The organism is Streptomyces dioscori, from assembly GCF_003024195.1.
In the GTDB taxonomy this organism is placed as follows: domain Bacteria; phylum Actinomycetota; class Actinomycetes; order Streptomycetales; family Streptomycetaceae; genus Streptomyces; species Streptomyces dioscori.
On sequence record NZ_KZ679048.1, the window covers coordinates 342,634 to 394,417 of the forward strand.

Consider the following 51,784-nt stretch of genomic DNA (forward strand, 5'->3'; position numbering starts at 1 on the left):
CTCGGCGACGAGCCGCTCGGCGATGGCCTTGCCGATCCCGCTGCCCGCCCCGGTGACGAGCGCGACCCGGGTGGCGAGCGGCTTGGCCTTCGGCATCCGCTGGAGCTTGGCTTCCTCCAGGGCCCAGTACTCGATGCGGAACTTCTCGGACTCCTCGATCGGCGCGTAGGTCGAGACTGCCTCGGCGCCACGCATCACGTTGATCGCGTTGACGTAGAACTCGCCGGCCACGCGCGCGGTCTGCTTGTCCTTGCCGAAGGAGAACATGCCGACGCCGGGGACCAGCACGATCGCCGGGTCCGCGCCGCGCATGGCGGGGGAGTCGGCGTCGGCGTGCCGCTGGTAGTAGGCGGCGTACTCCGCGCGGTACTCGGTGTGCAGCTCCTTGAGCCGGGAGAGCGCCTCGTCCAGTCCGGCGGTCGGCGGCAGATCGAGGACGAGCGGCCTGACCTTCGTACGCAGGAAGTGGTCCGGGCAGGAGGTGCCGAGGGCGGCGAGGCGGGGGTGCTCGCTGCTCGCCAGGAAGTCGAGGACGACCTCGGAGTCGGTGAAGTGCCCGACCTGGGGCCGGTCCTTGGAGGCCAGCGACCTGATGACGGGCGCGAGCGCGGCGGCCCGCTCCCGCCGCTCGGCGTCACCGAGGGCGGCGTACCCGTCGAGCGCCGGACCGAAGGGCTCGGCCTTCCCGCGCTCGACGAGGAACTCCTCGGCGGTACGGATGATGTGCAGCGAGTTGCGCTCGCACTCCTCGGCGGTGGCGCCCCAGGCGGTGATGCCGTGCCCGCCGAGGACACAGCCGATCGCCTGCGGGTTGGCCTCCTTGACGGCGGCGATGTCCAGCCCCAGCTGGAAACCGGGCCGCCGCCACGGCACCCACACCACACTGTCACCGAAACACTCGGCGGTCAGCTTCTCCCCGTCGGCGGCGCAGGCGAGCGCGATCCCGGAGTCGGGATGCAGATGATCGACATGTGCGGCGTCGACGAGCCCGTGCATGGCGGTGTCGATCGAGGGCGCGGCCCCGCCCTTCCCGTGCAGGCAGTAGTCGAAGGCGGCGACCATCTCGTCCTCGCGCTCGACGCCCGGGTACACGTCCTTGAGCGCGAGCAGCCGGTCGAGCCGCAACACCGCGAGCCCGCCCTCGGTCAGGGTCCCCAGGTCGCCCCCGGACCCCTTGACCCACATCAACTCGACGTCCCCGCCGGTCACGGGATCGGTCTCGGTCCCCTTCGCGGACGTGTTCCCGCCCGCGTAGTTGGTGTTACGAGGATCAGCCCCAAGCCGATTGGACCGCCCGAGCAGAGCAGCGGCCTCAGGATGGGGACGAGATTGGTTTGCCATGTTCCGGTTCCTTAAAAGAAGAGAGAGGAGAAAGCCCCGCAAGGGGCGCGGGGCTGTGTCGATCAGCGGCTCCGCCGCGGGGCGCGGCCAGCCACGCACGACCCGCAGTCGGCCCCCGGCCCCACGGCGAGCGGACCGCCAAGGCCGAGGGAAGCTGGGGTCAGGCCCCCCAACCGGCCTGCTGCCCACCCACCCGCTCAGAAGCGATCTTCTCCGCCCACCCGGACCGGGAATACGCGGCGATCGGGTCCGCATCCAACCCGAGCTCCTCACGAACCTCAGCGACCAACGGCCGCACATCCGTGTTGTACGCATCCATCAGCACGGCGTTGGACGCCAGCACGTCCCCCGCCCGCTGCGCCGCGGCAAGCGCGTCCCGGTCGACGAGCAGCGCCTTCGCGGTCGCCTCCTGCACGTTCATCACGGACCGGATGATCGCCGGGATCTTCGCCTCGATGTTGTGGCACTGGTCGAGCATGAACGCCACATCAGCGGTGAACCCGCCGCCCCGGATGACCTCGTACATGATCCGGAACAGCTGGAAGGGGTCGGCCGCACCGACCATCAGGTCGTCGTCGGCGTAGAACCGCGAGTTGAAGTCGAACGCCCCGAGCTTCCCCTCCCGCAGCAGCGTGGCGACGATGAACTCGATGTTGGTGCCGGGCGCGTGGTGGCCCGTGTCGACGACGACCTGCGCCTTGGGGCCGAGCTTCAGGCAGTGGGCGTACGCCGTGCCCCAGTCCGGCACGTCGGTCGCGTAGAAGGCCGGCTCGAAGAACTTGTACTCAAGCAGCATCCGCTGGTCGTCACCGAGACGCTCGTACACCTGCGCGAGGGCCTCGGAGAGCCGGTCCTGGCGCTCCCGGAGGTCGTCCTGGCCGGGATAGTTCGTACCGTCCGCGAACCACAGCTTCAGGTCCTTCGAACCCGTGGCGTCCATGATGTCGATGCACTCGTACAGGTGGCCCACGGCCTTCCTGCGCACCGCGGCGTCCGGGTGGCAGACGCTGCCCAGCTTGTAGTCGTCGTCCTGGAAGGTGTTGGAGTTGATCGCGCCGAGGGTCACACCGCGTTCCTCTGCGTGCTTCGCCAGCGCCGCGTAGTCCTCGACCCGGTCCCAGGGGATGTGCATCGCCACGGTGGGCGCGGCCCCCGTGAACTCGTGCACCTTCGCCGCGTCGTCGATCTTTTCGAAAGGATTGCGGGGGACCCCGGGCTGGGCGAACACCTTGAAGCGGGTTCCCGAGTTCCCGTACGCCCACGACGGCGTCTCTACTGCCTGGGTCTTGAGGGCGGCCTTCACCGCGGCGAGCTCGGTCACTTCGGGGCTCCTGTGACTTCCGTTGTGGCATCGGTTCCGAATTGCTTCTGAGACCACTCCTGAACACCGTGGCTCTGAAACGATTCAGAAGGCAGAAGTTATGAGCCCCCCGAAAGGCTGTCAACCCCTCCGGCGTGTACGCCTTGCCGTGACTCGGTTGTGACCTTTGGCTATCGAAAATTTCGGCCTGTACCCATTGACGTGACCTGGGCTACATGTCTAACGTCCCGGCAACCTAGTTGAAACCTTTCACGACGTCGTGAGGCCGCATCGCCCGCGTCGTTGAGGAGCCCCTCATGACCCACCGGTCCGACGCGGATCCGGCCCCCGTGCTGGCACTCAAGGACATCTCGAAGTCCTTCGGTGCCGTACGCGCCCTGCGGGACGTGTCCCTGGAACTCTTCCCCGGCGAAGTGCACGCACTCGCCGGAGAGAACGGCGCGGGCAAGTCGACCCTCATCAAGACGCTCGCCGGCGTGCACCGACCGGACGCCGGTCAGGTGCTCCTGGACGGCGAGCCCACCCTCTTCCACGGTCCCGCCGACGCCCGCGACGCGGGTATCGCGGTGATCTATCAGGAGCCGACTCTCTTCCCCGACCTCTCGATCGCCGAGAACATCTTCATGGGGCGCCAGCCCCGGCGGGCCCTCGGCCGGATCGACCACAAGGCCACGCACGCCGCGACCCTGGCCCTCATGCAGCGCCTCGGCGTCGAACTCGACCCCGACCGCCCGGCGCGCGGCCTGTCCATCGCGGACCAGCAGATCGTCGAGATCGCCAAGGCGCTCTCCTTCGACGCCCGCGTCCTGATCATGGACGAGCCGACCGCCGCCCTCACCGGCAGCGAGGTGGCCCGCCTCTTCGGAGTGGTCCGCGCGCTGCGGGAGCAGGGCTCGGCCGTGCTGTTCATCTCGCACCGCCTGGAAGAGATCTTCCAGATCTGCGAACAGGTCACCACCCTGCGTGACGGTGCCCTGATCTCCAGCGAACCGGTCGCCGGTATGAGCGAGGAGGACCTCGTCCGCCGCATGGTCGGCCGCGACCTCGACGAGCTGTACCCCAAGCAGGACGTCCGGGCGGGCGAGATCGCGCTGAGCGTGCGGCGCCTGACCCGTGAGGGTGTCTTCACCGACGTCTCCTTCGACGTCCGCCGCGGCGAGATCGTCGGCCTCGCCGGACTCGTCGGCGCCGGACGCACGGAGGTCGCCCGGGCCGTCTTCGGCGTCGACCGCTGGGACGCCGGAGAGGTCGAGCTCGACGGGAAGAAGCTGACGAACGGCGCGCCCTCCACGGCCATGGCCGCGGGTCTCGCCCTCGTCCCCGAGGACCGCCGTGCGCAGGGCCTGGTGATGGACATGTCCATCGAACGCAACATCGGCCTCACCGGACTGCGCAAGACCGTCAAGGCCGGACTGATGGACCGCGGCGCCGAGCGCAGCCGCTCCCTCGACTGGGCCGTCAAGCTCCAGGTCAAGTACGCCCGGATCGCCGACACCGTCAACACGCTGTCCGGCGGCAACCAGCAGAAGGTCGTCCTCGCCAAGTGGCTCGCCACCGGCCCGAAGGTGCTGATCGTCGACGAGCCGACCCGTGGCATCGACGTCGGTACGAAGGCCGAGGTGCACCGCCTGCTCAGCCAGCTGGCCGCCGACGGGGTCGCCGTCCTGATGATCTCCTCCGACCTGCCCGAGATCCTCGGCATGGCCGACCGGGTCCTCGTCATGCACGAGGGCCGGCTCACCGCCGAGATCGCACGCACCGACGCCACCGAGGAAACCGTGATGGCCGCAGCCACCGGGAGGGCAGCCGCGTGACGGTCACCGCTCCCAAGCCCGCCCCCGCCGCCGAGGTGCCCAAGTCCAGCGGCACCCGGCTGGTGGACCGCGTCTTCAAGATGCGCGAACTCGCCATCCTGCTGGTCTTCCTGGTGATGATCGTCATCACCCAGATCGGCAACAGCGACTTCCTCTCCGAGCAGGGCATCAAGGACCTCCTGCTGAACGCGACCATCCTCGTGCTGGTCGCCACCGGCCAGTCGCTGGTCGTCATCACCCGCAACGTCGACCTGTCCGTCGGTTCGACGCTCGGCATCAGCGCCTTCGCCGCCGGCACCTACCTGGAAGGCGGCGGCAACTCCGTCGTCGCGATCGTCCTCGCGGTCCTCCTCGGCGTCGGCTGCGGTCTGGTCAACGGACTGCTCGTCAGCCTCGGCCAGGTGCCCGCGCTCGTCGTCACCCTCGGCACGCTCTACATCATCCGCGGTATCGACTCTATCTGGGTCGGCTCCCGGCAGATCACCGCGGCGGGCCTGCCCGACGGCTTCATCGACTTCGGCTCCGGCGGCATCTCCGCCGTGCCGTACCTGGCGCTGATCGCGCTGGCGGTCCTGGTCGCCACCGCGTACTACCTCAAGCACTTCGGCAGCGGCCGCGAGCTGTACGCGCTCGGCTCCAACCCGGAGGCCGCCCGCCTCGCGGGTATCCCCGTACGCAAGCGGATCCTCGCCGCGTACACCTTCTGCGGAGCCCTCGCGGGCCTCGCCGGCGCGCTGTACCTCGCCCGGTTCGGCAACGTCGACTCCGGCACCGGCAACGGCTACGAACTCACCGTCGTCAGCGCGGTCGTGGTCGGTGGCGTCGTCTTCACCGGCGGCTCCGGCAGCGTCTACGGAGCGGCCCTCGGCGCGCTGCTCCTCACCTCCATCAACAGCGTGCTGCCCGCCCTCGGCGTCAGCTCCGTCTGGGTGCTCGCCATCAACGGCATCCTGCTCATCCTCGCCATCGCGGTCGACCGGATCGTCGCCCTGCGCGTGGCCACCGCACTGAAGAAGAGGAACGCCCGCCATGGCTGACTCCGCTCTCACGCGCGCCGTCCGCTGGGACACGGTCGTCGGTGCGCTCCTGATCGTCGTCCTGCTGCTCTCGTTCACCACCGTGGACGGTTTCGGCAACGCGCTCAACCTGTCGTTCCTCATCGGCAACACGCTGCCCATCGCGCTGATCGCCCTGCCGATGACCATGCTCGTGGTGTCCGGCGAGATCGACCTCTCGGTGGCCTCCACGGCCGGTCTGTCCGGCGCCGTGATGGGCGCCCTGTGGAACCAGGGCATGACCATCGAGACGATCATCCCGATCTGTCTGCTTCTCGGAGTGGTGTGCGGGCTGATCAACGGGCTGCTCGTGACCCGCCTGGGACTGCCGTCCCTGGCCGTCACCATCGGCACGCTCGCCGCCTACCGGGGCATCGCGCAGATCGTGCTCGGCTCCGACGCGGTGACCGACTTCCCCACCCAGTACCTGGACTTCGCGGCCGGCCGCCTCGGGGACACCTTCATCCCGTACGCGTTCCTGCCCTTCCTGGTGCTGCTCGCGATCGCCGTGGTCGCGCTGCACGCCACCCCGTTCGGGCGATCCCTGTTCGCGGTCGGCGCCAACGAGGAGGCCGCGCGGTTCGCCGGCATCCGCGTCAAGCGGCAGAAGCTGATCCTGTTCACCGTGACCGGACTGATGGCCTCGCTGACCGGCATCTTCTGGGCGCTGCACTACGCGAGCGCGCGGTACGACAACGCCACGGGGCTCGAACTGTCCGTCGTGGCAGCCGTGCTCCTGGGCGGGATCGACTTCGACGGCGGCAAGGGGACGCTGGGCGGGGCCATCGCCGGTGTCTTCCTGCTCGGCGCCTTGCAGAACGTGATGAGTCTGCAGGATGTCTCCGCGCAGTCGCAGATCGTCGTCACGGGTGTGCTGCTTGTGCTCTCCGTGCTCGGGCCTCGCGTGGCACGGCAGGTTTCCGTTGCACGGGCCGGGCGCCGGGCGGCGCGCAGTTCCACAGGTTAGGCCGGCAGGGCTCTGCTGGTCAGGTAGTTCGTCAGCTGCGGGTCCGTCGTGGCTGGTCGCGCAGTTCCTCGCGCCCCTGAAGACGGGCGTGCCGTACTCACCCTTGTAAAGGACCCATCATGCGCAAGTCATCCCTCCGCCGAGCCTGTGCGGTTCTCGCTGCCACCACCTCTCTGGCCCTGGCCCTCACCGCCTGTGGCGGGGGGACCTCCAAGGACGACGTCAAGGACGAGGGCGGCTCGAACGCGGCGGCCGGCAAGGCCGACCCGAACGCGGCCACCAAGAAGGGCCTGACCGTCGGCTTCCTCCCCAAGCAGGTCAACAACCCGTACTTCACCTCCTCCGACAAGGGCGGCGAGAAGGCCCTCATCGAGCTGGGCTCGAAGTACAAGGAGGTCGGCACCAACAGCGGCACCGACACCGCGGGTCAGGTCTCCTACGTCAACACGCTCACCCAGCAGCAGGTCGACGCCATCGCCGTGTCCGCGCAGGACCCGGGCGCGCTGTGCACCTCGCTGAAGCAGGCCATGAAGAACGACATCAAGGTCGTCACCTACGACTCGGACACCAAGACGGACTGCCGCAACGCCTTCGTGTCGCAGGCCAGCGCCGAGGACCTGGGCCGCACCGAGGTGCAGCTGCTCGCCGAGCAGATCGGCTACAAGGGTGAGATCGCGATCCTGTCCGCCGCGCAGACCGCGACGAACCAGAACACCTGGATCGACTTCATGAAGGACGAGCTGAAGGACCCGAAGTACAAGGACATCAAGCTCGTCAAGACCGCCTACGGCAACGACGACGCCCAGCAGTCCTTCCAGCAGACCCAGGGCCTGCTCCAGGAGTACCCGAAGCTGAAGGGGATCATCTCCCCGACCACGGTCGGCATCAAGGCCGCCGCTCAGTACCTGTCGGGTTCCAAGTACAAGGGCAAGGTCAAGCTGACCGGCCTCGGCACCCCCAACGACATGCGCAAGTACGTCAAGAACGGCACCGTCGAGGCGTTCGAGCTGTGGGACCCGGCGAAGCTCGGCGAGCTGGCCGCCCGTACCTCCGTCGCGCTGGTCTCCGGCCAGATCACCGGCAAGGAGGGCGAGACCTTCAAGGCCGGCGACATGGGCGAGTACACCATCGGCAAGGACGGCGTGATCAACCTCGGCAAGCCGACCGTGTTCAACGCCAAGAACATCGACCAGTTCGACTTCTGAGCCGGGCGCCCGCAGCAGGGCCGCCCTCCGCGTCGCGGGCGGCCCGGCCGACGGCACCCACCCACGACCCGGAGTGGTTCTTCATGCAGCGTGTCTGTTTCCTGCTCAAGGTCCGCGCGGACCGGCTCGACGAGTACCGCGAGAGGCACACCACCGTGTGGCCCGAGATGCAGGAGGCGCTCTCGGCCACCGGCTGGCACAACTACTCGCTCTTCCTGCGCGAGGACGGTCTGCTGGTCGGCTACCTGGAGACCGAGGACTTCGCGGCCGCGCAGGCGGGCATGGAGGCCACCGGGGTCAACGCCCGCTGGCAGGCCGAGATGGCGCCGTTCTTCGAAGCGCTGGACGGCGCCCGACCGGACGAAGCCATGAAGCCGCTGACCGAGGTGTTCCACCTCGCCTGACGACCCACCGACCCACCGACACCGACCCATCGAGCCGCCGACCCATCCGCCCGATCACCGTGCTCTTCCCCCGCACGTTCCCCTCCTCGTCCCCACACGCCAAGGAGCCCCGGACATGAAGAGACGCACCCTGCTGGCGACCGCCCTGCTCGGTACCGTCGCGGCCCCGGCCCTCGCCGGTACCGCCAGGGCGGCGGCCCCAGGACCCTCGATAACCCGGACCGGGACCACCACGCTCGACAGCCAGGCCATCTTCTTCGTCTCCTACGACGGCCTGGTCAACAACAACTCGTTCCAGAAGAACGCCCTGCTCACCCACAAGGGCTACCAGTACGCCGCCTGGTACACCGCCGACCGCAACGCCGTCATCGGCCGGCGCGTGCTCGGCGCGAGCACCTGGTCGACCGTCAAGGCCGGACACACCCTGCGGTACGACGACTCCCACAACGTCATCTCCATGGGCGTCTCCAAGTCCGACGGCCGTCTGCACCTCCACATGGACTCGCACAGCGACGGCTTCACCTACGTGAAGTCGGTGGCCGGGCTCATGGACAACCCCTCGGGCCTGAGCTGGACCGCGAGCCGCTTCGGCGCGCCCCAGTCCACGCTCGACGGGCTCGCGCTCACCTCGCAGTTCACGTACCCGCAGTTCGTCTCCACGCCCGACGGGAAGCTGCAGCTCAGCTACCGCGTGGGGGTGTCCGGTAACGGCCGCAACGCCCTCGCCGAGTACAACGGCACGTCCTGGACGGTCCTCGGCGAGTGGAGCAGTTCCACCGGCACGTACACCAGCGAGCACGGCTCCAGCGGCGTCCGCAACATGTACCTGCACGGCATCGACTACGACCGCAACGGGCGGCTGCACTCCTTCTTCACCTGGCGCGAGCAGAACGGCGCGGTGATGTGCAACAGCGGCGGCCTCACCAACCACGACACCGGTTACGTCTACTCGGACGACCGCGGCCGGACCTGGCGCAACAACGCGGGCACGGTCGTCGGCACCACCGGCACCTCGAACACGGTCGCCGTCACCGACAGCGGCCTGGTCGTCGACGCCCTCAACCCGGACCACTCCCTGATGAACCAGGAGAGCCAGGCCACCGACTCCGCCGGCCGCCCGCACGCGATCATCAGTTACGTCCCCGGCCGCTTCGGCCAGTGCACCACCAACTATGTCGCCGACCGGACGGCCAACGGCCGCGCCTTCCACGTACGCAAGACGGCCGCCGGAGCCTGGAGCAAGACCGAGATACCGATCGCCCTGAACTCCAGCCAGCGCACCCGGCTGGTCCTCGACAAGTACGACAACGCGTACGCGATCCTGCCCTACGGCCGTATCGCCGCCGCTTCGGCCGCCTCCGGACACACCGACTGGACGACCCTGTTCGACGGCAGCGGACTCGACGCCTTCGGTGAGGTCCTCGTCGACGAGACGCGGATCGCCCAGGACGGCGTACTGTCCATCCTTCACCAGGTCAGGTCCACCGGTACGACGCCGTCGGCACTGCGTGTCATCGACTTCGGACTGCCCGCGTGAGGGAGTCCGTTCCGGGTGGGCGCGCGGGTAATGTGACTGCGTGCCCACCACTCCCCGTTCTCCCGGAGGTAACCGCCTGATGGCCCAGTCGGTGGGTATCAAGGACGTCGCCCGAGTCGCCGGAGTCTCCGTCGGCACGGTCTCGAACGTCATCAACCGCCCCGACACGGTGGCCTCGGAGACCCGCGCCCGCGTGCTCTCCGCCATCGACCGGCTCGGTTACGTCCGCAGCGAGTCGGCGCGGCAGCTGCGCGCCGGACGCAGCCGGATCATGGGCCTGCTCGTCCTCGACATGGGCAACCCCTTCTTCGTGGACGTGGCGCGCGGCGCCGAGCGGGCCGCGCGAGAGGCCGGGCTCGGTGTGATGGTCTGCAACAGCGCGCAGAGCGCCGGCGAGGAGGCCGACTATCTGTCGCTCTTCGCCGAACAGCGCGTGAGGGGCGTCCTGTTGACCCCCGCCGACGCGACCGGGCGCAACATAGAGGCGTTCCGCCGGCACGGCATCCCCTTCGTCCTCGTCGACCGTGTGGCCGAGGGCACCACCGAGTGCTCGGTGTCCGTCGACGACGTCGCGGGCGGCGCGCTCGCCGTACGGCATCTGATCGACGCGGGCCACCGCTCCATCGCCTACGTGAGCGGGCCGCCCGGACTCACCCAGGTCACCGACCGCCGCACGGGTGCCATGAACGCCCTCGCCGAGGCCGGACTCGGCCCGGAGTGCCTGCGCGAGCTGCCCACCGAGCGCCTCGACGTGGCCGCGGGCCGCGACGCGGGCGCCAGGCTCCTCGGCCTCGCGGAGCGCCCCACCGCCGTCTTCTGCGCCAACGACCTGCTCGCCCTCGGCGTGCTGCAGGCGGTGTTCGCGGCCGGGGTGAGCGTCCCGGACGACCTCGCGATCGTCGGCTACGACGACATCGAGTTCGCCGCGGCGGCGGCCGTCCCGCTGACCTCGGTGCGCCAGCCCGCCGTGACCATGGGCGCGCTCGCCGCGGAACTCCTCCTGGAGGAGACCGAGGCCGCCGCGGCTCCCGGCGGCCACCAGCACCGGCGCGTGGTCCTCCAGCCGGAACTGGTGGTGCGGCGCTCCAGCCTCCCACCGCGCTGAGGTGGCGTTCCGGGCCGTGCGGTGGTGCTGAGCGGTTGGTCAGTACGTTCCTGTTTCCCCACTGTTCACCGCCTGATCGGCCGGTCAGTACGGATTTCTTGATCCCCGGCCTCGGCTCGCCGGAGAACTTGTGCTGAACTGGTTCGCGGTCAGGAATCCGTCCGTCTCAGGAGCCCCTTTTGAGCACCAGTTACCGTCAGCCCGGTGTCGTCCTCAGCGACCGCCGGTTCACCGTGCCCCTCGATCACGACGCCCCCACCGGCGAGACGATCGAGCTGTACGCCCGTGAGGTGGTCGCGAGCGACCAGGCGGACCAGGACCTGCCCTGGCTGGTGTACCTCCAGGGAGGGCCCGGTTTCGGCGCCAACCGCTTCGTGGGCAAGCAGGCCTGGCTGGGCCGCGCCCTGGAGGAGTACCGCGTCCTGCTGCTCGACCAGCGGGGCACCGGCAGCTCCACGCCCGCCAACCGGCAGACGCTCCCGCTGCGCGGCGGACCCCGCGAACAGGCCGACCATCTCGCGCTGTTCCGCGCCGACTCCATCGTTCGCGACTGCGAGGCGATCCGCCCGGCCGTCACCGGTGGCGCCCCCTGGGCCGTCCTCGGCCAGAGCTTCGGCGGCTTCTGCGCGACCCACTACCTCTCCACGGCGCCCGAGGGCCTGAGCACGGCCCTCATCACCGGCGGCCTGCCGACCCTCGACGGCCACGCCGACGACGTCTACCGGGCCGCGTACCCGCGTATCGAGCGCAAGGTCGCCTCGCACTACGCGCGTTACCCCCAGGACGTCGAGCGGGCCCGCCGGATCGCCGAGTACGTCCTGCTCAACGAGCCCGTCCTGCACAACGGTTACCGGCTCACCGTCGAGGCCTTCCAGTCCCTCGGCATCCTCCTCGGCGGCGGCGAGGGCAGCCACCGGCTGCACTACCTCCTGGAGAACGCCTTCGTCCGCACCGCCCAGGGCGCGGCTCTCTCCGACGCCTTCCAGGAGGAGGTCCAGTCCCTCCTCTCGTACGCCGGACATCCCCTGTACGCCCTGGTCCACGAGGCCTGCTACGCCCAGGGCGAGCGCCCCACCGCCTGGTCCGCCGAGCGGGTCCGCGCCGACTTCCCCCAGTTCGACGCGGCCAAGAGCCTCGCGGGCGACGGCCCCGTCCTGTTCACCGGCGAGTCCGTCCACCCCTGGACCTTCGACTGCGACCCGGCCCTGCGCCCGCTGCGCGAGACCGCGGACCTGCTGGCCGAGCGCACCGACTGGCCCGTCCTGTACGACCCCGCCCGCCTCGCCGCCAACGAGGTCCCCGTCGCCGCGGCCGTCTACCACGACGACATGTACGTCGACACGGACCACGCCCTGCGGACGGCCCGCACGATCCGCGGCCTGCGCACCTACGTCACGGACGAGTTCGAGCACGACGGAGTGAGAGCGGGCGGCCCCCGGGTCCTGGACCGCCTCCTGTCCCTGGCAAGGGACGAGGCCTGACCCTTCAGGGGCGCGGGGAACTGCGCGGCCGGCCACACCGGACCCCCGTCCCTAGTCTGATCCCATGACGAGATTCAACGATCACGCGGTCCTGATCACAGCCGCGGGCCAGGGCATCGGCGAGGCGACGGCACACCGCTTCGCCGCGGAAGGCGCGAACGTGCTGGTCACGGACCGCGACGCGACCCGTGCCAAGCGGGTGGCCGACGCGATCGAGGCGGCAGGCGGCACGGCGGTCCCGTACGCGTGCGACGTGGCCGACCCCGCCGCCGTCGACGCGGCGGTCACCACGGCGGTGGACTCCTTCGGCCGCCTGGACGTGCTGGTCAACAACGCCTACGCGTGCCACACCGACCCCGCCTCCTTCGAGGAGCACGAGGACGGCCCCTGGTACGAGGACTTCGAGATCACCCTGCACGGCGCGTACCGCTGCATCCGCGCGGCCCTGCCGCATCTGGTGGCCGCGGGCGGACGAGGGGCGATCGTCAACATCGGCTCGGTCAACGCCGAGCAGCACTTCGGCTCCCACGCGTACAGCGCGGCCAAGGCGGCACTGGCCTCGCTGACCCGTACGGTCGCCGTCGAATCGGCCCCGAGGGGTGTCCGGGTGAATCTCGTCGAGCCGGGCACCATCCGGACCAACGCCTGGGACGGCCGCGGCGAGTTCCTCGAACGCGCCGCCGCCCACTACCCGTTGGGGCGGGTCGGCGAGCCCGCCGACATCGCGTCCGCCGTCGCCTTCCTGGCCTCGGCGGACGCGGCCTGGATCACCGGAGTGACGCTGCCGGTCGACGGCGGCCTGCTGGTGAGCAACCTGGCGATGATCCGCGACATGTCCTGAGGCCGAGCGACCCGACAGCCGGTACGGGGGAGGAGCTGAACCATGCTCGTGGTGATCACCACGGGCGCGCCCTGCGTACGCTGGGAGACATGCAAGACGAACCCGGCAGCACGGCCCCGGCCCGCACCGACCTGACAGCCGACTGCGCCCGGTGCTTCGGACTGTGCTGTGTCGCGCTGCCCTTCACCGCCTCGGCGGACTTCGCGATCGACAAGGCCGCCGGGAGCCCCTGCAAGAACCTGCGGACGGATTTCGGCTGCGGCATCCACACGGAGCTGCGGCAGCGGGGCTTCAACGGCTGCACGGTCTACGACTGCTTCGGCGCCGGGCAGAAGGTCTCGCAGCTCACCTTCGGCGGCGAGGACTGGCGCTCAGGGGGCCGGGAGCACTCCCGGCTGATGTTCGACGTGTTCCACACCGTGCGGCAGCTCCAGGAACTGCTCTGGTACCTCACCCAGGCGCTGGAGCTGCCCGCGGCCCGCCCGGTCCACCCCGAACTGCGCCGCGCGCTCGACCGCACCGAGGCGCTCACCCGCCTGGATCGGCGCGAACTGGCCGGGCTGGACGTGACGCCGGTCCGTCAGGACGCCAACGTCCTGCTGCTGCGCACCAGCGAGCTGGCCCGCGCCGGTCGCGGCCGGGGCAGGAAGAAGGAACGCCGCGGCGCCGACCTGATGGGGGCCCGGCTCAAGGGCGCCGATCTGCGGGGCGCCGACCTCCGCGGCGCCTACCTCATCGCCGCGGACCTCACGGGCGCCGATCTGCGCTCCGCGGATCTGATCGGCGCCGACCTGCGCGACGCCGACCTGACGGACGCCGATCTGACCGGCGCCCTCTTCCTCACCCAGCCGCAGCTCAACGCCGCCAAGGGCAGCGCGGGCACCAGGCTTCCCGTGTCATTCACCCGCCCCGGTCACTGGACACCGTGACGCCGATGGCGCCTCCCGGGCCTCGGGAACCTCGGGCGCCACGGCTTGTGCGGGGGAGCGGCGGCGAAGGTTCAGCGTCAGGCCCTCCGGCATCAGCGTGAGTCGTTCCGCCACCCGCAGCCGGTAGGCGGGGTCGGGCAGCAGCTCGTACCGGCGCAGCAGCAGGCCCAGGACGAGCGTCGCCTCGTGCAGTGCGAACTGCCGCCCGATGCAGGCCCGCGCGCCGGTGCCGAACGGCTTGAAGGTGTGGGCGGGCCGGGCCCGTACGGCCGCCGGTTCGAAGCGGTCCGGATCGAACCGTTCCGTGTCCGGGCCCCACGCGTCGGGATCGCGGTGCAGCAGCGGCATCAGGACCAGCGCCCACGCGCCCCGGCGCATCGGATGGACACCGCCGAGAACCGTGTCCTGGCGGGCCTCGCGCGCGAACGCGGGCGCCGTCGGCCACAGCCGCAGCGACTCGTCCAGTACGCGCCGCACGTACCGGAGCCTGGCGACCTGGTCGTAGGCCGGTTCCGCGGTGTCTCCCCAGACGCGGTCCACCTCGGCGCGGGCGCGGGCGGCGATCTCGGGATGCCGCGCCAGATGGTGCAGGGCGAAGGAGAGCGCGCCCGACGTCGTCTCGTGGCCGGCGATGAGGAAGGTGATGACCTGGCGGCGGACGTTCTCGGGGGTCAGACGTTCGCCGGTCTCCGGATGCGCGGTCTCCAGCATCCGGTCGAGGAGGTCGCCGTCACCGGCGGGCCCGTGCCGCCGCGTCTCGACGACGGCGTCGACCGTGCGGTTGAGGTACGCCACGTCGGCCCGGTTGCGGAGGCCGGCCCTGCGCATCAGCACCGGCGCCACCGGCGCGGGGACGACGTTGAGGCGCTGCGCGTACGACAGCGCGCCCACCATGGCCGTGACGAAGGGATGCGGCCGGGCGCGCTCGAAGGAGTCGAAGTCATGGCCGAAGCCGGTGCGGGCGATCGTCTCCAGTGTCAGTTTGGTCATGTCGCCGGGCACGTCCACGGCCCGTCCCGCGGCCTGTTCGGAGTCCCAGTGGCCGGTGAGCCGGGCGGCCACGCCCAGCATCATCGCGTGGTAGCCCTCCATGGCCTCGCGGCTGAAGCCGGGCGCCAGCACGTCGTGCGCGAGCTGCCAGTTGGGCTCGTGGTTGTACGCGGTGAAGAGGCCGTCCCCGGCGACGGGCCGCAGGTTGGCGACCCCCAGCCCGACATGTTTCGCGAACCGGGACTCGTCCGCCAGCTCGCCCGTGAGTTCCGCGCCCCACACGAAGACGATCTCCTTGCCGAATCCCTTGCGCCGGAAGATCGGCCCGAGCCTGCGGCCGACACGCAGCGAATCCTGCAGCGGCGTACGCAGGTTGGTGCCGACGGCGTCGCCGATCAGCGGCACCCGGTAGGGAGGGTGCGGGATGCGGCGCAGCTCGGGCCAGCCCAGCTCCGCGCTGCGGAACCCCTTCGGCAGAGCCGTGTCCCTGGTGCCCGCCATCGCGCCATCTCCTCTGTGCCGACCGCCGGTTGCGCCTGTTGTACGCGGATTCAATAGTGGTCGTCAGTGTGATCCTGCTGTTGAACCGACGTCAAGTAGAGTGCGGGCATGGCCGCCAAGGAGGGGGAGCGCACGCGTCGTCGGCTCAGTACCGAGGAGCGCCGGGAGGAACTGCTCACGGTCGGGGCGAGGCTGTTCTCGGAGAGCCCGTACGACGACGTCTGGATCGAGCAGGTCGCCGAACTCGCCGGTGTGTCACGGGGGTTGCTCTACCACTACTTCCCGACCAAGCGGGACTTCTTCGCGGCCGTCGTGGAGCGGGAGAGCCGGCGCATGCTGCGGGTCACCGCCGCCGTGCCCGGAGTGCCCGTCCGTGCGCAGATCGACGCCGGGCTCGACACCTTCCTGGAGTACGTCCAGAAGCACGCGCACGGCTTCCGCGCCTTCCACCGCGCAGAGGCGGCGGGGGACCAGGCGGTCCGCAAGGTGTACCGGGAGACGCTCGCCGCGCAGCAGCGGCAGATCCTGGAAGCGCTGGCCGCGGACCCGGAGACGGCCTGGACCGAGGAGGACCTGCCGGTCCTGCGGATCGCCGTGCGGGGCTGGCTGGCCTTCATGGCGGCCGCCTGCCTGGAGTGGCTCAAGGAGCCCGGTCTCTCCCGGGAGCAGGTGCGCGACGTGTGCGCGCGAGCCCTGCTCGGGGCCGTCCGTCCGTGAACTCGCTGTCACAAAGGTGCCGTGAGCGGCGCCGCGTGGTTGGCGTACACCCCGATCTTCTGTAGGTTAGGCAAGGCTTACCTAAGGGAGGTTTTGGGATGGGTGACCGTCACAGCTGGACGGCCGCACCGGCCACGGCGCAACGTGCCCGCTCGGTGCTCGCCGCGGCGTGGTCCTGCGCGGTGACCGCGGAAGGCGGTCGGGAGGAGTTCATCGGCGTACACACCGTCGCGGAGGACGGCCGGGTGCTGCTGCACCTGCCCGACGACAGCGTGCTCACCACGGCCGCGATCTGCGCGCCCCGCGGAGAGCCGTCCGCCGTACTGGAGTTCGCCGACGTGGCGCCCGTCCCGGTACGCAACCGCATCCGCTCGCGCCTGTGGATGGCGGGCTGGTTCGCGCCCGAGGACGACCACCTGACGTTCCACCCGACCCGCGCCGTGCTGCGCGAGGCCGGCGGGGCGGTCGTCGTCGACCTCGACGAGTACGCCGCCGCCGAGCCGGACCCACTGGCCCTCGCGGAGGCCCAACTGCTCACCCACCTCGCCGATTCGCACCCGGACGCCGTCGAGCGGCTGACGCGGCTCGTCGAACCGGACTGCCTGCACGGCGCGGTCCGCGTGCAGCCGCTCGCCGTCGACCGGCACGGACTGACGCTGCGCATCGAGCGCGTGCGCGGCCACGGCGACGTACGACTGCCCTTCCACCGGCCCGCGGACGACGTCGGGCAGCTCACCGAGCGCATGCACATCCTGCTCACGCAGGCGAGCGGCGCGAGCTGTCCCCGTGCGCTGCAGCGGCAGCGCACGGAGAGCGAGGGCTGAACCGAAGGGCCAACCCCGACCGCGGGGCGACCAGCGGGCGGCGGGTGACGAGAACGCGCCCCGGGCGGACCGGAGTTGGGGTCACCAGTCCCCGTCGCCGACCGGCTTGCCCGGCGCGTCGCCCAGCGGCTTCACCTGACCCGGCGACGGCGGCTGCCACGGGGTGTGGTCGTCGCCGAGCCAGTCACCGACCGGCTTGACCGCGCCGAGTTCGTCCGTGGGGTCGAGATCCGTGGCGTCCTGGTCGTAGTAGTCGAACCAGGGCAGCCCGGCGCGGGTGTAGGCCGCGCGGTCCACGGGCGACGGCGGGGGAGCCTCACCCGTGATGCGCCGCCACTCCGGCGGCGTCACGAGATGGACGAAGACCCGACCCGACGCGGTCGTCGACCAGTCCGACAGCGGCCGGTCGTCCTTGTAGACCTCCTGACGCATCGAACCGCCGACACCGAGACCCATCGCGCCCGAGGCGCGGGGTGCTGCGGCCGGGGCCGCCGGTACCGGTCCGCCCGGCTGCGGCATGCCACCGGGTGCGGCCATGGCACCGGGCGCGGACATCGGAGCCGCGGCGCCGTACCCGCCCGACGCCGTCCGGGCCCGCCTGCGTGCCGTCTCCTCCGCCAGCCGGCGCTGCTCCTCGCGCCATGCCTGCAGCGCGGTGCCGGTCAGCGGGAACGACTGGAGCTGCACGCCGCCCCACACCTCCTCGCCGGTCACCTGGCCCTCGACCGTCGCGCCCAGTCCGAGGGGCACCGCCACGAACTGACGGACCGTGCCCTTCCCGGAGTTGATGCCGTCGAGCCACGGCTGGCGGGGCAGCACCACGTAGTTCTGCGGATCCCGGGCCGGCCGGGGGCTCCACGGCTTGCCGGACACCGCGCACACCTTGCCCGCGCCCACCTGGAGGGCCGCGGGCTCCGAGGCGCTGAAGCTCAGCCACATCGCCTCGCGCAGGTACACCGGCAGCATCACTCCGCCGCGGGCCAGCCACTCGGCGGGCACCGTCTCCGGGTAGTCCTCCACGCGCCGCAGCGGGAACTCGCCGAGTCCCGGGGGCAGCGCGTGCGTGCCCGTCTCGGGCAGGCGCAGGGTACGGATGAACCGGACCCGCACACCACCCGCCAGGAGCAGTGAGTTCCCGTCGATCCGGACGGTGCCGTCGGCCATCCGCGCTCCCTCTGTCGTCGTGTGCCGCCCCGGCGGCAGGTCGCCGTGCCGAGGCGGTGTCGGTACATCACGTAGTACGAGCCGAGGGGGCCTTACGGTTCCGCCGTGCGCGGCGCAGACGTCGGCGGAGGCGGTCCAGCCGGGGCATGCGCTCACGCTGTTCGCGCGTACAGCGGTCCAGTTCCTCCAGCAGGCGGCGGGAGCGGTGCTCCATGTCGAGTTCGTCGAGCATCCGCGTGACCTCGGTGACCACGGCTCCGTACAACTGCCACTGGTGCGCGTCCCGCTGCACCTCCGCCAGGAGGAGCTGGGCGAGTTTGTCGCGGGTGGCCGTCGCCGCGGTGAGTTCGTGGGCGAGCCGGGCCTCAGCCGACTCGGCGCTGCGGCTGACGTCGGTGGTGACCAGCACGGCGAAGCTGACCACCGCGTCCCCGACCTCGGACAGGAGCTGCTCGAAGACGCTCCCGATGTGAGGCTCGAACAGCGGCTCGGGGGTGCGTTCCTTAGCCAGGTCGGTGAGGGTGCGGGTGAGCACCCGCAGCACCACCGTGCAGATCTCCAGCGTGTCGAGGCCGGTGCGCAGGACGACCCGGTGCAACAGGCCCTCCCGTACGCGCGGATTGAGCCGCAGGCTGTCCTCGGCCTGCTTGAGGGCCGCGTCCACGTCGACGATGTCGTGGTCGAGCTGCCGTGCCTCGTGCAGGCTCTCGGCCGCGACGGCCACCTGCGTGCGGCCGGCCGCCTCGTCGCCGACACGCAGCATCAACCGCCGCATCCGGCGCGCCAGATCCTCGATGGACTCACCGGCGGCGCCGACCCACACCGGGGGAGCGAACAGCAGATTGCAGCCGAGGCCGACCACGGCACCGATCACCGTCTCCAGGATCCGCGCCCAGGCCGTGTCGCCGATGCGGGTGACGCCCAGGACCAGCATGGCGCTGATCGCCACCTCGGGCACGAACTCGCTGACCCGCACCAGGTGTCCGACGGCCAGCGCGGCCAGGATGAGCAGTCCGAGGCTCCACCAGGTCAGCCCCACCAGGGCGCTGAACCCGATGGCGACGAGCACGCCGGCCACCACGGCGTTGACGCGCCGGATGCCGGTGGTGAGGGTGGCGTAGAGGGTGACCTGGACGACGAGGAGCGCGGTCAGGGGAGCGGTGAGCGGTGCGGCCTCGGGGCTGAAGCGCAGGGCGACCACATAGGCCACGGTCGCGGCAGCCGCCGCCCGGACCGTCTGGACGATCACGGGCTGCTGCCGCCACTTCGTCACCCGGGCACTGCCGGCGGCCCACACTTCACGTACATCTCGCATCCCAGGCCACTTCCCGTTCGACGGCCGCATCGAACGCGAACGGAGGGGTCGGCTCCGACGATGCCGCCGACCGTCCGGTCGGTCAGGAGTGGAGGCGGTCCAGGAAGGCCGACACGTGGCCGTTCATACGGGCGACCTGCTGCTCCACGGTGAGGCTCTCCTCGAAGCGCGCCCCGGGCCCGGGCAGCTTCTTGCCGCGTACGTAGAGGGAACAGGCGAGGTCGGCGCAGATGTACACGCCGACCGAGTTGCCCTCGCGGCCGGCCGGACCGACCTTGCGGGCCGTCATCAGGGAGACGCCGTTCCCGGGGTGGGTGGTCAGACACAGCGAGCACATGCTGCGGTGCATGAAGCCGCGCTGCTGCGAGGGGAAGCGCAGGGTCACGCCGACGGGGCCGCCCGACCGCTCGGCCACCAGGTAGCTGCGGTCGGGCGCCCCGGGGTCGCGCCAGCCCATGAAGTCCAGATCGTCCCACGGCCGGTCCGCCAGATCGTGGGGTACGAACAGGCGCTTGGCCTCTCCCTTGGAGCAGTTGACGAACGAACCGCGGATGTCCTGCTCGGTGAGCGGCTTCATGGCGGGGGTTCTCCTGACGGATCGGGACGGTGCGAAAGCTGAACCTAGGGTCACTAGGTTCTGACCTAGGCTACGTAGCCGATCCGGGGAGAGCCAATGTATTTTTGTGGAGGATGACGGTGTACGTGCTACACGTCGTCGTCGAGGTCCGGGTCGGGGCCGTGACCGGCGGACGAGTCCGTGTCGGACAGGCGCAGGGCCAGGGTGCGCAGGAGATCGGTGCTCTTGATCTCGGTGCGCTCCGTGTCGTGGATGTCGGCGAGCTCCGAGAACAGGAAGGCGAAGGCGCCGACGAGGGAGATGGCGGCGGGCATCAGCGCGTCGATGACCGCCTGGCCGGCCTCGGCGGGGGTGGCGTCGCCGGGGACCTCCACCGAGGGGAAGACCTCCGTCACGAGCCTGCCCAGTTGGGCCTCGCCGGCGTCGATGTCGACCTCGGTGTCCTCGTTGAGCCTGCGCACCATTTCCTGGGTCTCGGTCAGGACGCCGATCGCTCGGAGGATGATCTCGCTCTGTTCCATGCGGGGAGCTTATGCGGTGCGCATGTACGGGGGTGGGGGTGGGCGTTGCGGGGTTGCTGCGGGTCCGTCGTGGCTGGCCGCGCAGTTCCCCGCGCCCCTCAAAAGACTGCGCCGTTCCCCGCGCCCCTAAAGGCGAAAGGACTGCGCAGTTCCCCGCGCCCCCTGAGCCAAAGCCAGAAGATTGCGCCGTTCCCCGCGCCCCCAAGGGCCAAAGACGAAAAGACTGCGCCGTTCCCCGCGCCCCCAGGGGGGTGCGCCCCTGGGGATGTCCCTGCGGGTGGATGAAGGGCTGCCGGGGGTGGACGTGCCCTTTTAGGGTCGCGGGGAACTGCGCGATCTTTGAGGCGCGCCAACGGCGGCGCCCCGCCCGGCGGCGTACCCCGGGGCGGGGCCGCCGCGACGGCGGTCGGCCCGAGGGTCAGGCGGCCTTGCGCTGCCCGCCCCCGTGCTCCCGGACGATCTCGGCGTACCGGCGTCCGCTGCCCTTCACCGTGCGGCGCTGCGTCTTGTAGTCGACGTGGACCAGGCCGAAGCGCTTGTCGTAGCCGTACGCCCACTCGAAGTTGTCCAGCAGCGACCACGCGTAGTAGCCCGCCAGCGGAGCCCCCTTGCGGGCCGCCGAGGCGCAGGCCGCCAGGTGCTGTTCGAGGTACTGGGTGCGCTCGGGGTCGTCGACCGTACCGTCGGGGCGTACGACGTCCGGGTAGGCGGAGCCGTTCTCCGTGACGTACAGCTTGCGCGCGCCGTACTCGTCCGTGAGGCGCAGCAGCAGGTTCTCGATGCCGGCCGCGTCGATCTCCCAGTCCATGGCCGTGCGCGGTACACCGTGCCGGCGGACGGCGGCGGCGTACGGGGCCGGGCCCGTCGGGTCGTCCTCGATGGCCGACGGGAAGTAGTAGTTGAGCCCCAGCCAGTCCATCGGCTGGGCCATGACCGCCAAGTCGCCCGCCTGCTCCGGGAGTTCGACTCCGTACACCTCGCGCATGTCCGCCGGGAAGCCGCGGCCGTGGACCGGGTCGAGCCACCAGCGGTTGGTGTGTCCGTCCATGCGCCGGGCCGCCGCGATGTCCTCGGGGCGTTCGGTGGCGGCCTCGATGTAGGACAGGTTGTTGACGATGCCGACCTGGGCGCCGGGGGCCGCGGCGCGGATCGCCTGGGTGGCGAGGCCGTGGCCGAGGAGCAGGTGGTAGGACGCGCGGACGGCCGCCGTGAGGTCGGTCAGGCCCGGGGCCATCCGGCCCTCCAGGTGGCCGATCCACGCCGAGCACAGCGGCTCGTTGAGGGTCGTCCAGTGCTGGACTCGGTCGCCGAGCCGTTCGGCCACGACGGTCGCGTACGACGCCAGGTGGTGTGCCGTGTCGCGCTCGGTCCAGCCGCCCCGGTCCTGGAGCACCTGCGGAAGGTCCCAGTGGTACAGGGTGACCGATGGGGTGATGCCGGCCTCCAGCAGGCCGTCGATCAGTGAGTCGTAGAAGTCGAGGCCCTTGGCGTTCGCGGGGCCGTCGCCGCCCGGTACCACCCGTGGCCAGGCGATCGAGAGCCGGTACGCGTTGGTGCCCAGTTCCTTCATCAGGGCGATGTCCTCGCGCCACCGGTGGTAGTGGTCGCAGGCGACATCGCCGTGGTCGTCGCCGTCCACCTTCCCCGGTGTGTGCGAGAAGGTGTCCCAGATGGAGGGCGAACGGCCGTCCTCAGCCACGGCACCTTCGATCTGGTACGCCGAGGTGGCCGTGCCCCACACGAAGTCCTGGGGGAGTGCGGCGAGATCGATGGTCACAGAAGTCCTCTCGGAACGGGGGGAGTTGAGCGGCGAGCGGGTGGTGGTCACTTGACGGCCCCGGCGGTGAGTCCGGCGACCAGGTAGCGCTGGAGGAGCAGGAACCCGGCGACCACGGGCACGCTCACCACGAGTGAGGCGGCCATGACCTGGTTCCAGTACACGTCGTTCTGTGTGGCGTAGCCCTGGAGGCCGACGGCGAGCGTGCGCGTGGTGTCGTTGGTCATCACCGACGCGAACAGCACCTCGCCCCACGCCGTCATGAACGCGTACACGGCGACGGCGACGATCCCCGGCACCGCGGCGGGCACGACGACCCGGAAGAGCGCGCCGAGCGGCCCGTTGCCGTCCACCATCGCCGCCTCGTCCAGGTCGCGGGGCACCGACTCGAAGTACCCGATCAGCATCCAGATCGAGAACGGCAGCGAGAACGTCAGATAGGTGAGGATCAGACCGATCCGCGAGCCGAAGAGCGCGATACCGGTGGCGTTGCCGATGTTCACGTAGATGAGGAACAGCGGGAGCAGGAACAGGATCCCGGGGAACATCTGCGTGGACAGCACGGTCACGGTGAACAGGCGCTTCCCGCGGAAGCGGTAGCGGCTCACGCCGTACGCGGCGAAGATCGCGATCACCACCGACAGGACCGTCGCCGCACCCGCCACGATCAGTGAGTTGACGAAGTACTTCGCCAGCGGGACCGTCGACCAGATGTCGATGTAGGGGCGGATCGTCAGCCCGCTGGGCAGCCAGCGGAACTTGCCCGACACGTCCTCCAGCGGCTTCAGCGAACTGGACAGCATCACGTACACGGGCAGCAGCACGAACCCGGTGAGCAGCGTGAGAAAGATCCGCCGCGACCAGACGAAGGACCGGGGCGCGGCCATCGGTGACCGCCGCGCGGTCCTGTGCGTTCTAGACATCGGCCGCCTTCCGTCCGCGCGAGGTGAGGGCGAGATAGACACCCGTCACGACCAGCAGGAACAGCAGAAGCAGCACGGACATCGCGGATCCCGTCCCGAAGTTCCACGTCACGAACGACGACTGGTAGATGTGGATCGAGATCAGGTCGGCCGCTTCCGGTGCCGCCTTGCCGAACAGCACGTACGGCGTGTTGAAGTCGTTGAACGTCCACAGGAAGAGCACGAGGACCAGCACCTGGTTGACCGGCCGCAGCGACGGCAGCGTGATGCGGCGCAACTGCTGGAGCATCCCGGCCCCGTCGATCGAGGCCGCCTCGTACAGCTCCTTGGGGATGTTCTGCAGGCCCGCCATCACGATGAGGAAGGCGAACGGCCAGCCCTTCCACACCGACACCACGAGCAGCGCGATGAAACTGTTGTCGCCGATCAGCCAGAAGGACGGGCTGTCGGTGAGGCCCAGCTGGTCGTGCAGCACATGGTTCACCAGGCCGTTGTCCCGCTGGAACATGAAGGCCCAGGTGATGACGGCCGCGTACACCGGAAGCGCGTACGGGACGAGGAACACGGCCCGCAGGAAGCCCCGGCCACGGAAGTTCTCCTGCATGTACACCGCGGCCGTCGTGCCGAGCAGCCAGCACAGGCCGACGGAGAGCACGGTGAACGCGCAGGTGACGAAGAACGAGTGGAGCAGCGCCTTGCCGATGGGCGCGTCGAAGTCCACCGACAGGCTGTAGTTGTCGAGGCCCGCCCAGGGCGCGGCGCCCCAGTCGCGGATGTAGAACTGCGTGAGCTCCTTGAAGCTCATGACGATGCCGATCACCATCGGCACCAGATGGACGAGGAGTTCGAGCAGCAGGGCGGGCAGCAGGAGCAGATACGGCAGGGCGATCCGGCGTACCCGCCCGGTGCGGCGGCGCGGGGCAGGCGCCGTCGCACCGGGCGGTGCTTCCTTCCCGACCGCGGGCTCGGCGGTCACGGTCATCGAACGCTCACTTCTTCGGCATCTGCTGCTGGGCCTCGTCGAGCTTCTCCTTGACGGAGGCCGTGGTCACCGGCCGGCCGGCCGCCGCCTCGGCGAAGAGCTCCTTGACGGCCGTGCCGACCGCGGTCTCGAACTGCGACTCGTTCGCCACCTGCGGCAGCGGTGCCGCGCTCTCGGCGAGTGTGTCCCGGATGACCTTCAGGGCGGGCGTGTTGAACGCGGGGTCCTGCTGGGCCGCCTTGACCGGCGGGATGGACCCGTAGGTCTTGTTGAGGATCGTCTGCTCGTCCACGCTCGTCATGAAGTTCACGAACTTCAGGGCGCCGTCGATGTTGTCGGTGTTCTTGAAGACGGCCATGTTGATGCCCGCCACCATCGAGTTGACGGCCGTGTCGGCGCCCGGGGTGCCGGACTGGACCGGCACCGGAGCGACGCCCCACTCGTCGTCGCTCATGCCGTGGGCCTTGAGCGTGGCCGCAGCCGTCTGCCACAGCACCATCGCCGTCTTGTCCTTGGCGAAGTCCTGGAGGGACTGGTTCTGCGCGTACTCGGCGTTGCCGGGCGCGACGACCTTGTCCTTGCCCATCAGATCGACGTACTGCTTGACCGCCGCCACGGCCCCGTCGGAGGTGAAGTCGGGCTTGCCCTCGGCGTCGAAGAAGTCCGCGCCGTGCTGCTTGGCGAAGACGAAGACGTGGTGGATGTTCTCCGAGAGGTTCGCGCCCTCGGCGCCCAGCGCCCACTTGTCGTCCTTGGAGATCTTCTTCCCGTCGGCGACCAGATCGTCCCAGGTGGCGGGCGGCCCGGATATCCCCGCGTCCTCGAACATCTTCTTGTTGTAGTAGAGCGCGTACGCCATCGAGTACAGCGGGACCGCCGCGGGGTCGGAGCCGGTCTCGCCCGCCGAGCCGAGCGCCGATTCGACGAACCGGTCCTTGCCGCCGATCTTGCCGAAGTTCTTGGCGTCCCAGGGCAGCAGGGCCCCGGTCGCCTGGAGGGAGGCGGACCAGGTGTTGCCGATGTTGAGGACGTCCGGGCCCTGGCCCGAGGTGGTCGCGGCGAGGATGCGGTTGAGGAGGTCCGACCAGGGGATGACCTCCAGCTTCACCTTGATGCCGGTCTGCTTCTCGAACTTCTTCAGCTCGGGAGTGAGGGTCTTCTTGTCGGCCTCGATGCTGGGGCCCTGGTTGGAGGCCCAGTAGGTGAGCGTCTTAGGCGAGTCGTTGGACCCGCCGTCCGTCGACGAGCCACCGCCGCACGCGGTCACGGCGGCCAGCAAGGAGACAGTGACCGCGCTCGCGGCCGCGGCTCGGGTTCTGCGCATGACGTCAGGCGTCCCTTCCTGAGGGAAAACGGAGGATCGTCCTGCGTTCACTTCTCGAACGACCCTCACGGCTTAATTTAGGACGTGAGTTAAGACCCGGAAGAAAGTCGCGTCAAGGGATCGCGCAGCGGTATCTTGCAGGTCGGGGGTACGGCGGGAAGGGAACACATGGCGGGGCGGAACGGGCGAACGGTACGTGACCTGCGACGAGGCAATCGCACGGCCGTGCTGAGGAGGCTCTACTTCGACGGACCGATGAGCCGGTTCGAACTCGGGCCCGCCACCGGGCTCAGTTCCGGCTCCATCAGCAACGTCGTCGCCGAGCTGGTCGCCGACGGCCTGGTGGAGGAGGCGGGCAGCGTCGACTCCGACGGCGGCCGGCCCCGCACCCTGCTCCGGGTCGCCCCCGCCAGCGGCCACATGATCGGCGTGGACGTCGGCGAGACCCGCGTCCGCGTCGAGCTCTTCGACCTGTCACTGACCGAACTCGCCCGCACCGAACGCCCGTTGGAGCACCAGGGGTACGACGTCGACGTCATCGTCGGCCACATCCGCGACGGCGTCGCCGAGGTCCTGGCCACCGCGGGCATCGCCCCCGAGCGGCTCCTGGGCGTGGGCATCGGCGTACCCGGCATCGTGGAACGCACCGCGGCGGACGGCGCCGTCGTGCACGGCCAGACCATCGGCTGGCCCGCCGTCCCGCTGGAGTCCCTGCTCCGCACCGCCTGCGGCCTGCCGGACTCCGTCCCGTACTTCACCGACAACGGCGCCAAGACCCTCGGCCAGGCCGAGATGTGGTTCGGCGCGGGACGCGGCGCGCGCAACGCGGTCGTGGTGCTCTTCGGCTCCGGCGTCGGCGCCAGCCTGGTCTCGGACGACGTGGAACTGGGCCGGGCCGTGGAATGGGGCCACCTGACCGTACGAGTCAGGGGGCGCCGCTGCCGCTGCGGCGCGCTCGGCTGTCTGGAGGCGTACGCCGGGGCCGAGGCCCTGCTGCAACGCTGGGAGGAGGCCGGGGGACGGCCCCCCAAGGGCGTCGACGAGGAGACGGCCCTCACGGCCATGCTGGCGGCGGCCTATCCGGTCGAGAGCGGGGCAGGTGGCGGTGCGGCTACGGGCCTCGGCGTGGCCGCGCCCGTATCCGCATCCGCATCCGCATCCGCGCCCACGTCCGTATCCGTATCCGCATCCGCGGGTGGTTCGGCGGCGGGGGGCGGGACGCGCGGCGGGGCGGCCGCGGGCCTCGGTGTGTCCGGGTCCGCGTCCGGGTCCACGTCTGCGTCCGCACCCGCGGGTGGTTCGGCGGTCGGTGGGGTGGCCGGCATTGGGGCAACTCGCGGCGGGGGTGTGCCTGGTGGGACGCCCGGTGGTGGAGACGCGGACGGTGCGGCGGCCGGCAGCGGGGCGAGCACCGGTGAGGGTGCCGCGAGCGCTGCCGCGGGTGCCGTGGGCGTCGCCGGTGGCGTGGGGGTCGCCGGTGCCGACCCGGTGGCGCTCGCCGTGCTGGAGGAGACGGCCGAGTACCTGGGCGCGGGCCTCTCCGACCTGATCAACCTCTTCCAGCCCGAACGCATCCTCATCGGCGGCTGGGCCGGACTCCAGCTGGGCTCCCGCTTCCTGCCCGCCGTCCGCGCCCACGCCGTGTCGTACGCGCTGCGCCACCCGGCCGAACGGGTCACCATCGAGCTGGGCGCCCTCGGACCCGACGCGGTCACGGTCGGCGCGGCGATCCTTCCGCTGGCCGACTTCTTCGCCCGCGGCGGTCGGCGCCCGGGCCCCGGACCGGGTTCGGGGGACACCCCGCCACCGGCCTGGCGCGCGGCCCTGGAGGAGCGCGCCCCGCACTGACACGCGGGGCTCCCATGGTTTGCCGGGTGCTCCCGGCAGGTACCCGCACCCTGGCCGACAAGGGACTTCCGCCCCGTGCGGCCCGACGAGGAGGGGAGCGCACCGTGAGCGAATACGGGACCAGGACGCCCGAGGAGAACGATGGCCCCGTACCCCGGGACCTGCCGGACCAGCAGGTGCAGGAGGGCGAGGACCCCTGGGATGTCGTCACACCGCCCGAGTCGGGGCCGGACGAGGACGGGGACGGCGGCGTACGGGCGGAGCCCGAGACCGACGTCCCCGACACCGACGAGGCGGGCACCGGCAGGCAGGGCGACCCGGGCACGAGCACGGTCCACCCCGAGGACCCCGAGCCGGAGGAATCTCCCGCCTGAGCACCTGAGCACCTGAGCACCTGAGCGCCTGCCCCGCGTGCCTGAGCCCGCAAGGCGCCTCAGGGCGCCTCGTTGAGCCGGTGCCGCTGCTGCCGCCGCTGTCTCAGGCGAACGCGTCGATGCCCGTGAGCTCGGCCGAGAGGGCCCACAGACGGGCCGCGGACGCCGGGTCGATCGCGTACTCGCGTACGCCGGTCCGCGTACCGTCGGCCGGGGCGAGCTCGGCGATGTCGCAGTCCTCGCAGTACACGCCGCCCATGCCGGCCAATTGCGGGGAGGTCGCCGCCCACACCTGGGTGGCCGCGCCCTGCTCGGGGGACTTGAAGCCCTCCGGGTTCAGCGGGACACCGTTCTCGTCGATCCAGCCGCGCTCGACCATCTCCTGCCGGGGGAGGTGGCGCTGGAGCGGCGTGAGGATGCCGCCCGGGTGCAGGGCGAAGGCCCGTACGCCGGAGTCCTTGCCCAGGGCGTCGAGCTGCACGGCGAACAGGACGTTGGCCGTCTTCGCCTGGCCGTACGCCTCCCACTTGTCGTAGTCGCCGCGGTTCCAGTGCGGGTCGTCCCAGCGGATGTCCGAGGTGTGGTGGCCCGTCGAGGAGACGGAGACGATCCGGGCGCCGCCCGGGGCGATCGCCGGCCAGAGCCGGTTGACCAGCGCGAAGTGGCCCAGGTGGTTCGTCGCGAACTGCGCCTCCCAGCCGGGGCCGACGCGGGTCTCGGGGCAGGCCATGATCCCGGCGTTGTCGATGACGAGGTCGACGGTGCGGCCCGAGGCGAGGAACCGGTCGGCGAACGCGCGCACGCTCTCCAGGTCGCCGAGGTCCAGCTCGTCCACCTCGACGCCGTCGATCCCGGCGACCGCCTCCTCGGCGACCGCCCGGCGCCGCGCGGGAACGACGACCGTGGCACCCGCCTTGCTGAGCGCGCGGGTCGTCTCCAGGCCGAGCCCCGAGTAGCCGCCGGTGACGATCGCCAGCCTGCCCGAGAGGTCGATGCCGGCGAGGACGTCGTCCGCGGTGCTGTGCCGGTCGAAGCCCGAACCGATCTTGTGCTGTGCAGTGGTCATACGGGCGACGCTACGGATTGGAGCGCTCTCGAAGTCAAGCGACGCCCCCAGGGAACGGGAAAGGCCCCGACCGGACGGGGGAATCGCGGTCGGGGCCGTCTGTGGGTGGCCACGGATGGCGGTCGCCTCTCGGCGGTGTGCTCCACAGGGCTTCAGCCGAACGATCTTCCCTGTGGGCGGAAGGTGAGGCCCGGGGACACTGTCCCATCCGCACCCACAGCTGATTTAACGGGAAACTACCGACGGGTGTTCCCAGGTCGGAGCGGGTCCTATCGTGATCTGCGTCACGAGCCGACCGAGCCGGCCGAGCTGCTCGGCCGGCCAGGGCAGCGTCCGCTGCTCAGCCTCCCGCCGTCATCGGCAGCTCAGCCTCCCGCCGTCATCGGGCTCTTGGACAGCGACGCCAGAAGGTGGGCCGGGTCCCGGTAGACGGAGCTCGCCCCGGCCTTCTCCAGATCGGCGCGCGGGATGCCGCCGCACAGCACTCCCACGCACAGGACCCCCGCTCCGGCGCCCGCGCGCATGTCCCAGACCGTGTCACCCACGAAGAACGAGTGCTCGGCCGAGGCCCCGGCGAGTTCCAGCGCGTGCTCCACGGGGTCGGGCGCGGGTTTGCCCGAGTCCACGTCGTCGGAGCTGGCCGTCGCTCTGATGACGTCGTCGGCGTCGATGGCCCGCCGGAGCGCCGCCAGCTCCGACCCGCCGGCGGAGGTGGCGAGCACGACCGTCCAGCCCTCGCTGTCGAGGCGCCGCAGCAGGTCACCGGCGCCGGGGAACGGGCGCAGCCGCTCGAAGTACGTGCCGTAGACGGTCTTGTGGGCGGCGCTGATCGCGTCGTCCTGCCCGGTGTCGCGCCCGTCGCCCAGCAGATGCGCGATCAGGTCGTCGGAACCGAGGCCCACCGCCCGGTGGACGTCGTGCATCGACACATCGTGCCCGGCCTGCCGGAACGCCTCCCACCAGGCCGTCACATGCAGATGGTTGGTGTCGACAAGAGTGCCGTCCACATCGAATACGGCCGCCCGCTCCATACCTGGTCCCTTCGCCGCGGTGTCGCGTTGTTCCAGGTATCCCAGTACCGCGTCACAGGGCCCGTACGCCCGCGGGAGTCACCCGATCCCGCGTCCAGGCCAGCAGTTCCTCCGCCGACCAGGTGGTGACCACGCGCTCGGGGGGCACCTCGCACTCCTCGGCCCGCGCGCACCCGTACACCTGCCATCCGAGCTGTCCCGGCGCGTGCGCGTCGGTGTCCACGGAGAACAGCACGCCCGCCGCGACGGCCCGGCGCAGCAGCCGCCGCGGTGGATCGAGCCGCTCGGGACGGCTGTTGATCTCGACCGCCGTGCCCGTCTCGGCGCAGGCGGCGAACACGGCGTCCGCGTCGAACTCCGACTCCGGCCGCCCCCGCCCGGTGACCAGCCGACCCGTGCAGTGCCCCAGCACGTCCGAGTGCGGATTCTGTACGGCGGCGACCATCCGGCGGGTCATCGCGGGCGCGTCCATCCGCAGCTTGGAGTGGACCGACACCACGACGACGTCGAGCCGTTCGAGCAGCTCCGGCTCCTGGTCCAGTGATCCGTCGTCGAAGATGTCGCACTCGATTCCGGTGAGCAGCCGGAAGGGGGCCCAGCGCTCGTTCAGTTCCGCCACCACGTCCAGCTGCTCCCGCAGCCGCTCGGGGGACAGACCGCTCGCCACCGTCAGGCGCGGCGAGTGATCGGTGAGGACCGCCCACTCGTGCCCGAGCCGCGCCGCGGCTCGGCCCATCTCCTCGACGGGGCTGCCGCCGTCCGACCAGTCGGAGTGCAGATGGCAGTCGCCGCGCAGCAGGGCCGCCAGCTTCTGGCCGCCCTCGACGAGGGGCTCCGCGGCCTCCTGCTCCAGTTTCTCCAGATAGCCGGGCGGCTGTCCGGCCAGCGCCTCGCGTACCACCTGCGCGGTCTTCGGCCCGATGCCCTTCAGCGACTCCAGCGACCCGTCGGCCACCCGCCGGGCCACCTCGCCGGCGGACAGCTCCGTGACGACGCCCGCCGCCGTGCGGAACGCCCGTACGCGATAGGTGGGGGCCTGGGACCGCTCCAGCAGGAACGCGATACGGTCCAGCGCCTCGGCCGGGTCCATGGCTCAAGGGTGGCCCAGCCGGCCCGGGTCCGCACGGCAGCCGACCGGCCTGCCCTGTGCCACCATGAAATGCGAACCTCGCAGCGACAGGTACGGCCCCTGCCGCGCCGGCGCCGCCGAGCGTCACGACGACCGACACCGCCGCCCGGGCAGGCTTATCGGCGGCACGCGTGTGGAACCGGTGGGATCATGACTGAAATCGCCAGCCCTCACATCTCGTACCCGCGGATCACGGTCCTGGGCGTGCAGCCCGGGGATCCGCCCTTCCGCATCGTGGAGATCGACGGCGCCGTCATCGGTGAGGCCAAGAGCTTCACGGACGTCCTGATGGCCGCCGCGGCGTACGGCATTCCGGTGCACGACGCAGACGACCCGGCCGTGGTCCGCTGGGTCGGCGGGGACAAGCTCACCTGGCATCCGCGGTAGCCGTGCACCGGCCGGCGGTGCCTGGCAGGGGGCGCGCCGCGCGGTGGCTCTCGCGCCGTGGTGAGCCGTCGCGGGTGGCGCGGCCCCGCGCATCGGCGGACCGCGGAAGCGCACACGGCCGTGCATGGGGCCCGTCCGGCGAGGGCACTTTGATCTTGCAGCGCGCGTGACCCGAGGAGGGGAGTGGCACGTCCGGCAACGGCGGACGTGCACGTGACACACGGGCCACGCGCGGGCGTCGTACGTACGAGCAGAGCCAGGCCGGGCGATCCCCGGGCCTGGCTCTGCCGCTGCTGGACGTCCGTGGAGGTCCGCCTCTCAGCCGACCGTCCACTTCTGGTTGGCCGCGCCCGTGCAGGTCCACAGCTGCAGCCGGGTGCTGTTGGCCGAGTTGTTGCCCGTCACGTCCAGGCACTTGTTTGCCTGAGGGTTCACGATGTCGTTCGCCCCGCTGACGACCCACTGCTGGGCGGGTACGCCCGCGCAGTCCCAGAGCTGGACGGGTGTGCCGTCGGCCGTGCCGCCGCCGGCGGCGTCCAGGCACTTGCCCAGCGCCCGGATGGTGCCGTCCGAGCCCACGTTCCACTGCTGGGCCGCGGTGCCGTTGCAGTCGTAGAGCTGGACGGGCGTGCCGTTGGCGGCGTTCGCCCCCGCCACGTCGACGCACTTGCCCGCCAGGCCCCTGATGGCCGAGCCGCCGCCGGAGCCGGCACCCGTCGTCACCTTCACCTCGTCCACGACGAGCTGCGAGGGGAAGGGGGTCGAACCGTTCGGGTCGCCCGGCCAGTAGCCGCCCACCGCGAGGTTGAGGATCAGGAAGAACGGCTTGTTGAACACCCACTGCCTGCCGCCCAGGTCGGCCGGGGTGCGGGTCTGGTAGACGGTGCCGTCCACGGACCAGACGACCCGTTCGGGCGACCAGTCGACCGCGAAGGTGTGGAAGGCGTCGGCGAAGGCCTGGCCGCCGGGCAGTGAGTAGCCGGCGCCTATGCCGCCGGAGCCGGAGTAGCCGGGGCCGTGCAGGGTGCCGTGCACGGTGCCGGGTTCGAAGCCGACGTTCTCCATGATGTCGATCTCGCCCGAGTTGGGCCAGCCGACCTGTCCGATGTCGTTGCCCAGCATCCAGAACGCGGGCCACATGCCCTGCCCGCGCGGCACCTTCAGCCGGGCCTCGACCCGCCCGTAGGTGGTGGTGAACTTGCCGGAGGTGTTGAGGCGGGCCGAGGTGTACTCGCAACGCCCGTACCAGCACTGGTAGTTGTTCGGGTTCTCGCGGCGGGCCTCGATGACCAGGTGGCCCTGGCCGTCGAGCTTCGCGTTGTTGTTGCCGGCTGTGTAGTACTGCCGCTCGTGGTTGTTGACGTTGTCGCCGGTCTCGATCTGCCACTTCGAGGAGTTGGGGGCGGAACCGGCGGCGCCGTCGAAGGTGTCCTGGAACGTCACCGCCGCGGCGGCGCTCGGAGCAGGGTCCGCCTGGACGTGTGCCGCCCGTGCCGGATCCGCTTGCGCGGGTCCGACCGCGACGGATGCGAGCAGTGCGGTGGACAGGGCGGCGAGGAGGTATCTGCGGAGTCGGCGTGGGGAGTCCACGACTTCTCCCTTCCGTACGGCGATCCCCGTGGGGAGGAGCCGACTGAGGTGGGGGGTAAGCGCTTCGACTCTTGATTTAAGAAGTGAAGTAAGGGGTGCGTCAAGATGCTGGTACAGACCAGCTGTTCACACCCCGCAGAACTCCCCGCCTCAGACCCGTACGGCCTCAACTCCGCTACGGATCAGGCGCCTTGGCGGCCTCAGGCAGCGGCGGCCTTGCGCTCGCGCCGTCGCGGATGCACGGCGCGGCTCATCCGCCGGCCGAGGAGCAGATACCCGATCAGGGCGCCGGAGGTGTTGAGGATGACGTCGTCGATGTCGAAGGCGCGGCCGGTGATGAAAGTCCCCTGCACCACCTCGACCAGCAGCATGACCAGGGCGGTCAGCAGGGTCACCCGCAGGATGCCGCGCGCCTTGGGCACCAGCAGCGGCAGCAGCACACCGAAGGGGATGCCGAGGACGATGTTGCCGCCGATCTGCTTGACCGCGTCCCGCAGCTCGGGCTGGTCGAGATAGGCGCGCAGGGAGCGTCCCGGGTGGATGTTGTTGTGCGTCAGTGCCTCGGAGGCCGGCGACGGCTGCAGCGTGAGCTTGGCCAGCACGGCGGCGAAGGCCACCATCGCGGCGAAGGCCAGGAGGACGACGAGGATGCGCACGACCAGGGGAGGCCGGCGCCGTTCGCGGACCGCCTTCGAGGACGGCGAACGCGGTGGCTTGGACGACGGTTTGCGGGGCGCTTTCGAGGACGGCCGCTCGCTCTTCCCGCCGAGGCGGAAACGCGGCTTCGCGGCGCGGGAGTCCGTCTTCGCGGGGCCCGAGCGTGACGCGGAGCGGAAACCGAATGCGGTACGGGGGCGTAGCGCTTCGCGGGCCATGCAACCCTCCAGTTTGAGACTGCGGTGTGGTGGAACCCGCATACCCTTTGATCGGTCGAAGATGCCGCCGTAATCGGCCGGTTGGAAGCAACCCGGCCGGGACGCGAATGCGCCCGCGAGCTGCCCATGGAGCGGCTCGCGGGCGCGGTCGTGTGCGCGGTGGTGAGCGGGGCGCCGACCGGGCGGCCGGCACCTGATCGAGGGCTCAGGTCCCGTAGGTCACACGCACCTCCTTGAACCCGAGCGAGCCCAGCAGACCCTTGAGCATGCTGGTGGTGTTCTCCTCGGCACGGGCGGTCAGCTCGCTGTCCTTCGCGGCGTCACCGATGTGCCGGGCGGCGAGCCGCTGCACGGCCCGCTCGTCGTTCGGGTTGTCCGAGAAGACGTCGCCGAGCCGGTCGAGGAGACCGCGCTGCTTGGAGACGGCGTACGAGTGGTCGGGGTCCAGTGCCGGCTTGCCCAGGGCCGCATGGGGGAGCCTGAGCGTGGCCGATGTGCGGTCCTCGTTGACCTGCACATCCTTGTCGCGGATCTTTCCGAGGTCGACATAGGAGTCGACGGTGCCCGCCCCCACGTACAGGGTGCGGGTGCCCCGGACCGCGTCCGGCAGATACTTGGTGTCCTTCTCCAGATCCACCACCACCTGGAAGTTGCCCGAGGCGGCGTCGTAACGGCTGATGTCCTGGATGGACTTGAGGAGCGTGGGCCCCGTCCGGTCGTGGGTCTCCTCGCCGAACACGTCGCCCAGTCCGGGCAGCAGGCTCCACCGAAGACCGGCGAAGAGCACCGCCAGAACCAGCACGACGGCACTCACGACCTTCGCCCATCCGGGCACGCGCTTAAGAGACGTCGTCATGTGGACCGTCCTCCTTCCTCCTTCCTTGTGCCCGCCAAATGCCGCGCCAGACAGGCACGTTGGCGTGCGCCTGCGCACGGCTCGGGCCCCGTGCCGGTCAGCGCACCGGACGGTCCCCCGAGGGCCGTGACCACCAGACGCCCTCGCCGTGGGTGAGAGCGGGCAGCCGCAGCTCGATGTCACGCACGTGCCGGGCGGGCAGCCGGCCCGTGACCAGCCACGAGGTGCTGCCGCCCGTCGTCTCCCCGAACTCCGTCCCACAGGCGGCGAGCAGGGCCGTGACGGGGGCGAGCGCGTCGAGGGGCAGGTCGGCCTCGAAGGAGTGGTACGGCTCGTACCCCCGTGTCCCGGCGTGCTCCAGAGCGCGGCGCAACACCACCGGCGTGAGCCCGCGGAAGTCACCCGCCGTGCTGAGCGGCGCGACGTAACCGGAGCGGACGAGCGTGACGCGGCAGTCCGTCACCGGCCGGCCGTGCGAACCGCCGTCCAGCAGGGTGGCGTGCACGGTGTCCTCGATCGCCTGATGGAACGCGCGGGGCAGCGCGCCGAGTTCGGTCTCGTACGCGAAGACCGTGCCGCTGCCGTTCGGGCCTGGCTCGACGCGCAGACCGACCGTCGCCCAGAACCCGGTGTGGCCGCGCCGCCTGACCTCCTCGTACGCCTCCCCGGTGCCCACCGGCCGCTCCAGGTACCGGATCCGGCTCGGCTCGAACCCGGCCTCGATACCGAAGTCCTGGGCGAGGGTCGCGGCGAGAACCTCCTTCTGCACCTCCCCGTACAGGAGCAGCGCGGTGCCGCCGGACGGTCCGGGGCGCGCGTGCAGCAGCGGGTCCTGGTCGGCCAGGGCCAGCAGGGCGGCGCGCAGCGGTGCCGCTTGCTCGGGCTCCCGGGCGTGTACCAGGGTCTCCAGGGTGGGGGCGGCGAACTGCGGGGCGTGGTCCGGACCCGGGCCGAGGCGGTCGCTGACCCGGATGCCGTGCAGGCCGGTCACCGCGGCGATGTTGCCCGTGGTGAGCGGCCCCGGCCGGCCCACCACGTCGAGCCCGAGAGCCCGGCCGGGCACCTGCCTCTCCCTGCCGTCAGCCTCGCGCCGCCGAAAGACCAGCCGCTGACGCTGCGTCACCTCACCCTCGTACAGACGGAGATAGGCGGTCCGCTCGCCGTCGGGCCGGGGGCGTACGGCGAAGACCGTGCCGCGTGGCTCCACCGTGCCGGACGCCTCTACGAGGCCCGCCGCGCCCACGGGACCGGATGCCGGGATGAACCGGGTGACGGCCTCGACGAGTTCGGCGACGCCCTGGCCACCGAGCGCCGAGCCGAAGAGGACGGGGTGCAGGGAGCCGTCGGCCGTCCGCGCGGCGAGCGCGGCCAGCAACTCGTCCTGAGTCGGCTGCGGACCGTCCACGACCGCCGCCAGGATGCCCGGATCGGCGTCGGCGAGCGTCTCCGTCGTCCGCGCCTCGTCCACCGCGCGCGGTACGACCCGGGCGCGCGCGGTGCCGATGTCACGTACACCCGTGAGCGGGACGATGTACGGGGTCAGCCGGCGCCGGATGTCGTCCAGCAGGCCCTCCTCCCGGGCGCCCGCACGGTCGATCTTGTTCACGAAGACGAGCGTGGGCAGCCGGAGCCGCCGCAGGGTCTTCATCAGCACCCGCGTCTGGGCCTGCACGCCCTCCACGGCGGACAGCAGCAGGACCGCCCCGTCGAGGACTTCCAGGGCGCGCTCGACCTCCGCGACGAAGTCGGAGTGCCCCGGGGTGTCGATCAGGTTGATCTGCACGTCACCGGGCGTGGCCCCGGCCGTGGCCCCGGTCTCGTCCGCGGCCTTGGCTCCGGCTTTGTCACCTGCCACGTCCTTCGTGGTGAAGGCGGCGACGGCCGAGCGGATGGTGATGCCGCGCTCTCGTTCGATCGCGCCGTCATCCGTGCGGGTGTCGCCGGCGTCGACGCTGCCGAGCCGGTCGATGACGCCGGCGTCGAAGAGCAGCCGTTCGGTGAGGCTGGTCTTACCGGCGTCGACGTGCGCCAGGATGCCGACGTTCAGGGTGCGGGTGCGGGTGCGGGTGCGCGAGAAGTGCGCGGTGTTCCAGGAGTTCATGCGTGGTCGGGTCCTCAAGAACGATCGTCCGGTGGGGGCGAGGGGTTCCGAGGAATCGGCGCATGCGAGCTCCTGAGGTCGGGGAGTGGTCCACAGGCATGATGGCCCGTTCCCGTGGGTCGGCCGCAACCGAATTTCCCGCCCGTGGACAGGGCGCCCGAACGGCGGTACCGAGTAAGTACCGAACAGGCGAGGAGAGCGGACCGAGCGGAGCGGACCGGGCGGCGCACGCCCGTGTCACCGGGCGATCAGGAGGGCTCGCAGTGGTCAAGGCGAAGTTCGAGCGGACCAAGCCGCACGTCAACATCGGCACCATCGGTCACATCGACCACGGCAAGACGACCCTCACGGCGGCCGTGACGAAGGTCTTGCACGACAGGTTCCCCGACCTCAACCCGTACACGCCGTTCGAGCAGATCGACAAGGCGCCCGAGGAGCGGCAGCGCGGCATCACGATCTCCATCGCGCATGTCGAGTACCAGACGGAGCGGCGGCACTACGCGCACGTCGACTGCCCGGGGCACGCCGACTACATCAAGAACATGATCACGGGAGCGGCGCAGATGGACGGCGCGATCCTCGTGGTCGCCGCGACCGACGGGCCGATGCCGCAGACCAAGGAGCACGTCCTGCTGGCGCGGCAGGTCGGCGTCCCGTACATCGTCGTCGCCCTGAACAAGACGGACATGGTCGACGACGAGGAGATCCTCGAACTGGTCGAGCTTGAGGTGCGCGACCTGCTCACCGAGTACGAGTTCCCGGGCGACGACGTCCCGGTCGTGCGGGTCTCCGCGCTCAAGGCCCTGGAGGGCGACGAGCAGTGGACCGCTTCCGTGCTCGAACTCCTCGCCGCCGTGGACGAGTTCGTGCCCGAGCCGGTGCGCGACGTGGACCGGCCCTTCCTGATGCCGATCGAGGACGTCTTCACCATCACGGGCCGCGGCACGGTCGTCACCGGTCGCATCGAACGCGGCGTGCTGAAGATCAACCAGGAGGTCGAGATCATCGGCATCCACGCGGAGAGGACGAAGACGACGGTCACGGGCGTCGAGATGTTCCGCAAGCTGCTCGACGAGGGCCGGGCCGGGGAGAACGTCGGGCTGCTCCTGCGGGGCGTGAAGCGGGAGGACGTCGAGCGCGGGCAGGTCGTCATCAGGCCGGGTTCGGTGGCACCGCATGCCGAGTTCGAGGCGACCGCGTACATCCTGTCGAAGGACGAGGGCGGCCGGCACACGCCCTTCTTCCACAACTACCGGCCGCAGTTCTACTTCCGTACGACGGACGTCACGGGAGTCGTCACCCTGCCCAAGGGCACCGAGATGGTCATGCCGGGCGACAACACGACCATGCACGTCGAGCTGATCCAGCCGATCGCGATGGAGGAAGGGCTGAAGTTCGCGATCAGGGAGGGCGGGCGGACGGTCGGCGCGGGCCAGGTCACCAAGATCCTGAAATAGCCGGGCCGGGGCTCCTTGAGTACCGCTGTCGGAGTACTCAGGTCGTCATGAGCACTCCGGACCCTACGAGTACTCCGAGGCGGCCTCCGGGCGCCCCAGGGCCTCGTCCATGCTCGACAGCGGCGGCATGACCTTCGTCAGCTCGGTCACGCGCAGGATGCGCAGGGTCAGCGGATGGGTGCAGACCAGATGCACTGTGCCGCTCTGGGCGAGGACCCGGCGGCGGGCCCGGTACAGCAGACGCAGGCCCGAGCAGTCGAAGAACTCGATGTGCCGCAGGTCGAGGACGACCCGGGCGCCCGGGAGTCCCGTCGCCGCGTCCAGCACCGGAATGATGTCCAGCGCGGCGAGGATGTCGATCTCGCCGTGGAATTCGAGCACGGTGTGTCCGCGCTCTTGGTGCACGCGCAGGTGCGGGGAGTGCGGCCCAGGTTTGTTGCGCACGACGACATCACCTCCAACAGGGTCACCGGGGACCAGGGTGACGTCGTTCCGTGAGCATAGAGCCGACGTGGCGCAGCTTGAGACCGCTCCACCGTCCCTCACCCTGCAAGTTACCCTCGTTAGAGGGAATTTCAGCATGTTCGATTGACATATGTCTGTCATTTAGGGAAGGCGCCACACCTTCAGTGCGCCCCGCAGCGCGCCCCCGCGTGCGCGGACCGCGCCCTGCAGACGCGGGGAACCGCGCGGCCGGTCCCGCCGGCCCGCAGGTCACATCGCTGCCGGCACACCGGAGCCCCGGGACGCCAGGAAGGCCCCGCGACATCATCGGTGATGTCGCGGGGCCCGCCGCAAGAGCTACCGGAAGAACTACCGCACCTGAAGGACGAGCTTGCCCACCGTCCGCCCGGTATCGCCCAGCGCGTGCGCCTTCGCCGCCTCCGCCAACGGGAACACCTCCGCGACCGTGGCGCGCAGCGTCCCCGCGGCCACGAGCCCGGCGATGGCACTCATCCCGGCCTGGTCGGCCTCCACGAGCATCTCCGCGGCCCGCACGCCGAGTCCTTCCGCCTCCTCGGCGAGCTCAGGGGTTCCGGATACCAGGATCGACACGAGCAAACCACCCGGACGCAGCGTCCGCAGCGAACGCGAGCGGTAGTCGCCCCCGACCGTGTCCAGGACGACGTCGACGTCCCGCACGGCCTCGGCGAAATCGGTCTCCCGGTAGTCGACCAGCTCGTCGGCGCCCAGCCCGCGCAGGAACTCGTGCTTCCCCGCGCTGGCCGTACCGATCACATACGCTCCCCGCTCCTTGGCGATCTGGACGGCCAGGTGTCCCACCCCGCCGGCCGCGGCGTGGATCAGCACCCGCTGTCCGGGCCGCACGTCCGCCGTGTCGACCAGCGCCTGCCAGGCGGTCAGCGCGGCGAGCGGGACGGCTCCCGCCTGGATGTGGTCGACCTCGGCCGGCTTACGGGCAAGGGCCCGCGCGGGAGCGACGACGTATTCGGCGTGCGCCCCTACGCCGTACGGGTAAGGCAGCATGCCGAAGACCTCGTCGCCGGGCTTGTGGACGGCGACGCCGAGACCGACGGCCTCGACGACCCCGGAGACGTCCCAGCCGAGAACGAACGGCGGCTTCTTGAGGAATCCGCCGTTGGCCCGGTGCTTCCAGTCGGTCGGGTTCAGGCCCGCCGCATGCACCCTGACCAGCACCTCGCTCGGTCCCGGCTTCGGGATCTCCAGTTCCACCTCCTTGAGGACCTCGGTACCGCCGAGGACGTCCTGACTGATCGCGCGCATCGTGTTCGCAGTGCTCATGCGTCTCAGCCTGCCCGGCTTCGGAGACCGAGGAAATGGCATGATTGCCATTGTTCGATAGGATCGTGCCATGCGGCGTTCGGAGACACAGATGCAGAAGACGCAGACGCAGGCGCAGACGTACTGCGGGGGGCGCCTCGTGCACGCGGAGCGGACGGGGGAGCGGACGGGGGACTCCGGACGCCCCGACCCTCAGCGGTACGAGGGACATGTCGAGCGAGTGGTCGTACTCGCCCTCGACGGGGTGTACCCCTTCGAACTCGGCATCCCGAACCGGGTGTTCGGCTCCGCCGAGGGCCGCTACGAGGTACTGACCTGCACCGTGGACGGGCGGCCGGTCCGCAGCGACTCGGACTTCTCGATCACCGTCGAGCACGGGCCCGAAGTGCTGCCCACCGCCGACACCGTGGTGATCCCGCCCTTCGCGCTGACGGACCTCGGCACGGATCTGCCCGACGCGGTGGCCGACGCGCTCAGGGCGATCCGCCCCGGCACCCGGATCGTCTCCATCTGCACAGGCGCCTTCGTGCTGGCGGCGGCCGGCATGCTCGCCGGCCGCCGGGCTACCACGCACTGGCAGCTCGCCGGGCTGTTCCGGCAGATGTTCCCGGAGGTGGACCTCGACGCCGACGTGCTGTTCGTCGACGAGGGCTCCCTGCTCACCTCGGCGGGCGCCGCGTCCGGGGTGGACGTCTGCCTGCACCTGGTGCGCAAGGACCACGGCAGTGAACTCGCCAACCGGGTGGCGCGGTCCTGCGTGGTGCCGCCGTGGCGTGACGGCGGCCAGGCCCAGTACATCGAGCAGCCGGTACCCGGACCGGCGGCGACGAGCACCGCGGCGACGCGGCACTGGGCGCTGGAACGGCTCGGCGAGCCGCTGACACTGGCCGAGCTTGCCGACCATGCGCGGATGAGCCTGCGTACGTTCGCGCGCCGGTTCAACGACGAGGTCGGGATGAGTCCCGGACGCTGGCTCATCCAGCAACGGGTCGTACGGGCGCGGCAGTTGCTCGAAGCGAGTGATCTGGCGGTGGATCAGATCGCGGGGGAGGTGGGGTTCGCGACGGGTACGTCGTTGCGGCAGCATCTGCATGCGGCGATCGGGGTGTCGCCGCAGGCGTACCGCCGTACGTTCCAGGCGGACCGCCGCGCTTGACGCCCCCGCCGGCCGCCCCGTCCGGGGGTCACCGCCTCAGGGGCTCCGCCCCGAACCCCTGGTGCGCAGTTCCCCGCGCCCCCAAGGGCGGACCTGCCACCCGTCACCACCTCGGGGGCTCCGCCCCCGGCCCCCCGGTGCGCAGTTCCCCGCGCCCCTAAAGGCGGGCCTGCTCCCGGACCCCTGCTGTGCGGTTGCCCGCGCCGCTCAAAGCGGGCTTGCTGCCGGACCCCTGCTGTCCAGTCCCCCCGGCGCTATCGGGTTTAGGGGCGCGGGGAACTGCGCGGACGGCCCCCACCGGGCCGCGGACGAAGCTCATCCCCCGCGAACCCCCTCCCACCGCACCGCGTGCAACGCCACCAGCAAGCGCCACACCTTGTGTGCGACTTCCTCCGGGGTGCCCGGTACGAGCCCGTGCAGCCAGTCCGCGAGGACCCCCGCGAAGGCCGCCGCGACGGCCGAGGCGACGAGCGGCGCCTCCGGCGCACCGGCGAGCTCGCGCTCGGCGAGGCTGCGGGCGCGCAGGTCCTGATGGAGGACGCGCCCCAGCGGACCACCACCCCCCGGAGCCAACAGCGCGCGATACAGCGAGGCATGCGCCGGCAGCCCCGCGAAGAACCCGAGCAGCGCGTCCGGCGCCGACCTGGGATCGGGCCTGCCCCGCCACGCGTGCAGCGCGTCCACGGCATCGCGCACGACATCGGCGCAGGCGTCGACGGCCAGCGCCTCCAGATCGGCGTAGTGCAGATAGAACGTGGCCCGGCCGACCCCGGCCGCCCGCACCAGCGCGGCGACGCTCACCTCCGTGAGCGGCCGCCGCGCGCACTCGTCGAGGAGGGCCCGGCGCAGCTTGGCCCGGGTGCGTTCGGCCCGGGGGTCGGAGGTCACCGGGCGACGAGGACGGCGGCGAGGGCGAGTGCGCCGGGCAGGGCCTGCGCGAACAGGATGCGCCGGTTCGCGGTGGCCGCCCCGTACAGGCCCGCGACGACCACGCACACCAGGAAGAAGACCTGGGCGCCGAACCCCGTCGGGTCACCGGCGACCAGCCCCCAGACGAGCCCGGCCGCGAGAAACCCGTTGTAGAGCCCCTGATTGGCGGCGAGCGGAGCGGTGGCCCGCGCCATCTCCGCATCAAACCCGTGCAGCCCCCGCCCCGGCTTCCGCTCCCACAGGAACATCTCCAGAACGAGGATGTAGGCGTGCAGAACGGCAACGAAACCGACCAGCAGGTTGGCGAGCGTCTGCATGGGGATGGGCTCCTTCGAGGGTCCGCGACATCCTGGACAGGTGTCCAAGTTCCTGGACGAGTGTCCACTATTCTTGGACAGCTGTCCAGAAAGCAGTCCCTCATTGTCGGACCCGGCCGCTAACGTCCTGCCCCATGACTGCTGACCGCGACCAAGCGCCCGTCCGTACGGCGACCCTCCATACGGCGATCGTGCGCAGGGCCCGCCCCGACGACATTCCGGCGCTCGTCGCTTCCAGCGCGGCCCTGTTCGCCGAGGACGCCGGCACCCGCGACCCCACGGTCGACATCAGTTGGCCACTTACGCACGGCGCCGAGCGCTTCGCCTCGGGGCTCGACGACCCGGCACGGTTGTTCCTCGTCGCCGAGTGCGGCGGCGAGGTCGTGGGGCATCTCGCGGGCCTGGTCGCGGAGGGTTCCGCGATGCGTCCGCTGAAAGTCGCCACCCTGCTCAGCCTGTATGTGCGCCCGGCGCATCGCGGTGCCCGGACCGGGGCGCGGCTCGCGGCCGTCTTTCTGGAGTGGGCGCGCGAACAGGGCGCCCAGCAGGCGGAGGTGACGGCCTACGCGGGCAACCAGGACGCGATCCGGTTCTACGAGCGCAGCGGCTTCGGGGCGTACACGCTCACCCTCGGGCAGCCGCTGTAAGCGGCACCGCGTCATCGCGTCCGAGCCGCCCGGCGCAAGTCCAGGGCGCGCAGTGCCAGTTGCATCTCGAACTGGGTTGTCGGGTCGTGGAGGCGGTCTCCGAACAGTTCGTCCAGTTGGCGCATGCGGTAGCGGACCGTCTGTGGGTGGACGGCGAGCCGCGCCGCGACCTCGCTCGCGTTGTGCCCGCACTGGAGCCAGCTGAGCAGTGTCTCCGCGAGGCGCTCGCGCTGCGGCAGCCGTACACCGTCCAGGGGACGCAGATGCCGGTCGGCCATCGCCTCCACCAGGGCCTCGTCGCGGAACAGCAGCAGCGTGGCCAGATGGTCCCGGCAGCGCACGAGCTGGGTGTCGGGCAGCACGCCCCGCCGGGCCAGGTCCAGTGCCTCCGTGGCCCACCGCAGGGACCTGGCCCCTTCCTGGAGCGCGACGGTGGGTCCCATGGCGGCCCGTAATCCCTGCAGCGCCGCCACGACGGCCCGGGCCCGGCCGGGGCCCTCGGGGTCGGGCACCACCAGCACCGCGGGCTGCACGTCGAACCGTGCCAGGAACTCCGGTGGCACGATGGGCGGCGGCCCCGCGGCCCGCGCACCGCGGTCGATGACGACCACGGCCAGCGAACGGGGCACCGGCCACTGCGCGGTGTGCGCCAGTTCGGTGATGGCCGCGACCGACGCGGGCGGGTCCACGATCAGCAGGTCGATCAGCCGCGTACGCCGCTGCCGCAGCTCACCGGCCGCGTGCAGCCGCGCCTCCGTGTATCCGGTCGTCGTGGCGGCCGCCATCTCGTCGAGGTGCAGGAACAGCGCCTCCCCGAACGCGGCCAGCACATGACGCGGCAGCAGATCGGCGTCCACCAGGGCGTTGATGCGGCGCCACGCCACCCGGGCACCGAGGCGCAGGGCCGACTGGAACGCGTCGAGGCTGCGCCCCTCGTCCGCCTCGCCCCGGCCGATGCGCTGATACGTCGCCCGCACCGGCTCCCCGTCGCTGTCGGGCTCGGCCATCCGCTGCAGGAACCCCTGCAGGGCGTGCTCCACCCCTTGGTGCACGACCTGCATGTACGTGTCGTCCGTCGGCCGCGCGTACTCCGGGATCTCGGTCCTGATCGCCCGTACGACCTCTTCGGTGATGTCGGCGAAGAACGGTCTGAGCTGGTCGTGCAGGCCCGACGGGAACGACTTGAACGGGCCGTCCACGGCCTCGGCGACGGTGGCCACGGTGGCGGCGGCGGTGGCGGCGGTCACGGCCGTCGTCCCGGCCTCGCCCGCCGGTATGCGGAATCCGTTCACACGGCGGCTCCTTCCGCACACGGGAAGTGGGGCACACCGACGTTACCGGCGCGGATTCTGCCCAGCTTCATCGCGGGCTGACAGAGACGCACCCGGGACTTGTCACTTCACGACAACCCCAGGTCCGTCACCGGACCGCGCCACGATCCGCCGTGGACGCCGGTGGCGGCCACGGCGGCGCAGCGTCAGCAGTGTGACCAGCGCGCCCGCCAGTACGCAGCACGCCGCGATCCGCAGCCCCCGGTCGTACCCCGCGAGGAAGGCGTCGCGCGGATCGGCCCCGGACCGCAGCGCGGTCCGCTCGCGCCGGGTGAGCACCACACCCACCAGGACCACCCCGAACACCCCGGAGACCTCGCGCGCCGCGCTGACCAGGCCCGTCGCCATCCCCATCCCGTCCTCCGGGACCCGCAGCAGGGAACGCACCGTCAGGGGAGTGGTGAGCGCGGAACCCCAGCCGATCATCAGCAGCCCCGGCTGCAGATCCCAGTACCCGGCCCCCGCGCCCACGCCGGAGACGTACAGCAGCCCGACCGCCACCAGGCCGAGCCCGCCCGCGATGGAGACATGGGCGCCGAGCGTGCGGGCCGCCCGTTCGGCCACCGGCGTCCCGAGCAGCAGCGCGCCCGCCAGCGGCAGGAAGGCCAGTCCCGCCTCGGTGGGGGAGAAGCCGAGCACCCGCTGGAGATAGAGGGCCGTGAAGAAGAACACCCCGTTGACCCCGATGCCCCACAGCACCTGTGCGAGGATCCCGCCGGTGAGGAACCGGTCGCGCAGCAGCCGCAGTTCGACGAGCGGTCGCGCGGTCCTCGCCTCCACGACGAGGAACGCGCAGGCGGCGACCGCCGAGACGGTCAGGCACTGCGGCACGGGGGCGGCGGTGAACCCGTGTTCCTGGCCGCGCACGAGTCCGTACGTGAGGAGGTAGAGCGCGAGGACGGACAGCAGGACACCCGGCATGTCCAGACCGCCACGGCGGGGCGCCGACCTGGCGGGCACGGCCGGCATCAGCAGCAGGGCGAGCACGCCGAAGGGGACGTTCAGCGCGAACACCCAGCCCCAGCCCCATCGTTCGGTGACGAAGCCGCCGACCACCGGTCCCAGCGCCAGCGCCACGGCGAGCGCCGCCGTCCACAGTCCGACGGCCGTCGAACGCAGTCGCGCGGGCAGGTCCACCGCGATGACGGCGAGCGAGGCGGGGATGACCAGTGCGGCCCCGATCCCCTGCACCGTACGGGCCGTGATCAGTGCGCCCCCGCTGTCCGCGAGGGCGCACGCCGCCGAGGAGAGGGTGAAGACGACGATTCCGGCGGTCAGCACCGGCCTGCGTCCGCACAGGTCGGTCAGCCGGCCGCCGGGCAGCAGCAGTGCGCCGAAACTGAGCACGTAGCCGGCGGCCACCCACTCCAGGTCCGGGACCGTCAGGCCCAGTTCGCGCTGCACGGTCGGCAGGGCGACGTTGATGACGGTGTTGTCGAGTGTCGTGATGAAGCCGGTCAGGGTGAGCAGGCAGAACAGCGCCGACAGCCGTGCACGTCCCACCAGTCGCTCCTTCCGCCGTCGCACGGTTCGTCAGCACGGATTGTGCGCGGGGCGGGGGTCCGCGGGCTCTGGTCCACGGCGTGGAACCGGCACCACGTTTTTGTCAGGGAACTGACAGAACGCGCGAGTCGAACTGTCAGCACGTCCTCTAACCCACCGGTGGCCCACAGGCGGAACCTGGGTCACCGCTCCAAGCCGGTGCCCCTGTTCGACCGGTGTCCGACCACGGGCGGTGCCCGCCCCACCGGGCACCGCCCGCCGTCCCGATCAGCTCCGCCGCCGACCCAGTTGGAGCCGCCATGACCTCCGGAGCCCCCATGAACTCCGCCGGGCCCGCCGCCGACGAAGCCTCCCGCACGGACCGTTCCCTCACGGACCATCTGAGGCACTGGGCCGAACACCGTCCGCAGCAACGCGCCTTCAGCCATGTCGCCTTCCCCGACAGCTCCTCCGGCGGACTGCACCGCACGCTCGGCTGGCAGGCCCTGGACACCCGGGCCGGAACGGTTGCGGCCCGCCTCGCCACCGTCGCGTCCCCCGGCGAACGGGCCGCCCTCGTCCTGCCCCAGGGCCTGGACTACGTCGCCGGGTTCCTCGGCTGCCTGTACGCCGGCGTCATCGCCGTCCCCCTCTTCGGACCCGAACTCCCGGGCCACGGGGACAGACTGGCGGCCGTCCTCGCCGACTGCGAACCGGCGTGTCTGCTCACCGACTCCACCGCGGCCCCCGCGATCCGCGACTTCGTACGGGACCGCCGGCTCCCGGACGTCCCGGTGATCTCTATCGACCAACTCCCGCTCCAGCGCCACGCGTTCGGCGCGTACGACGACGGCGGCCGACCGGAGTCGAGCCGTCCGGGGCCGAGCCGGGAGTCGAAGCCGCAGCCGACCCCGGAGCCGAAGGTCCGGCCCCACGACATCGCCTACCTCCAGTACACCTCCGGCTCCACCCGCAGCCCGGCCGGCGTGATGATCAGCCACGCCAACGTCGTCGCCAACGCCCGCCAGGCACTGGACGCGTTCGTCGCCGACCCGCGCACGAGCACGACGGTCGGCTGGCTGCCGCTCTTCCACGACATGGGGCTCGTCCTCAGCATCGCCGCCCCCGTCGTGGGCGGCTTCCCGTCCGTCCTCATGGACCCCGCCGACTTCCTCCGCGACCCCGCCCGCTGGCTGCGCCTCCTGGGCTCGTACGAGGGCACGATCAGCGCGGCCCCGAACTTCGCGTACGACTACTGCGTGGCCCGCACCGCCCCCGAGGACATCGACGAACTCCGCCTGGATCGCGTACGGGTGCTCATCAACGGCAGCGAACCGGTACGGGCCGGCACGGTGGAGCGCTTCCGCAGGGCCTTCGCGCCGACCGGCCTCGCCCCCACGGCACACTGCCCGGCGTACGGCCTCGCGGAGGCCACCGTCTTCGTGACCGCGAGCCCCCTGGACGAGCCCCTCTCGGTCGTCGCCTGCCGGGCCGACGCGCTCGCGGCGGGGCGGATCGAGGTGACGACGGCGGACGACGGGCACACGGAGTCGACCGTGCTGGTCTCGTGCGGCACCCCGGTCGGGCAGGAACTGCGGATCGTCGGCGCAGACGGCTTCGTACGGCCGGCCGGGCACGTCGGGGAGATCCAGCTGCGCGGGCCCAACATCGGCCTCGGCTACTGGAAGCACGCCGGACTCACGGCCGAGACCTTCGGCTTCGGCGCGGGGGAGGACTGGCTGCGGACGGGCGACCTCGGCGCGCTGCACGAGGGGCGGCTGCTCGTCACGGGCCGTCTCAAGGACGTCCTCGTCGTGGACGGGCGCAACCACTACCCCCAGGACATCGAGGAGACCGTGCAGTCGGTCGTCCCCCTGGTCCGCCGGGACCATCTCGCCGCCTTCGGAGTGACCCGGCCCGACGCCGTGGGCGAGGAGCTCGTCGTGGTCGCGGAGCACCGCCGGGACACCGACCCGACGGCGGAGGACAGCCGCGGCGCCGAACGTGCCGTGCGCGCCGCCGTCTCGGCCCGGCACGGTCTGCGGCTGGCCGCACTGCTGCTCGTACCACCCGGTTCCGTCCCGCGCACGAGCAGCGGCAAGGTGTCCCGCGCGGCCACGCGGAAGCGGTTCCTCGACGCCGGGTTCGGGCCGCGATGAGCGTGTCGCGCACGGCGGTCCGCGCGCTGGTCACCGAACGGCTGCACGGCTGGTACGGGCTGCCGCCGGACGAGTTGACCGACGACCGCCCGCTGGCCGAGGCCGGTCTGACCTCGCGGGACGCGCTGGCCCTGACGGCCGCGCTGGGCGAACTGGCGGGCCGGCGGCTGCCGGACACGCTGCTGTGGGACGCGCCGACGATCGACGCGCTGGCGGAGCGCCTGGCAGAGGACGACCCGAAGGCGGCCCCCGCCCCGATCCCCGTACCCACGGCCGCCGTCCCCGTCCCCGTTCCCGTAGCCGTCGTCGGCGTGGGCTGCCGCTTCCCCGGCGGTGTCACCTCGGCCGACGCGTACTGGCGGCTCCTCACCCGGGGCCAGGGCGCCGTCGGCACGCTTCCGGCGGGCCGCTGGGACCCCTTCGTACCGGACCCGGCACAGCTGCCGGACGACGTGGTCCGGCACGGTGCCTTCCTCGGCGGGCTCGACGCCGTCGCCGGTTTCGACGCCGAGTTCTTCGGGATCCCGGTGCACGAGGCCACCGCCATGGACCCCCAGCACCGCATGCTCCTGGAGGTCACCCGCGAGGCCCTCGACCACGCCTGCCTCCCGGCCGACGCGCTCGCGGGCACCCGTACCGGTGTCTTCGTGGGCATCAGCGGCAACGAGTACGCGCACCTCACCACCGCCGACCCCCGTGCCGTGGACGCCTGGACGGCCACCGGCGCCGCCCTCGGTGTCGCCGCGGGCCGACTGTCGTACGCGCTCGACCTGCGCGGCCCCAGCCTGTCCGTCGACACGGCGTGCTCGTCCTCGCTGGTCGCCGTGCACCACGCCGTACGCAGCCTGACGTCGGGCGAGAGCGACACGGCACTGGCCGCCGGGGCGAACCTGCTCCTGACCCCCGCCGTCACCCTCGGCTTCCAGCGCGCGGGCGCCCTCGCACCGGACGGCCGCTGCAAGGCCTTCGACGCCGCCGCCGACGGGATCGTACGCGGCGAGGGCTGCGGGGTCGTCGTCCTGAAGCGGCTCACGGACGCCGAACGCGACGGCGACCGCGTCCTGGCGGTGATCCGCGCGACCGCCGTCAACTCCGACGGCCGCTCCAACGGGCTCACGGCCCCCAACGCCGAGGCCCAGCGCGCCCTCCTCACCGAGGCGCACACCGATCCGGGAGCCGTGGACTACGTGGAGGCCCACGGCACGGGCACCGCCCTCGGCGACCCGATCGAGGCGAGCGCGCTCGGTGCCGTCCTCGGCCGTGACCGCGCCCCGGAACAACCCCTCCTGATCGGCTCCGCGAAGACCAACCTCGGCCACCTGGAGGCCGCCGCCGGAATCGCGGGCCTGATCAAGACGGTCCTGGCCCTGCACCACGGCGAGATCCCCGGTCAGCTGCACTTCACCCGGCCGGGACCGCACGCCGACCTCGACGCGCTCGGGCTGCGCGTGGTCACCTCGCCCGAACCCTGGCCCCGCTACTCGGGCACCGCCACCGCGGGCGTCTCGGCCTTCGGCTTCGGCGGCACGAACGCCCACGCGGTCCTCACCGAACATCGCCCCGCCCGTACGAGGCCGCCCGCGTCCGGGACCGCCGAGCGACCCGAACGCCCCGAACGGCCCGAGCGACCCGCGCTGCTCCTGCTCGACGGTCCGACCCCCGACCGCGTGCGCGCGTACTCCGGCGAACTGGCCGCCTGGCTCGGCACCCCCGGCGGCCGACGCGTACGCGACGCCGACCTCGCCCGTACCCTCGCGGGCCGCACCGGCCGCGGCAGGCACCGCGCGGCCCTCGTCACCCGCGACCGCGCGGCGACCGTCACCGCGCTCACCCGCCTCGCCGACGGCGCCCCCTCGCCCCACCTGATCACGGGCCACGGAGCCCCCGGCGGACCCGGACCGGTGGTGTGGGTCTTCTCCGGCTACGGGTCCCAGTGGCCCGGCATGGGCAGCCGACTCCTCGCGACGGAACCCGTGTTCGCGGCGGCCGTCGACCGCCTCGAACCCCTCCTGCGCGAACACGCGGACCTCTCCCTCCGCGCCGGCCTGCGCCCCGACGCCGACTTGTCGACCCCCGCCACCGTCATGCCCGTCCTGTACGGCATCCAGGTCGCCCTCGCCGAACTGTGGCGCTCGTACGGTCTCGAACCCGCCGCCGTCATCGGCCACTCGCTCGGCGAGATAGCGGCGGCGGTCGTGTCCGGCGAACTGGACCCCCCGACCGGCGCACACATAGTCGCCGTACGCTCCCGCCTGCTGGCCCGTTTGCAGGGCGGAGCCATGGCGGTCGTGGACCTCCCGGCCGCCGAGATCCCGCTCTCCGCCCGGGAGTTCAAGACCCTCCAGGTGGCCGTGCACGCCTCCCCGACCCAGAGTGTGGTCACGGGATCGGCCGAGGACGTCACGGGACTGGTGGCCCGGGTGACCGAGGCCGGCGGCTTCGCCCGCTCGCTGGGAGTGTCCGCGGCCGGGCACTCCCCGGAAGTCGAGCCGCTGCTAACGGAGTTCACCAGGGAGCTGGGTGAACTCCGTCCCTCGTCCCCCCGCTGCCGTCGCTACTCCACAGCGCTCGACGACCCCCGGGAGGCCGTCCCCTGCGACACGGAGTACTGGGCGGCCAACCTGCGCAACCCCGTCCGCTTCGCCCAGGCGGTGCGGGCGGCGGACGAGGACGGCCACCGGGTCTTCGTCGAGGTCGCCCCGCACGCCACGCAGTCGCACCCGCTCACCGAGACACTGCGCGACGCGGGGGCGCAGGACGCACTCGTGGTCCCCACGTTGCGCCGCGACACCGACGACGCGGTGGGTTTCCGTACCGCGCTGGCCACGCTGCTCGTCCACGGCGTACGGGTGACCCGGCCGCGGGAGGGGCTGGCGCCCGGGGGCCGCATCGCGGACGTTCCGCCACCCCGCTGGCGGCACCGCCGCTTCTGGGCGGGGGAGGAGCCCCCGCCCGAGCCCCCGCTCCCGTCCGCGCCGGGCCCCGCCGCGACCCCGCTCGACCGTCTCCGCCTGTGCGTGGCAGGGGTGATGGGCTACGCCCCCGACCACCTGGACCCCGACACCCCCCTGACGAACCTGGGCCTGGACTCCCTCACCGCCGTCCGCATCCGAACAGCGATTCAATACGAGTTCCACACGGACGTCCCCCCGGCCGCACTTCTGAAACAGGCAACGCTCAGAGCGGTGACCGACCTGCTGACGGCCGCCCCACCGGGGACGCGAGCAGCCGCCCCGTCAGGGGCGCGGGGAACAGCGCGAGCAACCACAACGAACCCGCACCCAACCACCCCGCAAGGGGCGCGGGGAACTGCGCGGCCAGCCACAACGCACCCGCACCCGAAATCCCTGCGCACCTTCCCCCACACCGGCGGAGCCACCCCCCTCTTCCTCGCCCACGCCGCAGGCGGCGACGCCACCGTCTACGCCCGCCTGGCGGCAAGCCTCGACGGCAACCGCCCGCTGTACGGGTACGACAGACAGCCAGAACCCGACGACGTACCGGCCCGCGCCGCGGAATTCGCCCGACGCATACGGGAAGTACACCCCAACGGCCCCTGGATCCTGGGCGGCTGGTCCTACGGCGGCCTGGTGGCCCAGGAGACGGCCGGACTCCTCACCCCCGACGGCCAGGTCACGGCCCTCGTCCTCCTCGACTCCGTCCTCCCCC

General features: G+C 71.4%; 44 protein-coding genes (1 of these 44 cut by a window edge). 20 read left to right on the top strand and 24 right to left on the bottom strand.

All coding sequences use genetic code 11. From position 1 onward, the window contains the following. Together C6Y14_RS27475 and rhaI are read right to left on the bottom strand one after the other, a co-directional pair. A protein-coding gene (locus C6Y14_RS27475; protein WP_107019495.1) for a bifunctional aldolase/short-chain dehydrogenase crosses the window boundary here: on the bottom strand, positions 1-1,341 show its 5' portion. The gene continues 711 nt to the left of window position 1, outside the view; the window shows 1,341 of its 2,052 coding nt (coding positions 1-1,341); its start codon is at positions 1,339-1,341; the stop codon falls past the left edge of the window. A 160-nt stretch (positions 1,342-1,501) separates the two neighbouring features. Then, the gene (gene rhaI, locus C6Y14_RS27480) at positions 1,502-2,662 is read right to left on the bottom strand and encodes an L-rhamnose isomerase (protein WP_107019496.1); all 1,161 of its coding nucleotides are present in this window, start codon (positions 2,660-2,662) and stop codon (positions 1,502-1,504) included. 296 nt (positions 2,663-2,958) lie between these two features. Between rhaI and C6Y14_RS27485 the strand changes: the two genes are divergently transcribed. The 10 genes from C6Y14_RS27485 (at position 2,959) to C6Y14_RS27530 (ending at position 14,000) form a co-directional block, all read left to right on the top strand. Next, positions 2,959-4,476 (top strand): sugar ABC transporter ATP-binding protein, encoded by a 1,518-nt coding sequence (locus tag C6Y14_RS27485; RefSeq protein WP_107019497.1) that lies wholly within the window; start codon positions 2,959-2,961, stop codon positions 4,474-4,476. Next, the gene (locus C6Y14_RS27490; protein WP_107019498.1) at positions 4,473-5,513 is read left to right on the top strand and encodes an ABC transporter permease; all 1,041 of its coding nucleotides are present in this window, start codon (positions 4,473-4,475) and stop codon (positions 5,511-5,513) included. Before C6Y14_RS27485 ends, C6Y14_RS27490 begins: the two co-directional genes overlap by 4 nt. After that, positions 5,506-6,498, top strand: a complete 993-nt coding sequence (locus C6Y14_RS27495) for an ABC transporter permease (RefSeq protein WP_107019499.1) — start codon at positions 5,506-5,508, stop codon at positions 6,496-6,498. The genes C6Y14_RS27490 and C6Y14_RS27495 overlap by 8 nt, the downstream gene beginning before the upstream one ends. 119 nt (positions 6,499-6,617) lie before the next feature. After that, entirely contained in the window at positions 6,618-7,703 is a 1,086-nt protein-coding gene (gene rhaS / locus C6Y14_RS27500) for a rhamnose ABC transporter substrate-binding protein (protein WP_107019500.1), read from the top strand. Between the two features lie 83 nt (positions 7,704-7,786). Continuing rightward, positions 7,787-8,107 (top strand): L-rhamnose mutarotase, encoded by a 321-nt coding sequence (locus tag C6Y14_RS27505; RefSeq protein WP_107019501.1) that lies wholly within the window; start codon positions 7,787-7,789, stop codon positions 8,105-8,107. A 115-nt stretch (positions 8,108-8,222) separates the two neighbouring features. Further along, positions 8,223-9,644 carry a BNR repeat-containing protein gene (locus tag C6Y14_RS27510; protein ID WP_107019502.1) on the top strand — a complete coding sequence of 474 codons (1,422 nt, stop codon included), beginning with the start codon at positions 8,223-8,225 and terminating at the stop codon, positions 9,642-9,644. Positions 9,645-9,723: 79 nt separating this feature from the next. Next, the gene (locus C6Y14_RS27515; RefSeq protein ID WP_107019503.1) at positions 9,724-10,749 is read left to right on the top strand and encodes a LacI family DNA-binding transcriptional regulator; all 1,026 of its coding nucleotides are present in this window, start codon (positions 9,724-9,726) and stop codon (positions 10,747-10,749) included. Between the two features lie 179 nt (positions 10,750-10,928). Beyond that, entirely contained in the window at positions 10,929-12,230 is a 1,302-nt protein-coding gene (locus C6Y14_RS27520; protein ID WP_107019504.1) for an alpha/beta fold hydrolase, read from the top strand. Between the two features lie 64 nt (positions 12,231-12,294). Further along, a complete protein-coding gene (locus C6Y14_RS27525) occupies positions 12,295-13,071 on the top strand; it encodes an SDR family NAD(P)-dependent oxidoreductase (RefSeq protein WP_107019505.1) in 777 nt (258 codons plus the stop codon). Positions 13,072-13,160: 89 nt separating this feature from the next. Continuing rightward, positions 13,161-14,000, top strand: a complete 840-nt coding sequence (locus tag C6Y14_RS27530) for a pentapeptide repeat-containing protein (protein ID WP_107019506.1) — start codon at positions 13,161-13,163, stop codon at positions 13,998-14,000. Here the strand turns inward: C6Y14_RS27530 and C6Y14_RS27535 are convergent. Then, positions 13,968-15,491, bottom strand: coding sequence for a cytochrome P450 (locus tag C6Y14_RS27535; RefSeq protein WP_107019507.1), 1,524 nt, complete (start codon positions 15,489-15,491; stop codon positions 13,968-13,970). The two genes, C6Y14_RS27530 and C6Y14_RS27535, sit on opposite strands and share 33 nt — an antisense overlap. Positions 15,492-15,599: 108 nt before the next feature. On the opposite strand from C6Y14_RS27535, the gene C6Y14_RS27540 reads away from it, so the two are divergent. Then, positions 15,600-16,208, top strand: coding sequence for a TetR/AcrR family transcriptional regulator (locus C6Y14_RS27540; protein ID WP_107019508.1), 609 nt, complete (start codon positions 15,600-15,602; stop codon positions 16,206-16,208). A gap of 98 nt (positions 16,209-16,306) precedes the next feature. After that, positions 16,307-17,032 carry a DUF2470 domain-containing protein gene (locus C6Y14_RS27545; protein WP_107019509.1) on the top strand — a complete coding sequence of 242 codons (726 nt, stop codon included), beginning with the start codon at positions 16,307-16,309 and terminating at the stop codon, positions 17,030-17,032. An 81-nt stretch (positions 17,033-17,113) separates the two neighbouring features. Here the strand turns inward: C6Y14_RS27545 and C6Y14_RS27550 are convergent, their stop codons facing one another. The 8 genes from C6Y14_RS27550 to C6Y14_RS27585 form a co-directional block, all read right to left on the bottom strand. After that, positions 17,114-18,196 (bottom strand): hypothetical protein, encoded by a 1,083-nt coding sequence (locus tag C6Y14_RS27550; RefSeq protein WP_107019510.1) that lies wholly within the window; start codon positions 18,194-18,196, stop codon positions 17,114-17,116. Positions 18,197-18,263: 67 nt separating this feature from the next. Then, positions 18,264-19,511 (bottom strand): FUSC family protein, encoded by a 1,248-nt coding sequence (locus C6Y14_RS27555; RefSeq protein ID WP_107019511.1) that lies wholly within the window; start codon positions 19,509-19,511, stop codon positions 18,264-18,266. An 82-nt stretch (positions 19,512-19,593) separates the two neighbouring features. Then, positions 19,594-20,088: an FBP domain-containing protein gene (locus C6Y14_RS27560; RefSeq protein WP_107019512.1), complete on the bottom strand. Its 495-nt coding sequence runs from the start codon at positions 20,086-20,088 to the stop codon at positions 19,594-19,596. Positions 20,089-20,216: 128 nt separating this feature from the next. Continuing rightward, on the bottom strand, positions 20,217-20,609 hold the full coding sequence (locus C6Y14_RS27565; RefSeq protein WP_107019513.1) for a hypothetical protein: 393 nt from the start codon (positions 20,607-20,609) through the stop codon (positions 20,217-20,219). 418 nt (positions 20,610-21,027) lie between these two features. Next, positions 21,028-22,386: a GH1 family beta-glucosidase gene (locus tag C6Y14_RS27570; RefSeq protein WP_107019514.1), complete on the bottom strand. Its 1,359-nt coding sequence runs from the start codon at positions 22,384-22,386 to the stop codon at positions 21,028-21,030. Between the two features lie 47 nt (positions 22,387-22,433). Beyond that, entirely contained in the window at positions 22,434-23,309 is an 876-nt protein-coding gene (locus C6Y14_RS27575) for a carbohydrate ABC transporter permease (protein WP_107019515.1), read from the bottom strand. Next, positions 23,302-24,291: a carbohydrate ABC transporter permease gene (locus C6Y14_RS27580; RefSeq protein ID WP_107019516.1), complete on the bottom strand. Its 990-nt coding sequence runs from the start codon at positions 24,289-24,291 to the stop codon at positions 23,302-23,304. Before C6Y14_RS27580 ends, C6Y14_RS27575 begins: the two co-directional genes overlap by 8 nt. 7 nt (positions 24,292-24,298) lie before the next feature. Next, positions 24,299-25,615, bottom strand: a complete 1,317-nt coding sequence (locus tag C6Y14_RS27585) for an ABC transporter substrate-binding protein (protein WP_107019517.1) — start codon at positions 25,613-25,615, stop codon at positions 24,299-24,301. 255 nt (positions 25,616-25,870) lie between these two features. On the opposite strand from C6Y14_RS27585, the gene C6Y14_RS45240 reads away from it, so the two are divergent. Together C6Y14_RS45240 and C6Y14_RS27600 are read left to right on the top strand one after the other, a co-directional pair. After that, positions 25,871-27,463, top strand: a complete 1,593-nt coding sequence (locus tag C6Y14_RS45240) for an ROK family protein (RefSeq protein ID WP_225891310.1) — start codon at positions 25,871-25,873, stop codon at positions 27,461-27,463. 104 nt (positions 27,464-27,567) lie between these two features. Beyond that, positions 27,568-27,837, top strand: a complete 270-nt coding sequence (locus tag C6Y14_RS27600) for a hypothetical protein (protein WP_107019518.1) — start codon at positions 27,568-27,570, stop codon at positions 27,835-27,837. Positions 27,838-27,940: 103 nt separating this feature from the next. Here C6Y14_RS27600 and C6Y14_RS27605 read toward each other — a convergent pair whose 3' ends face one another. The 3 genes from C6Y14_RS27605 to C6Y14_RS27615 all read right to left on the bottom strand — a co-directional run bounded on the left by C6Y14_RS27605 (position 27,941) and on the right by C6Y14_RS27615 (position 31,024). Then, positions 27,941-28,903: an SDR family NAD(P)-dependent oxidoreductase gene (locus tag C6Y14_RS27605; protein WP_107019519.1), complete on the bottom strand. Its 963-nt coding sequence runs from the start codon at positions 28,901-28,903 to the stop codon at positions 27,941-27,943. 365 nt (positions 28,904-29,268) lie between these two features. Beyond that, positions 29,269-29,934, bottom strand: coding sequence for an HAD family hydrolase (locus tag C6Y14_RS27610; protein WP_107019520.1), 666 nt, complete (start codon positions 29,932-29,934; stop codon positions 29,269-29,271). A 52-nt stretch (positions 29,935-29,986) separates the two neighbouring features. After that, the gene (locus tag C6Y14_RS27615) at positions 29,987-31,024 is read right to left on the bottom strand and encodes a PHP domain-containing protein (protein WP_107019521.1); all 1,038 of its coding nucleotides are present in this window, start codon (positions 31,022-31,024) and stop codon (positions 29,987-29,989) included. 189 nt (positions 31,025-31,213) lie between these two features. Between C6Y14_RS27615 and C6Y14_RS27620 the strand changes: the two genes are divergently transcribed. Next, positions 31,214-31,450 carry a hypothetical protein gene (locus tag C6Y14_RS27620; RefSeq protein ID WP_107019522.1) on the top strand — a complete coding sequence of 79 codons (237 nt, stop codon included), beginning with the start codon at positions 31,214-31,216 and terminating at the stop codon, positions 31,448-31,450. A 318-nt stretch (positions 31,451-31,768) separates the two neighbouring features. Here C6Y14_RS27620 and C6Y14_RS27625 read toward each other — a convergent pair whose 3' ends face one another. The 4 genes from C6Y14_RS27625 to otr(A) all read right to left on the bottom strand — a co-directional run bounded on the left by C6Y14_RS27625 (position 31,769) and on the right by otr(A) (position 36,872). After that, on the bottom strand, positions 31,769-33,040 hold the full coding sequence (locus C6Y14_RS27625) for a glycoside hydrolase family 16 protein (protein WP_107019523.1): 1,272 nt from the start codon (positions 33,038-33,040) through the stop codon (positions 31,769-31,771). 200 nt (positions 33,041-33,240) lie between these two features. Further along, positions 33,241-33,915 (bottom strand): VanZ family protein, encoded by a 675-nt coding sequence (locus C6Y14_RS27630; protein ID WP_107019524.1) that lies wholly within the window; start codon positions 33,913-33,915, stop codon positions 33,241-33,243. Positions 33,916-34,120: 205 nt separating this feature from the next. Further along, positions 34,121-34,771, bottom strand: a complete 651-nt coding sequence (locus C6Y14_RS27635) for a DUF4230 domain-containing protein (protein ID WP_107019525.1) — start codon at positions 34,769-34,771, stop codon at positions 34,121-34,123. A 97-nt stretch (positions 34,772-34,868) separates the two neighbouring features. After that, positions 34,869-36,872 (bottom strand): tetracycline resistance ribosomal protection protein Otr(A), encoded by a 2,004-nt coding sequence (gene otr(A), locus C6Y14_RS27640; protein ID WP_107019526.1) that lies wholly within the window; start codon positions 36,870-36,872, stop codon positions 34,869-34,871. A gap of 263 nt (positions 36,873-37,135) precedes the next feature. On the opposite strand from otr(A), the gene tuf reads away from it, so the two are divergent. Next, the gene (tuf, locus tag C6Y14_RS27645) at positions 37,136-38,329 is read left to right on the top strand and encodes an elongation factor Tu (protein ID WP_107019527.1); all 1,194 of its coding nucleotides are present in this window, start codon (positions 37,136-37,138) and stop codon (positions 38,327-38,329) included. Positions 38,330-38,392: 63 nt separating this feature from the next. Here the strand turns inward: tuf and C6Y14_RS27650 are convergent, their stop codons facing one another. Next, on the bottom strand, positions 38,393-38,773 hold the full coding sequence (locus C6Y14_RS27650; RefSeq protein WP_225891311.1) for an STAS domain-containing protein: 381 nt from the start codon (positions 38,771-38,773) through the stop codon (positions 38,393-38,395). Between the two features lie 369 nt (positions 38,774-39,142). Further along, positions 39,143-40,093: an NADP-dependent oxidoreductase gene (locus tag C6Y14_RS27655; RefSeq protein WP_107019529.1), complete on the bottom strand. Its 951-nt coding sequence runs from the start codon at positions 40,091-40,093 to the stop codon at positions 39,143-39,145. Positions 40,094-40,163: 70 nt separating this feature from the next. Here C6Y14_RS27655 and C6Y14_RS27660 point away from each other — a divergent pair, with 70 nt between their 5' ends. Further along, on the top strand, positions 40,164-41,249 hold the full coding sequence (locus C6Y14_RS27660; protein WP_225891312.1) for a GlxA family transcriptional regulator: 1,086 nt from the start codon (positions 40,164-40,166) through the stop codon (positions 41,247-41,249). A 315-nt stretch (positions 41,250-41,564) separates the two neighbouring features. Here the strand turns inward: C6Y14_RS27660 and C6Y14_RS27665 are convergent, their stop codons facing one another. Beyond that, a complete protein-coding gene (locus tag C6Y14_RS27665) occupies positions 41,565-42,137 on the bottom strand; it encodes a TetR/AcrR family transcriptional regulator (protein WP_107019530.1) in 573 nt (190 codons plus the stop codon). After that, entirely contained in the window at positions 42,134-42,496 is a 363-nt protein-coding gene (locus C6Y14_RS27670) for a DUF1304 domain-containing protein (RefSeq protein ID WP_107019531.1), read from the bottom strand. The genes C6Y14_RS27665 and C6Y14_RS27670 overlap by 4 nt, the downstream gene beginning before the upstream one ends. Positions 42,497-42,630: 134 nt before the next feature. Here C6Y14_RS27670 and C6Y14_RS27675 point away from each other — a divergent pair, with 134 nt between their 5' ends. Continuing rightward, positions 42,631-43,143 (top strand): GNAT family N-acetyltransferase, encoded by a 513-nt coding sequence (locus tag C6Y14_RS27675; RefSeq protein ID WP_107019532.1) that lies wholly within the window; start codon positions 42,631-42,633, stop codon positions 43,141-43,143. 11 nt (positions 43,144-43,154) lie between these two features. Here the strand turns inward: C6Y14_RS27675 and C6Y14_RS27680 are convergent, their stop codons facing one another. Continuing rightward, complete coding sequence (locus tag C6Y14_RS27680; RefSeq protein WP_225891313.1) at positions 43,155-44,435, bottom strand: PucR family transcriptional regulator; 1,281 nt, start codon at positions 44,433-44,435, stop codon at positions 43,155-43,157. A 102-nt stretch (positions 44,436-44,537) separates the two neighbouring features. Then, complete coding sequence (locus C6Y14_RS27685; protein WP_199854875.1) at positions 44,538-45,977, bottom strand: MFS transporter; 1,440 nt, start codon at positions 45,975-45,977, stop codon at positions 44,538-44,540. A gap of 299 nt (positions 45,978-46,276) precedes the next feature. Here C6Y14_RS27685 and C6Y14_RS27690 point away from each other — a divergent pair, with 299 nt between their 5' ends. Then, positions 46,277-48,115, top strand: a complete 1,839-nt coding sequence (locus C6Y14_RS27690) for a fatty acyl-AMP ligase (protein WP_404828836.1) — start codon at positions 46,277-46,279, stop codon at positions 48,113-48,115. Then, a partial coding sequence (locus C6Y14_RS27695) for a type I polyketide synthase (protein WP_159074325.1) occupies positions 48,112-51,784 on the top strand: 3,673 nt, incomplete at its 3' end. The genes C6Y14_RS27690 and C6Y14_RS27695, both read left to right, overlap by 4 nt.

Bases quoted from the DNA above. Each gene is read 5' to 3' on its own strand.
- C6Y14_RS27485 (WP_107019497.1), top strand. From the start codon at position 2,959: ATGACCCACCGGTCCGACGCGGATCCGGCCCCCGTGCTGGCACTCAAG.
- C6Y14_RS27495 (WP_107019499.1), top strand. From the start codon at position 5,506: ATGGCTGACTCCGCTCTCACGCGCGCCGTCCGCTGGGACACGGTCGTC.
- rhaS (WP_107019500.1), top strand. From the start codon at position 6,618: ATGCGCAAGTCATCCCTCCGCCGAGCCTGTGCGGTTCTCGCTGCCACC.
- C6Y14_RS27505 (WP_107019501.1), top strand. From the start codon at position 7,787: ATGCAGCGTGTCTGTTTCCTGCTCAAGGTCCGCGCGGACCGGCTCGAC.
- C6Y14_RS27510 (WP_107019502.1), top strand. From the start codon at position 8,223: ATGAAGAGACGCACCCTGCTGGCGACCGCCCTGCTCGGTACCGTCGCG.
- C6Y14_RS27515 (WP_107019503.1), top strand. From the start codon at position 9,724: ATGGCCCAGTCGGTGGGTATCAAGGACGTCGCCCGAGTCGCCGGAGTC.
- C6Y14_RS27525 (WP_107019505.1), top strand. From the start codon at position 12,295: ATGACGAGATTCAACGATCACGCGGTCCTGATCACAGCCGCGGGCCAG.
- C6Y14_RS27530 (WP_107019506.1), top strand. From the start codon at position 13,161: ATGCAAGACGAACCCGGCAGCACGGCCCCGGCCCGCACCGACCTGACA.
- C6Y14_RS27535 (WP_107019507.1), bottom strand. From the start codon at position 15,491: ATGGCGGGCACCAGGGACACGGCTCTGCCGAAGGGGTTCCGCAGCGCG.
- C6Y14_RS27540 (WP_107019508.1), top strand. From the start codon at position 15,600: ATGGCCGCCAAGGAGGGGGAGCGCACGCGTCGTCGGCTCAGTACCGAG.
- C6Y14_RS27545 (WP_107019509.1), top strand. From the start codon at position 16,307: ATGGGTGACCGTCACAGCTGGACGGCCGCACCGGCCACGGCGCAACGT.
- C6Y14_RS27550 (WP_107019510.1), bottom strand. From the start codon at position 18,196: ATGGCCGACGGCACCGTCCGGATCGACGGGAACTCACTGCTCCTGGCG.
- C6Y14_RS27555 (WP_107019511.1), bottom strand. From the start codon at position 19,511: ATGCGAGATGTACGTGAAGTGTGGGCCGCCGGCAGTGCCCGGGTGACG.
- C6Y14_RS27560 (WP_107019512.1), bottom strand. From the start codon at position 20,088: ATGAAGCCGCTCACCGAGCAGGACATCCGCGGTTCGTTCGTCAACTGC.
- C6Y14_RS27565 (WP_107019513.1), bottom strand. From the start codon at position 20,609: ATGGAACAGAGCGAGATCATCCTCCGAGCGATCGGCGTCCTGACCGAG.
- C6Y14_RS27575 (WP_107019515.1), bottom strand. From the start codon at position 23,309: ATGTCTAGAACGCACAGGACCGCGCGGCGGTCACCGATGGCCGCGCCC.
- C6Y14_RS27580 (WP_107019516.1), bottom strand. From the start codon at position 24,291: ATGACCGTGACCGCCGAGCCCGCGGTCGGGAAGGAAGCACCGCCCGGT.
- C6Y14_RS27585 (WP_107019517.1), bottom strand. From the start codon at position 25,615: ATGCGCAGAACCCGAGCCGCGGCCGCGAGCGCGGTCACTGTCTCCTTG.
- C6Y14_RS45240 (WP_225891310.1), top strand. From the start codon at position 25,871: ATGAGCCGGTTCGAACTCGGGCCCGCCACCGGGCTCAGTTCCGGCTCC.
- C6Y14_RS27605 (WP_107019519.1), bottom strand. From the start codon at position 28,903: ATGACCACTGCACAGCACAAGATCGGTTCGGGCTTCGACCGGCACAGC.
- C6Y14_RS27610 (WP_107019520.1), bottom strand. From the start codon at position 29,934: ATGGAGCGGGCGGCCGTATTCGATGTGGACGGCACTCTTGTCGACACC.
- C6Y14_RS27615 (WP_107019521.1), bottom strand. From the start codon at position 31,024: ATGGACCCGGCCGAGGCGCTGGACCGTATCGCGTTCCTGCTGGAGCGG.
- C6Y14_RS27620 (WP_107019522.1), top strand. From the start codon at position 31,214: ATGACTGAAATCGCCAGCCCTCACATCTCGTACCCGCGGATCACGGTC.
- C6Y14_RS27630 (WP_107019524.1), bottom strand. From the start codon at position 33,915: ATGGCCCGCGAAGCGCTACGCCCCCGTACCGCATTCGGTTTCCGCTCC.
- C6Y14_RS27635 (WP_107019525.1), bottom strand. From the start codon at position 34,771: ATGACGACGTCTCTTAAGCGCGTGCCCGGATGGGCGAAGGTCGTGAGT.
- C6Y14_RS27655 (WP_107019529.1), bottom strand. From the start codon at position 40,093: ATGAGCACTGCGAACACGATGCGCGCGATCAGTCAGGACGTCCTCGGC.
- C6Y14_RS27660 (WP_225891312.1), top strand. From the start codon at position 40,164: ATGCGGCGTTCGGAGACACAGATGCAGAAGACGCAGACGCAGGCGCAG.
- C6Y14_RS27670 (WP_107019531.1), bottom strand. From the start codon at position 42,496: ATGCAGACGCTCGCCAACCTGCTGGTCGGTTTCGTTGCCGTTCTGCAC.
- C6Y14_RS27675 (WP_107019532.1), top strand. From the start codon at position 42,631: ATGACTGCTGACCGCGACCAAGCGCCCGTCCGTACGGCGACCCTCCAT.
- C6Y14_RS27690 (WP_404828836.1), top strand. From the start codon at position 46,277: ATGACCTCCGGAGCCCCCATGAACTCCGCCGGGCCCGCCGCCGACGAA.